The 53,851-nt window shown below is 73.8% G+C and carries 56 protein-coding genes and 1 pseudogene (2 of these 57 cut by a window edge); 33 read left to right on the forward strand and 24 right to left on the reverse strand.

The features are described 5' to 3' along the window. The 4 genes from hutI to hutU all read right to left on the reverse strand — a co-directional run. Positions 1–723: the 5' portion of an imidazolonepropionase gene (gene hutI / locus ACFP3U_RS07460; protein ID WP_380224547.1), read on the reverse strand. Its footprint begins 447 nt before the window's first position; 723 of the gene's 1,170 nt are visible here — the first part of the coding sequence; its start codon is at positions 721–723; the stop codon falls past the left edge of the window. A 124-nt stretch (positions 724–847) separates the two neighbouring features. Beyond that, positions 848–2,194, reverse strand: a complete 1,347-nt coding sequence (locus ACFP3U_RS07465; RefSeq protein WP_380224440.1) for a formimidoylglutamate deiminase — start codon at positions 2,192–2,194, stop codon at positions 848–850. Positions 2,195–2,226: 32 nt separating this feature from the next. Next, a complete protein-coding gene (locus ACFP3U_RS07470) occupies positions 2,227–3,411 on the reverse strand; it encodes an allantoate amidohydrolase (RefSeq protein WP_380224548.1) in 1,185 nt (394 codons plus the stop codon). A gap of 53 nt (positions 3,412–3,464) precedes the next feature. Beyond that, the gene (gene hutU / locus ACFP3U_RS07475; protein WP_380224441.1) at positions 3,465–5,132 is read right to left on the reverse strand and encodes a urocanate hydratase; all 1,668 of its coding nucleotides are present in this window, start codon (positions 5,130–5,132) and stop codon (positions 3,465–3,467) included. A 182-nt stretch (positions 5,133–5,314) separates the two neighbouring features. Here hutU and ACFP3U_RS07480 point away from each other — a divergent pair, with 182 nt between their 5' ends. After that, positions 5,315–5,887 carry a Uma2 family endonuclease gene (locus ACFP3U_RS07480; protein WP_380224442.1) on the forward strand — a complete coding sequence of 191 codons (573 nt, stop codon included), beginning with the start codon at positions 5,315–5,317 and terminating at the stop codon, positions 5,885–5,887. A 7-nt stretch (positions 5,888–5,894) separates the two neighbouring features. On the opposite strand, the gene ACFP3U_RS07485 is transcribed toward ACFP3U_RS07480, so the two are convergent. Together ACFP3U_RS07485 and ACFP3U_RS07490 are read right to left on the reverse strand one after the other, a co-directional pair. Then, positions 5,895–6,242: a hypothetical protein gene (locus tag ACFP3U_RS07485; protein WP_380224443.1), complete on the reverse strand. Its 348-nt coding sequence runs from the start codon at positions 6,240–6,242 to the stop codon at positions 5,895–5,897. A 130-nt stretch (positions 6,243–6,372) separates the two neighbouring features. Next, the gene (locus ACFP3U_RS07490) at positions 6,373–7,242 is read right to left on the reverse strand and encodes a MurR/RpiR family transcriptional regulator (RefSeq protein ID WP_380224444.1); all 870 of its coding nucleotides are present in this window, start codon (positions 7,240–7,242) and stop codon (positions 6,373–6,375) included. Positions 7,243–7,474: 232 nt separating this feature from the next. Here ACFP3U_RS07490 and ACFP3U_RS07495 point away from each other — a divergent pair, with 232 nt between their 5' ends. After that, complete coding sequence (locus ACFP3U_RS07495) at positions 7,475–7,915, forward strand: hypothetical protein (RefSeq protein WP_380224445.1); 441 nt, start codon at positions 7,475–7,477, stop codon at positions 7,913–7,915. A gap of 58 nt (positions 7,916–7,973) precedes the next feature. Here ACFP3U_RS07495 and hutH read toward each other — a convergent pair whose 3' ends face one another. Beyond that, entirely contained in the window at positions 7,974–9,551 is a 1,578-nt protein-coding gene (gene hutH / locus ACFP3U_RS07500) for a histidine ammonia-lyase (protein WP_380224446.1), read from the reverse strand. 199 nt (positions 9,552–9,750) lie between these two features. Here hutH and fdhD point away from each other — a divergent pair, with 199 nt between their 5' ends. Then, positions 9,751–10,575, forward strand: a complete 825-nt coding sequence (gene fdhD / locus ACFP3U_RS07505) for a formate dehydrogenase accessory sulfurtransferase FdhD (protein ID WP_380224447.1) — start codon at positions 9,751–9,753, stop codon at positions 10,573–10,575. 25 nt (positions 10,576–10,600) lie between these two features. Here fdhD and ACFP3U_RS07510 read toward each other — a convergent pair whose 3' ends face one another. Next, positions 10,601–11,824 carry a macrolide family glycosyltransferase gene (locus tag ACFP3U_RS07510; RefSeq protein ID WP_380224448.1) on the reverse strand — a complete coding sequence of 408 codons (1,224 nt, stop codon included), beginning with the start codon at positions 11,822–11,824 and terminating at the stop codon, positions 10,601–10,603. Between the two features lie 167 nt (positions 11,825–11,991). Here ACFP3U_RS07510 and ACFP3U_RS07515 point away from each other — a divergent pair, with 167 nt between their 5' ends. Then, positions 11,992–12,606, forward strand: coding sequence for a TetR/AcrR family transcriptional regulator (locus ACFP3U_RS07515; protein WP_380224449.1), 615 nt, complete (start codon positions 11,992–11,994; stop codon positions 12,604–12,606). A 31-nt stretch (positions 12,607–12,637) separates the two neighbouring features. Here ACFP3U_RS07515 and ACFP3U_RS07520 read toward each other — a convergent pair whose 3' ends face one another. The 4 genes and pseudogenes from ACFP3U_RS07520 to ACFP3U_RS07535 all read right to left on the reverse strand — a co-directional run bounded on the left by ACFP3U_RS07520 (position 12,638) and on the right by ACFP3U_RS07535 (position 17,764). Further along, positions 12,638–13,015, reverse strand: a complete 378-nt coding sequence (locus ACFP3U_RS07520; RefSeq protein WP_380224450.1) for a hypothetical protein — start codon at positions 13,013–13,015, stop codon at positions 12,638–12,640. Between the two features lie 792 nt (positions 13,016–13,807). After that, positions 13,808–14,965 (reverse strand): annotated as a pseudogene (locus ACFP3U_RS07525) (GGDEF domain-containing protein); the annotation flags it as partial. A gap of 493 nt (positions 14,966–15,458) precedes the next feature. After that, a complete protein-coding gene (locus ACFP3U_RS07530; protein WP_380224451.1) occupies positions 15,459–16,610 on the reverse strand; it encodes an adenylate/guanylate cyclase domain-containing protein in 1,152 nt (383 codons plus the stop codon). Positions 16,611–16,864: 254 nt separating this feature from the next. Beyond that, the gene (locus tag ACFP3U_RS07535; protein ID WP_380224452.1) at positions 16,865–17,764 is read right to left on the reverse strand and encodes a biotin--[acetyl-CoA-carboxylase] ligase; all 900 of its coding nucleotides are present in this window, start codon (positions 17,762–17,764) and stop codon (positions 16,865–16,867) included. A 239-nt stretch (positions 17,765–18,003) separates the two neighbouring features. Here ACFP3U_RS07535 and ACFP3U_RS07540 point away from each other — a divergent pair, with 239 nt between their 5' ends. From ACFP3U_RS07540 to ACFP3U_RS07565, 6 genes are all read left to right on the forward strand, one after another. Next, positions 18,004–19,596, forward strand: coding sequence for an acyl-CoA carboxylase subunit beta (locus ACFP3U_RS07540; protein ID WP_380224453.1), 1,593 nt, complete (start codon positions 18,004–18,006; stop codon positions 19,594–19,596). A gap of 35 nt (positions 19,597–19,631) precedes the next feature. Further along, positions 19,632–19,853, forward strand: coding sequence for an acyl-CoA carboxylase subunit epsilon (locus ACFP3U_RS07545; protein ID WP_380224454.1), 222 nt, complete (start codon positions 19,632–19,634; stop codon positions 19,851–19,853). A 296-nt stretch (positions 19,854–20,149) separates the two neighbouring features. Continuing rightward, entirely contained in the window at positions 20,150–20,275 is a 126-nt protein-coding gene (gene mmpB, locus ACFP3U_RS07550; protein WP_380224455.1) for a morphogenic membrane protein MmpB, read from the forward strand. Between the two features lie 46 nt (positions 20,276–20,321). Further along, positions 20,322–20,921 (forward strand): nucleoside triphosphate pyrophosphatase, encoded by a 600-nt coding sequence (locus ACFP3U_RS07555; protein ID WP_380224456.1) that lies wholly within the window; start codon positions 20,322–20,324, stop codon positions 20,919–20,921. 186 nt (positions 20,922–21,107) lie between these two features. Next, the gene (locus ACFP3U_RS07560; RefSeq protein WP_380224457.1) at positions 21,108–21,923 is read left to right on the forward strand and encodes a hypothetical protein; all 816 of its coding nucleotides are present in this window, start codon (positions 21,108–21,110) and stop codon (positions 21,921–21,923) included. A gap of 242 nt (positions 21,924–22,165) precedes the next feature. Further along, positions 22,166–23,938 (forward strand): acetyl/propionyl/methylcrotonyl-CoA carboxylase subunit alpha, encoded by a 1,773-nt coding sequence (locus tag ACFP3U_RS07565; RefSeq protein ID WP_380224458.1) that lies wholly within the window; start codon positions 22,166–22,168, stop codon positions 23,936–23,938. Between the two features lie 150 nt (positions 23,939–24,088). Here the strand turns inward: ACFP3U_RS07565 and ACFP3U_RS07570 are convergent, their stop codons facing one another. Both ACFP3U_RS07570 and ACFP3U_RS07575 read right to left on the reverse strand, forming a co-directional pair. After that, positions 24,089–25,057, reverse strand: coding sequence for a DeoR/GlpR family DNA-binding transcription regulator (locus ACFP3U_RS07570; protein ID WP_380224549.1), 969 nt, complete (start codon positions 25,055–25,057; stop codon positions 24,089–24,091). A gap of 236 nt (positions 25,058–25,293) precedes the next feature. Beyond that, positions 25,294–26,748, reverse strand: coding sequence for an NAD(P)H-quinone dehydrogenase (locus tag ACFP3U_RS07575; protein ID WP_380224459.1), 1,455 nt, complete (start codon positions 26,746–26,748; stop codon positions 25,294–25,296). Positions 26,749–26,826: 78 nt separating this feature from the next. On the opposite strand from ACFP3U_RS07575, the gene ACFP3U_RS07580 reads away from it, so the two are divergent. The 3 genes from ACFP3U_RS07580 to ACFP3U_RS07590 all read left to right on the forward strand — a co-directional run bounded on the left by ACFP3U_RS07580 (position 26,827) and on the right by ACFP3U_RS07590 (position 30,248). Continuing rightward, positions 26,827–27,264, forward strand: coding sequence for a gamma-glutamylcyclotransferase family protein (locus ACFP3U_RS07580; RefSeq protein WP_380224460.1), 438 nt, complete (start codon positions 26,827–26,829; stop codon positions 27,262–27,264). Positions 27,265–27,406: 142 nt separating this feature from the next. Next, positions 27,407–28,228, forward strand: a complete 822-nt coding sequence (locus ACFP3U_RS07585; protein ID WP_380224461.1) for a purine-nucleoside phosphorylase — start codon at positions 27,407–27,409, stop codon at positions 28,226–28,228. A gap of 295 nt (positions 28,229–28,523) precedes the next feature. Next, positions 28,524–30,248, forward strand: a complete 1,725-nt coding sequence (locus tag ACFP3U_RS07590; protein ID WP_380224462.1) for a phospho-sugar mutase — start codon at positions 28,524–28,526, stop codon at positions 30,246–30,248. Positions 30,249–30,363: 115 nt separating this feature from the next. On the opposite strand, the gene ACFP3U_RS07595 is transcribed toward ACFP3U_RS07590, so the two are convergent. Beyond that, positions 30,364–31,047, reverse strand: coding sequence for a PH domain-containing protein (locus tag ACFP3U_RS07595; RefSeq protein ID WP_380224463.1), 684 nt, complete (start codon positions 31,045–31,047; stop codon positions 30,364–30,366). A 140-nt stretch (positions 31,048–31,187) separates the two neighbouring features. On the opposite strand from ACFP3U_RS07595, the gene deoC reads away from it, so the two are divergent. The 5 genes from deoC (at position 31,188) to ACFP3U_RS07620 (ending at position 35,991) form a co-directional block, all read left to right on the forward strand. After that, positions 31,188–32,174, forward strand: a complete 987-nt coding sequence (gene deoC, locus ACFP3U_RS07600) for a deoxyribose-phosphate aldolase (protein WP_030393421.1) — start codon at positions 31,188–31,190, stop codon at positions 32,172–32,174. A 5-nt stretch (positions 32,175–32,179) separates the two neighbouring features. Then, positions 32,180–33,688 (forward strand): aldehyde dehydrogenase family protein, encoded by a 1,509-nt coding sequence (locus tag ACFP3U_RS07605; RefSeq protein ID WP_380224464.1) that lies wholly within the window; start codon positions 32,180–32,182, stop codon positions 33,686–33,688. Continuing rightward, positions 33,681–34,583: an aldehyde dehydrogenase family protein gene (locus ACFP3U_RS07610; protein ID WP_380224465.1), complete on the forward strand. Its 903-nt coding sequence runs from the start codon at positions 33,681–33,683 to the stop codon at positions 34,581–34,583. Before ACFP3U_RS07605 ends, ACFP3U_RS07610 begins: the two co-directional genes overlap by 8 nt. Before the next feature lie 266 nt (positions 34,584–34,849). After that, positions 34,850–35,305 (forward strand): hypothetical protein, encoded by a 456-nt coding sequence (locus ACFP3U_RS07615; protein ID WP_380224466.1) that lies wholly within the window; start codon positions 34,850–34,852, stop codon positions 35,303–35,305. 47 nt (positions 35,306–35,352) lie between these two features. Continuing rightward, positions 35,353–35,991, forward strand: coding sequence for an ATP-binding protein (locus ACFP3U_RS07620; protein WP_380224467.1), 639 nt, complete (start codon positions 35,353–35,355; stop codon positions 35,989–35,991). A gap of 285 nt (positions 35,992–36,276) precedes the next feature. Here ACFP3U_RS07620 and ACFP3U_RS07625 read toward each other — a convergent pair whose 3' ends face one another. After that, entirely contained in the window at positions 36,277–36,969 is a 693-nt protein-coding gene (locus ACFP3U_RS07625; protein ID WP_380224550.1) for a SigE family RNA polymerase sigma factor, read from the reverse strand. A 595-nt stretch (positions 36,970–37,564) separates the two neighbouring features. Here ACFP3U_RS07625 and ACFP3U_RS07630 point away from each other — a divergent pair. The 4 genes from ACFP3U_RS07630 (at position 37,565) to ACFP3U_RS07645 (ending at position 41,066) form a co-directional block, all read left to right on the forward strand. After that, positions 37,565–38,242: a response regulator gene (locus ACFP3U_RS07630; RefSeq protein ID WP_030300621.1), complete on the forward strand. Its 678-nt coding sequence runs from the start codon at positions 37,565–37,567 to the stop codon at positions 38,240–38,242. Between the two features lie 132 nt (positions 38,243–38,374). Further along, the gene (locus tag ACFP3U_RS07635; protein WP_380224468.1) at positions 38,375–39,886 is read left to right on the forward strand and encodes an ATP-binding protein; all 1,512 of its coding nucleotides are present in this window, start codon (positions 38,375–38,377) and stop codon (positions 39,884–39,886) included. Then, positions 39,883–40,275 carry a hypothetical protein gene (locus ACFP3U_RS07640; RefSeq protein WP_380224469.1) on the forward strand — a complete coding sequence of 131 codons (393 nt, stop codon included), beginning with the start codon at positions 39,883–39,885 and terminating at the stop codon, positions 40,273–40,275. Before ACFP3U_RS07635 ends, ACFP3U_RS07640 begins: the two co-directional genes overlap by 4 nt. Positions 40,276–40,439: 164 nt before the next feature. After that, positions 40,440–41,066 carry a VanZ family protein gene (locus tag ACFP3U_RS07645; protein WP_380224470.1) on the forward strand — a complete coding sequence of 209 codons (627 nt, stop codon included), beginning with the start codon at positions 40,440–40,442 and terminating at the stop codon, positions 41,064–41,066. A 6-nt stretch (positions 41,067–41,072) separates the two neighbouring features. Here ACFP3U_RS07645 and ACFP3U_RS07650 read toward each other — a convergent pair whose 3' ends face one another. Continuing rightward, positions 41,073–41,717 (reverse strand): PhzF family phenazine biosynthesis protein, encoded by a 645-nt coding sequence (locus ACFP3U_RS07650; RefSeq protein ID WP_380224471.1) that lies wholly within the window; start codon positions 41,715–41,717, stop codon positions 41,073–41,075. A 104-nt stretch (positions 41,718–41,821) separates the two neighbouring features. Beyond that, positions 41,822–43,495 (reverse strand): hypothetical protein, encoded by a 1,674-nt coding sequence (locus tag ACFP3U_RS07655; RefSeq protein WP_380224472.1) that lies wholly within the window; start codon positions 43,493–43,495, stop codon positions 41,822–41,824. Between the two features lie 325 nt (positions 43,496–43,820). Between ACFP3U_RS07655 and ACFP3U_RS07660 the strand changes: the two genes are divergently transcribed. The 6 genes from ACFP3U_RS07660 to ACFP3U_RS07685 all read left to right on the forward strand — a co-directional run bounded on the left by ACFP3U_RS07660 (position 43,821) and on the right by ACFP3U_RS07685 (position 47,363). Continuing rightward, positions 43,821–44,294, forward strand: coding sequence for a hypothetical protein (locus ACFP3U_RS07660; RefSeq protein ID WP_380224474.1), 474 nt, complete (start codon positions 43,821–43,823; stop codon positions 44,292–44,294). 109 nt (positions 44,295–44,403) lie between these two features. Next, on the forward strand, positions 44,404–44,955 hold the full coding sequence (locus ACFP3U_RS07665) for a cysteine hydrolase family protein (protein WP_380224475.1): 552 nt from the start codon (positions 44,404–44,406) through the stop codon (positions 44,953–44,955). Continuing rightward, positions 44,949–45,839: an FAD-dependent oxidoreductase gene (locus ACFP3U_RS07670; RefSeq protein ID WP_380224477.1), complete on the forward strand. Its 891-nt coding sequence runs from the start codon at positions 44,949–44,951 to the stop codon at positions 45,837–45,839. Before ACFP3U_RS07665 ends, ACFP3U_RS07670 begins: the two co-directional genes overlap by 7 nt. Positions 45,840–45,997: 158 nt before the next feature. Continuing rightward, positions 45,998–46,219 carry a hypothetical protein gene (locus ACFP3U_RS07675; protein WP_380224478.1) on the forward strand — a complete coding sequence of 74 codons (222 nt, stop codon included), beginning with the start codon at positions 45,998–46,000 and terminating at the stop codon, positions 46,217–46,219. After that, positions 46,203–46,718, forward strand: coding sequence for a DUF6879 family protein (locus ACFP3U_RS07680; RefSeq protein ID WP_380224479.1), 516 nt, complete (start codon positions 46,203–46,205; stop codon positions 46,716–46,718). The genes ACFP3U_RS07675 and ACFP3U_RS07680 overlap by 17 nt, the downstream gene beginning before the upstream one ends. Continuing rightward, on the forward strand, positions 46,719–47,363 hold the full coding sequence (locus tag ACFP3U_RS07685) for a Scr1 family TA system antitoxin-like transcriptional regulator (RefSeq protein WP_380224480.1): 645 nt from the start codon (positions 46,719–46,721) through the stop codon (positions 47,361–47,363). A gap of 53 nt (positions 47,364–47,416) precedes the next feature. On the opposite strand, the gene ACFP3U_RS07690 is transcribed toward ACFP3U_RS07685, so the two are convergent. Together ACFP3U_RS07690 and ACFP3U_RS07695 are read right to left on the reverse strand one after the other, a co-directional pair. Further along, positions 47,417–47,617, reverse strand: a complete 201-nt coding sequence (locus ACFP3U_RS07690; RefSeq protein WP_380224481.1) for a DUF397 domain-containing protein — start codon at positions 47,615–47,617, stop codon at positions 47,417–47,419. Positions 47,618–47,627: 10 nt separating this feature from the next. After that, the gene (locus ACFP3U_RS07695) at positions 47,628–48,815 is read right to left on the reverse strand and encodes a helix-turn-helix domain-containing protein (protein ID WP_380224482.1); all 1,188 of its coding nucleotides are present in this window, start codon (positions 48,813–48,815) and stop codon (positions 47,628–47,630) included. Here ACFP3U_RS07695 and ACFP3U_RS07700 point away from each other — a divergent pair. Genes ACFP3U_RS07700 through ACFP3U_RS07710 form a run of 3 tightly spaced genes read left to right on the forward strand, consistent with a single transcriptional unit; the run spans position 48,727 to position 49,450 of the window. Continuing rightward, on the forward strand, positions 48,727–49,092 hold the full coding sequence (locus ACFP3U_RS07700; protein ID WP_380224483.1) for an ATP-binding protein: 366 nt from the start codon (positions 48,727–48,729) through the stop codon (positions 49,090–49,092). The genes ACFP3U_RS07695 and ACFP3U_RS07700 overlap by 89 nt on opposite strands. Beyond that, positions 49,089–49,328, forward strand: a complete 240-nt coding sequence (locus ACFP3U_RS07705) for a hypothetical protein (protein WP_380224484.1) — start codon at positions 49,089–49,091, stop codon at positions 49,326–49,328. The genes ACFP3U_RS07700 and ACFP3U_RS07705 overlap by 4 nt, the downstream gene beginning before the upstream one ends. Beyond that, positions 49,325–49,450, forward strand: coding sequence for a hypothetical protein (locus ACFP3U_RS07710; RefSeq protein WP_380224485.1), 126 nt, complete (start codon positions 49,325–49,327; stop codon positions 49,448–49,450). The genes ACFP3U_RS07705 and ACFP3U_RS07710 overlap by 4 nt, the downstream gene beginning before the upstream one ends. A 41-nt stretch (positions 49,451–49,491) precedes the next feature. On the opposite strand, the gene ACFP3U_RS07715 is transcribed toward ACFP3U_RS07710, so the two are convergent. Beyond that, positions 49,492–49,923 (reverse strand): MarR family winged helix-turn-helix transcriptional regulator, encoded by a 432-nt coding sequence (locus tag ACFP3U_RS07715; RefSeq protein WP_380224486.1) that lies wholly within the window; start codon positions 49,921–49,923, stop codon positions 49,492–49,494. A 91-nt stretch (positions 49,924–50,014) separates the two neighbouring features. On the opposite strand from ACFP3U_RS07715, the gene ACFP3U_RS07720 reads away from it, so the two are divergent. Continuing rightward, complete coding sequence (locus ACFP3U_RS07720; RefSeq protein WP_380224487.1) at positions 50,015–50,938, forward strand: quinone oxidoreductase family protein; 924 nt, start codon at positions 50,015–50,017, stop codon at positions 50,936–50,938. 233 nt (positions 50,939–51,171) lie between these two features. Then, positions 51,172–51,354, forward strand: coding sequence for a PspC domain-containing protein (locus tag ACFP3U_RS07725; protein ID WP_380224488.1), 183 nt, complete (start codon positions 51,172–51,174; stop codon positions 51,352–51,354). Between the two features lie 175 nt (positions 51,355–51,529). Here ACFP3U_RS07725 and ACFP3U_RS07730 read toward each other — a convergent pair whose 3' ends face one another. The 3 genes from ACFP3U_RS07730 to ACFP3U_RS07740 form a co-directional block, all read right to left on the reverse strand. Then, positions 51,530–51,874, reverse strand: a complete 345-nt coding sequence (locus tag ACFP3U_RS07730; protein WP_380224489.1) for an ATP-binding protein — start codon at positions 51,872–51,874, stop codon at positions 51,530–51,532. A 209-nt stretch (positions 51,875–52,083) separates the two neighbouring features. Further along, entirely contained in the window at positions 52,084–53,232 is a 1,149-nt protein-coding gene (locus ACFP3U_RS07735; RefSeq protein WP_380224490.1) for an adenosine deaminase, read from the reverse strand. 163 nt (positions 53,233–53,395) lie between these two features. Further along, a protein-coding gene (locus tag ACFP3U_RS07740; protein ID WP_380224491.1) for a LysR family transcriptional regulator crosses the window boundary here: on the reverse strand, positions 53,396–53,851 show its 3' end. The gene runs 498 nt beyond the window's last position; the window shows 456 of its 954 coding nt (coding positions 499–954); its start codon lies off the right edge, out of view — the gene reads right to left on this strand; the stop codon is at positions 53,396–53,398.

Below are 53,851 nucleotides of genomic sequence, written 5' to 3' on the forward strand. Positions count from 1 at the left end.
GACGGCCAGCTGCACACCGGGGCCGTAGGTCAGCTGGTTGGCGTGCACCCGGGGGGCCAGCCCGCGCTCGATGCCGGCGGTCAGGATCGCCCGGGCCTGGTCGCCGTCGAAGGCGCCCTTCTCACAGAAGACGTCCACCCAGCGGGCGTACGGGGCGCAGGCGTCCAGCATCGGACCGGTCACCAGGTCGACGTAGCCCGCCGGGTCCTCGGCGAACTCGGGAGCCACCACGTGCGCGCCCAGATAGGTGGTCTCCGGCGTGTACGAGGAGGCGATCCGCAGCGCCCGGGACTCGTCCTCGACGGTGAGCCCGTACCCGGACTTGCACTCGATCAGCGTGGTGCCCTGGCGCAGCGCCTCCCGCACCAGCCGGGCGAGGTTGGCGTCGAGCTCGGCGTCGGCGGCGGCCCGGGTGGCGGCCACCGTGGTGCGGATGCCGCCGGCCGTGTAGGAGCGTCCGGACATCCGGGCGTTGAACTCGGCGGTGCGGTCGCCGGCGAAGACCAGGTGGGCGTGCGAGTCGACCCAGCCGGGCAGCAGGGCGCGGCCCGCCGCGTCGAACCGCTCGTCGGCGGCGGGCGCCTCGGCGGCCGGGCCGACCCAGGCGACGGTGTCGCCGTCGATCACCACCGCCGCGTCGGTGAGCAGGCCGAGCGGCCCGGTCCCGTACGCGGGGTCGTTGGTGACGAGGGTGCCGATCCCGGTGATCAGCGTGCTCGGGATGTTCGGGCTGCTGCTCGGGGTGCTCACGTCAGAACCTTTCGGGGGAACGGGCCCGGGGGCGGGCGCACCAGTGACGCCCGCCCCCGGTCACCACGGGACTACGGAAAACTCGACAGCGGGAGGCTCAGCAGCTGAGCGCGGCGATCGACGAGCGCAGCGCCCCCGGGACGTCCGGCACCAGCGTGTGCGCGCCGTCCTTGACCACGTGCCGCCCGCCGACCACCACGTGCCGCACGTCCGCCGCCGAGGCCGCGAACACCGCGATCTCCGCGCCGAGCCGGGGCGCCGGCCCCGCGGTGCGCACCGAGTCCAGGGCGATCACCGTGAAGTCGGCCAGCGCGCCGGCCTCGATCCGCCCGGCCTCGGGCCAGCCGAGCGAGGCGTGCCCGTCCTCCGAGCCCGCCCGGAGCAGCGAGTTCGCCGTCCAGTGGCCGCGGGTGCGGGTGCGCAGCCGCTCGTCCAGCTCCAGCGCCCGGGCCTCCTCGAACGGGTCGACGACGGCGTGGCTGTCGCTGCCGAGAGTGATCGGACACCCGCCGGAGGCCAGCTGCCGGGCCGGTCCGATGCCGTCCGCGAGGTCCCGCTCGGTGGTGGGGCACATGCAGACGGTGGTGGAGGAGCCGGTGAGCAGCTTGACGTCCTCCTCGGTGAGGTGGGTGGCGTGCACGACCGAGGTGCGCGGGCCGAGCGCGCCGTGGTCGGCGAGCAGCCGGGTCGGGGTGACGCCGTGCGCGGTGAGGCAGGCGTCGTTCTCGGCGGTCTGCTCGGACAGGTGGACGTGCAGCGGCGCCTTGCGCATCGCCGCCCAGTGGGCGACGGTGCCGAGCTGCTCGGCGGGCACGGCCCGCACCGAGTGGATCGCGGCGCCGATCCTGGCGTGCTCGCGGGGCCGCAGGGCGTCGGCCCGCTCGGCCCAGGCGTCGGCGTCGCCGTCGCTGAACCTGCGCTGCGGCTTGGTCGGCTCGGCGCCGAAGCCGGAGGAGAGGTAGCAGGTGTCGAGCAGGGTGATCCGGATGCCGGCCCGGGCGGCGGCCTCGATCAGCGCCTCGCCCATCGCGTTGGGATCGTCGTACCGGACGCCGCCGGGCGCGTGGTGCAGGTAGTGGAACTCGCCGACGGCGGTGATCCCGGCGAGCGCCATCTCCGCGTAGGCGGCGGTGGCCAGCGCCAGGTAGCGGTCCGGGTCGAGCGCGCCGGCGAACCGGTACATGGTGTCGCGCCAGGTCCAGAAGGTGCCGGAGCCGACCTGGACGTGGCCGCGCAGCGCCCGGTGGAAGGCGTGCGAGTGGGCGTTCGCCTGCCCGGGCAGCAGCAGGCCGTCGAGCCGGACGGCGTCCGACGGGCAGGGCCCGCTGTCCGGCTGCACCCGGGCGATCTTGCCGCCGGCGCCGGTGTTGATCAGGACGTCCTGCTCGACCACCGGCCCGTTGGCGTGCGGCAGCCAGGCGTACTGCGCCCAGTAAGTCGCCATACGGCCTGTCGTTTGCGCGCCTCCGGCACGGACTACTGACACGCCAGGTCCTCCAGTACGTCGGCGAGGGCGGCGACGCCGGCCAGGCAGTCGGCCGGCTCGGCGTGCTCCGCCGGGGAGTGCGAGACGCCGCTCGGGTTACGTACGAACAGCATGGCGGTCGGGATCGCCGATGCCAGGATTCCGGCGTCGTGTCCCGCGCCGGTGGGCAGCACGGGGGCGCCTCCCAGCCGCGCGGCCAGGCGGTCGCGCAGCGGGCCGTCGAAGTCCACCACCGGGGTGTACGACTCGCGGGTCAGCGCGACCCGGACGCCGTCGCGCTCGCCGCGCTCGGCGGCGGCCCGCTCGATCTCCTCGACCAGCCCGGTGAGGGTGGCCTCGTCGGCCGCCCGGGAGTCCAGCCAGCCGCGGACCAGCGAGGCGATCGCGTTGGTGCCGTTCGGCTCGACCGCGACCTTGCCGAAGGTGGCCAGCGCGCCGGCGAGCCGCGCCTTCTTCCGGGCGGCGAGCACGGTGTTGGCGTAGGTGAGCATCGGGTCGCGGCGGTCGTCGATCCGGGTGGTGCCGGCGTGGTTGGCCTCGCCGTGGAAGTCGAACCGCCAGCGGCCGTGCGGCCAGATCGCGCTCGCCACGCCGACCGGCTGGTCCTCGGTGAGGTAGCGGCCCTGCTCGACGTGCAGTTCGACGAAGGCGCCGATCCGGGCGAGCCGGTCGGAGTCCGCGCCGATCGCGGTCGGGTCGTAGCCGGCCCGCTCCATCGCGTCGGGCAGCCGGACGCCGTCGGCGTCGCGCAGCTCGTACGCCTGCTCCCTCGCGAGCACCCCGGCGGTGAGCCGGGAGCCGATGCAGGCCACGCCGAACCGGGCGCCCTCCTCGTCACCGAAGTTGACGATCGCCAGCGGCCGGGTGAGCCCCGTCCCCCGGGCGCGCAGTTCGTCGAGCGCGGCGAAGGAGGAGACCACGCCGAGCGGGCCGTCGAAGGCGCCGCCGTCCGGGACGGAGTCCAGGTGCGAGCCGGTGACGACCGCGCCCTCGCCGGCCGGGTCGCCGAGCCAGGCCCACTGGTTGCCGTTGCGGTCCAGCTCGTAGTGCAGGCCGCGGTCGCGGGCCTGCTGCTCGAACCAGGCGCGGCACTCGGCGTCGGCGGTGTTCCAGGCGAACCGGCGGTAGCCGCCGGACGCGGCGGAGCGGCCCACGGGGAGCAGCTCCGCCCACATCCGTTCGAAGCTCCCGGCGCCGGTGTCGGCGGTCCGGACGGCGGTCGGGTCGGTCACAGCTCGCCCATCGGGATGCGGACCCCGCGCTCGGCGGCGACCTCGTCGGCCCGGTCGTAGCCGGCGTCCACGTGCCGGATGACGCCCATGCCCGGGTCGTTGGTGAGCACCCGGCGGATCTTCTCGCCGGCCAGCGCGGTGCCGTCGGCGACGGTGACCTGGCCGGCGTGGATCGAGCGGCCGATGCCGACGCCGCCGCCGTGGTGGATGGAGACCCAGGACGCGCCGGAGGCGACGTTGACCATGGCGTTCAGCAGCGGCCAGTCGGCGATCGCGTCGGAGCCGTCCAGCATCGCCTCGGTCTCCCGGTAGGGGGAGGCGACCGAGCCGCAGTCCAGGTGGTCGCGGCCGATCACGATCGGGGCGGACAGCTCACCGGAGGCGACCATGTCGTTGAAGCGCTCGCCGGCCTTGTCGCGCTCGCCGTAGCCGAGCCAGCAGATCCGCGCGGGCAGGCCCTGGAAGTGCACCTTCTCCTGGGCCATCTTGATCCAGCGGTGCAGCGACTCGTTCTCCGGGAAGAGGTCGAGCACGGCCTTGTCGGTCTTGTGGATGTCCTGCGGGTCGCCGGAGAGCGCGGCCCAGCGGAACGGGCCCTTGCCCTCGCAGAACAGCGGGCGGATGTAGGCCGGGACGAAGCCGGGGAAGGCGAAGGCCCGGTCGTAGCCGGCCAGCTGGGCCTCGCCGCGGATCGAGTTGCCGTAGTCGAACACCTCGGCGCCGCGGTCCTGGAAGCCGACCATCGCCTCGACGTGCCTGGCCATCGACTCGCGCGAGCGCTGGGTGAACTCGGCCGGCTTCTCGGCCGCGTAGGTGGCCATGTCGTCGAAGGAGACGCCGACCGGCAGGTAGCTCAGCGGGTCGTGGGCGCTGGTCTGGTCGGTGACGATGTCGATCGGCGCGTCCATCGCCAGCAGCTGCGGGAACAGCTCGGCCGCGTTGCCCAGCAGGCCGATGGAGAGCGGCTGCCGCTTGTCGCGGGCGGCGGTGGCGAGCTCCAGCGCGTGGGAGAGGTTCTTGGCCTCGACGTCCAGGTAGCGGTGCTCGATCCGGCGGGCGATCCGGGACGGGTCGCAGTCGATACAGATCGCCACGCCGCCGTTCATGGTGACGGCCAGCGGCTGGGCGCCGCCCATGCCGCCGAGGCCGGCGGTGAGGGTGATCGTCCCCTCCAGCGTGCCCTCGAACCGCTTGTTGGCGACGGCGGCGAAGGTCTCGTAGGTGCCCTGGAGGATGCCCTGGGTGCCGATGTAGATCCAGGAGCCGGCGGTCATCTGCCCGTACATGGTGAGCCCGAGGCTCTCCAGGCGGCGGAACTCCTCCCAGTTGGCCCAGTCGCCGACCAGGTTGGAGTTGGCGATCAGCACGCGCGGCGCCCACTCGTGGGTCTGCATCACGCCGACCGGGCGGCCGGACTGGACCAGCATGGTCTCGTCCTGCTTCAGGCCCTGGAGCGTCTTCACCATGGCGTCGAAGGAACGCCAGTCGCGCGCCGCCTTGCCGGTGCCGCCGTAGACGACCAGCTTCGACGGGTGCTCGGCCACCTCGGGGTCGAGGTTGTTCATGAGCATGCGCAGGGCGGCCTCCTGCTGCCACCCCTGCGTCGTCAGCCCGGTCCCCCGCGCCGCCCGTACCTCTCGCGGCCCACTCGTCTGCTGCACCATGTCCCGACCTCCTTGCGGATGAGTTCATTCAGGCTCGACTGCGCTGAATATATCCAAACATTCAGCCTTCGACCAGACCTGAGCACATCCGATCAGCGCCGGTACGGCACAGCTCTCCCGCGCTACGCTGAACCCGGCGAACACCAGCCACTCGGCCCAGGCGCCGACGAATGGAGGACGCGATGACGGCCATCACCGTGCGCCCCGGGAGACTCCGGGACGTCGCCGAGGAGATCGAGCGAAGCACCGGCCTCCGAGTACAGATCATCGGAGGAACCCTGATGATGTCTCCCACCCCTCGCGGCAAGCACGCGGGAACCGTGCAGGTCCTTCGGGATCAGCTCATCCCGAAGCTACCCCGGGACCTCCGCGTCTACGAGAACTCGTCGATCTGCATGCCGGACGACGAGGACGACTACGCCACCCCCGACCTGGTCATCCTCCCGAAGAACTGGGGCGACGACGACGAATGGCTGGCCGACCCGGGTGACGTCGTCTTCGCCATGGAGGTGATCTCCACCTCCGAGCGCTTCAGTGGCATCGCTGCCAAGACCGACTGGTACGCCGCCGCCGGCGTGGCCACCCTGCTCACCGCCGACCCCCGTGACGGCACCTGGACGCTCCACACCCGCCCCCGCGGCGGCGCGTACCAAGGCGTGCTGCACGGCAAGTACGGCGAGCCCGTCCCGCTCGCCGCACCGCTGCCCGCCGAGCTGCGCACCGACGAGCTGCCGCTGTACGCGCCGCGGCGCTGATCCGGCGTCAGGCCGCCGCGTCGCCGTCCCAGTCGATGCCGATCTCGGCGAGCCAGCGGCGGTCGGCGTCGTCGGGGACGGCGGCGGCCGGGGTGCTGGGGACGGCGGGGGTACGGGGCGGGCGGGGGATCTCCTGGACGGGGCCGAGGCCGTACTGCTCGGCGGCCGCGGCGGCGCGGGCGTCGGGTTCGATGACGCCGACGTGGACGACGCTCTCGTCGCCCGGGTCGAGGACGGTGAGTTCGGGATCGGGCAGACGGCGCAGGGTGACGCGGCGTCCGCAGGTCGGGCAGGACCACTCGTCGGCTCCGGAGGCGAGCCGGCCGACGAACTTCATCTCGTGGATCACATGCATGGCGGCACCCCCTGACTGGAGTGATGCCCGCCCTGGGCGGATCGCCAACCTGCGGGTACGGCCGCCGGGGCGGCACGCGCGCCACCCTGCAGCGGATCCGGCGGGTCCTCGAAGCCTGACGGCCCGCGGACTACTCCAGGAACAGCCCGCGGGCCGCGGCCGACTGCTCGATGGCCTCCAACCGCGCCTCGGCGCCCGGGAGTTCGTCGCACATGGTCTGCAGCAGCACCCGGCCGAGCACCATCGGCGCGCAGGCGGTGTCGAAGACCAGGCCGGTGCCGACGGCGGCCGGCAGCATCAGGTCGGAGAGCTTGGCGACCGGCGCGAAGACGCTGTCGGCCACGGTGATGACGGTCAGTCCGCACTCCCGGGCCACCGCCAGGGCCTCCATCAGCTCGCGCGGGTAGCGCGGCAGCGCGAAGCAGAGCAGCACGCTCGCGCCCGCTGCGGCGGCCTGTTCGAGGCGGTCGGCGAGCATGCTGCCGCCCTCGTCGAGGAGCCGGATGTCCGGGTGCACCTTGGCGGCGAAGTAGGCGAAGCCGCGCGCCTGCGCGGAGGCGGCCCGCAGGCCGAGCACCGGCAGCGGCCGGGAGGCGGCGAGCAGCCGGGCGGCGCGGGTGATCGGCTCGGGGTCGGCGAGCAGTTCGGCGAGGTGGCGCAGGTGCTCGATCTCGGCGAGCACGGCCTGCTGGTGCTCGTTGCGGACGGCGTCGGCCGGGGTCTCGGGGGCGGCGGCCTCGCCGGAGCCGAGCTCGCGCAGCTGCTTGCGCAGCGCCGGGTAGCCGTCGTAGCCGAGGGCCACCGCGAAGCGGGTCACCGAGGGCTGGCTGACGCCGGCGAGTTCGGCGACCTCGACGCTGGAGAGGAACGGCGCCTCGGTGGCGTGCCGGACCAGCGAGTGGGCGATCCGCCGCTGGGTGGGGGTGAGCCGGTGGCCCTCGAAGAGCTGGAGCAGCCGGGCGGAGGGACCGACCGGGCCGGCGTCGTCGGTGGCGGTCATGGCGGTACCTCCGGATACGAGCTGTTCGGATGACTGTGCAGCAGCGGACTGCCCCTGGCAACGACGTCTCGTACGACGGGACACCCGGGCAGACCCGCGGACCGGGCTCCCCGGGGGCGGGCGGGGAGCCGTGCGGGAGGTCTCGGGGTGACCCTGAGATGTCCCTGAGACCGCCCTGAATCCCCGTCCGATCGATGGACCGCCGGCCGTCCGGGGGAGCAGGCTGGTGCCCATGGACACTCGCCAGGACGACCTGCGGCGCGATCTTGACGCCACGCTGCAGGCCCGCAAGGAGCTCGGCAAGGAGTACGAGTCGGAACTCGTCGACTCCTTCCTCTCCCGGCTCGACGCCCGCCTCGACGCCCGGGTGGAGCGCCGGGTGGCCGACCGGCTCGGTCCGGCCGACGGTTACGGCCCGGCCGACGGGTACGGCGCCCCGCAGGGCCCGCCCGGGTACCGGCCGGGCCGCTTCGGCCGTTCGACCACCCGGCTGCCGATCGTCTCGCTGGTGCTCGGCATCCCGCTGTCCGGCGTCGCCGGCGGCACCGCCGGCTTCTGGGGCCTGCTGGTCTGCTGGGGCGGCATCGTCGGCGTCAACGTCTCCTCCGCGCTCGCCGAGCGCGTCCAGGAGCAGCGCGGCGCGTCGGCCCCGAGGAGCGACTGGGACCGGTGACCGGCGGTGTCCTGAGCCACCGGTCACCGACCCCCGTCCGCTCCGGGTGGTACGACGGTCAGGCCAGCGGGCCGGTGACCTGCTCGACGGCCCGCACCAGCTCGCCCGAGGCGACCAGCGCGGCGGCGGACTCCAGGTCCGGCGAGAGGAAGCGGTCGCGCCCGGCGCCGCCGACCCCGGCGGCGCGGGCGGCGGCCATCGCCGCGGCCGTGGCCGGCGCCGGGGCGACGCCCGCGCCGGACTGCTGACGGATCTCCAGCGCCCGGGAGGCGGCGGTGAGCTCGACGGCGAGGATCCGGCCGAGGTTCTCGACGGCCTGGCGCAGCTTGCGCGCGGCGGACCAGCCCATCGAGACGTGGTCCTCCTGCATCGCCGAGGACGGGATCGAGTCCACCGAGGCCGGCACGGCGAGCCGCTTGTTCTCGCTGACCAGCGCCGCCTGGGTGTACTGGGCGATCATCAGGCCGGAGTCCACGCCCGGGTCGTCGGCCAGGAAGGCCGGCAGGCCGTGCGAGCGGGCCTTGTCCAGCAGCCGGTCGGTGCGGCGCTCGGAGATCGAGCCGAGGTCGGCGGCGGCGATGGCGAGGAAGTCCAGCACGTAGGCGACCGGAGCGCCGTGGAAGTTGCCGTTGGACTCGACCCGGCCGTCCGGCAGCACGACCGGGTTGTCGACCGAGGCGGCCAGCTCGCGGGAGGCGACCAGCTGGGCGTGCGCGAGGGTGTCGCGGCCGGCGCCGGCCACCTGCGGGGCGCAGCGGATCGAGTAGGCGTCCTGGACGCGCGGGGCGTCGTCCTGGTGGTGGCCGGTGAGGCCGGAACCCTGGAGCACGGCCAGCGTGTTGGCGGCGGACAGCGCCTGGCCGGGGTGCGGGCGGATCGGGGCGTGCAGCTCGGGGGCGAGCACCTTCTCGGTGCCGAGCAGCGCCTCCAGCGTCATCGCGGCGGTGATGTCGGCGGTGGTGAACAGGCGCTGCAGGTCGGCGATGGCCATGACCAGCATGCCGAGCATGCCGTCGGTGCCGTTGATGAGGGCGAGGCCCTCCTTCTCCAGCAGCTCGACGGGCTCGATGCCGGCGGCGGCGAGCAGTTCGGCGGCGGGCTTCTCGACGCCGTCGGCGCCGGTGGCCACGCCCTCCCCCATGAGGACGAGCGCGCAGTGCGAGAGCGGGGCGAGGTCACCGGAGCAGCCGAGCGAGCCGAACTCGCGGACCACCGGGGTGATGCCGGCGTTCAGGAGGGCGGCCATGGTCTGGGCGACCAGCGGGCGGACGCCGGTGCGGCCGCTCGCGAGGGTCTTCATGCGCAGGAACATCAGCGCGCGGACGACCTCGCGCTCGACCGCCGGGCCCATCCCGGCGGCGTGCGAGCGCACCAGCGACCGCTGCAGCTGGGCGCGCAGCTCGGGGCTGATGTGCCGGACGGCGAGGGCGCCGAAGCCGGTCGAGACGCCGTAGACGGGACGCGGTTCGGCGGCCAGGGCGTCGATCCGGGCACGCGCGGCCGCCATCTCGGCGAGCGCGTCGGGGCCGATCTCGACCCGGGCGTTCCCCCGGGCGACGGCCAGCACGTCCTCGGCGCTGACGTCGGCCTTGCCGACCTGGACGAGCGGCGCGTGGGGGGCCGCAGCACTGTGCATATCCATATGCATCATCTCAGCAGGTGAATGAAGATATGACAACCACCTCGGCCCTGCGGAAACCCCGGCACCGGACGGCCGGCCACCGGGCCCGCACGACCGGTCACCAGGATTTTCGGATACCCCGCCCGGTGCCGCACGCTGTGGGGAGGCGAACGGCGCAACGCCGGACGCGGCGGACGGAGAGGCGGACGGGACGATGACGCGGGCGACGGCACGGCGGCGGGTGCTCCGGCTGCGCGGGGACGGGCGGAGCGCCCGGCCGGACGCGCTGGCGGCCGAGGAGCCGCTGGAGATCCGGCTCGGCGGCGAACCGCTCACCGTCACCATGCGCACCCCCGGCCAGGACTTCGACCTGGTGGCCGGCTTCCTGGTGGGCGAGGGCCTGGTCCGCGCGGGCGAGGACCTCGCGGCGCTGCGCTACTGCGCCGGCACCGACGAGAACGGCGCCAACACCTACAACGTGGTGGACGCGACGCTGCGCGACACCGGCCGCCCCCGGCCGCTCTCCGCCCACCGCAACCTGCTCACCACCAGCGCCTGCGGGCTGTGCGGCCGGGACACCGTGGAGGCCGTCCGCACCCACGTCCACCACCCAGTCGGCGAGGACCCGCTGGCCGTCCCGCCCGCGCTGCTCTACGCGCTGCCGGACCGGCTGCGCGCCGCCCAGCGCACCTTCGACTCCACCGGCGGCCTGCACGCGGCCGGCCTGTTCGACGGCCGGACCGGCGAACTGCTCTGCGCCCGCGAGGACGTCGGCCGGCACAACGCGGTGGACAAGGTGGTCGGCTGGGCGCTGCGCGAGGGCCGGCTGCCGCTGACCGGCCAGATCCTGCTGGTCAGCGGCCGGGCCTCGTTCGAACTGACCCAGAAGGCGGCGCTGGCCGGCGCGCCGCTGCTGGCCGCCGTCTCGGCGCCGTCCTCGCTCGCCGTGGACCTCGCCGAGGAGTTGGGCCTGACCCTGGTCGGCTTCCTGCGCGGGGAGGGGGCCAACGTCTACACCCGCCCCGACCGGATCGCCTGAACCCGCTTGGCCGGCGCCCCGCGGGTCACCCCAGCGCCGCCTCGATCAGGCCGGCCGCGCGCGCCGTACCGCCCTCGGCCCGGACCGCGGCCCGCTCGGCGGCGAGCCGCTCGGCCACCGCCGGGTCGCCGGTCAGCTCCAGCAGCGCGGCGCGCAGCGCCCCCGCCGTCGCGTCCTCGGTGTCCAGCCGCCGGGCCACGCCGAGCGCCACCAGCGAGTCCGCGTTGGCGAACTGGTCGACGGCCTGCGGCACCGCGATCATCGGCACGCCGTGGAACAGCCCCTCGCTCGCGCCGCCGGTGCCGGCGTGGGTGACGAAGGCGTCGGCCTGCGCCAGTACGTCGAACTGCGGCACCCAGCGGTGCACCTCGACGTTGGCCGGCACCTCGCCCAGCGCGGCCTGGTCGGTGTGCTTGCCGATCTGCAGCACGACGTGCCAGCCGGGCAGGCCCCCGAAGGCCGCCAGGCACTCCCGGTAGAAGGCCGGCCGGTCGGTGAAGGCCGAGCCGAGCGAGACCAGCAGCACCTTGTCCGTCCCGGCGGGCCGCTGCCAGCCGCCCTGGTGCGAGCGGTCGCCGAAGCACTGGCCGACGAAGGTGATCCGGCCGGTGTCGACCCGGTCCACGTGGGGTTGCAGGGCCCGCGGGATCAGCGCGAGCGCCCGGTCCGGGCGGTTCTTGAACCGCTCGACGTCCCGAACGACGTCCCGCTCGACGTCCCGCTCGACGTCCCGGACGACGGCGCCGGTGGCGGCCAGCCAGTCGCCGAACCGCCGGTAGTGCTCGGGGCCGCCGGGGCCGGTGCGGAGCGCCTCGAACACCGGGGCGAGGTCCTCCTCGATCCCCTCCCAGCCGACCATGGTGGGCGACAGCTGGACCACCGGCACGCCGTGGCCCTCGGCCACCGCCCGGGCGGCGAAGGCGCCGATGTCGTGGAGCACCAGCTCGGGCCGGTCCTCGGCGAAGAGCTTCTCCAGCACCGGGGTCATCGCGAGGGCGTCGTCGAGGAAGACGTCCTGGACGGCGACCGGGTCCTCCGGCCACCCCGCGGGGTCGCCGTCGAGCGGCAGCGCCGTCGGGTACGGGACGGGCGTGGCGCCGGTGGAGGCGACGGGCTCGGCGAAGGAGGGGGCGTTGACGTAGCTCACCCGGTGGCCCCGGGCGACGAGCTCGGCGATCACGGCGAGGCTCGGGTTGACGTGGCCGTGGGCCGGAATGGAAGCCATGACGATGTGGGCGGAGCGGGTCATCCCGAAGGTCCTCTCGCGATGCGGTGTCGCCGCGGTGTCACCGCGGTACGGCTCGGTGCGGCTCGGCGGCATGAGACGAGACGGTTCGTCTCGTCGATGCCCTCAAGAATGCCGCCGCCCCGTCCGCCCTGTCAAGACGATACGGACCGTCTCGCCATCTCGATAGAATGGCTCCCGTGACCAGACAGAGCGCCCCCGACCCGAACCGCCGCAACGAACAGAGCCGTGCGGCGATCCTCACCGCCGCCGCCGAGCTCGTCGCCGAACTCGGCTTCGCCAAACTGACCATCGAGAAGATCGCCGCCCGCGCCGGCGTCGGCAAGCAGACCATCTACCGCTGGTGGCCCTCGAAGGGCGCCGTCGTCTTCGACGCCTTCCTCGCCGCCAACGAGAACGCCTCCGGCAGCCTCGCCCTGCCCGACACCGGCGACCTCGGCGAGGACCTGCGGACCCTCCTGCGGCTCACCGCCCTGGAACTCGCCGACCCCGCCTTCGACCGGACCGGACGCGCCCTCACCGCCGAGGTGCTCACCGACCCCGCCCTGCTGGCCGAGTACCGCGAACGCCTCCTCGACCCCCTGCTGGCCGTCACCCGCGACCGCCTGCGGTCCGCCCGCGAGGCCGGACAGCTCCGCGCCGACGCGGACCTCGACCTCGCCGTCGAACTCCTCTACGGCCCGCTCCACTACCGCTGGCTGCACCGCCTCGGCCCGCTCGACGCCGGCTACGCGGACCAGGTGGTGGCGGCCGTCCTCGGCGCGCTCGGCCCCGCCGGCGACTGAGCGCGCCCCGGCCTGCCCGCCCCGGGCCGGCTCAGGAGCGGTTGCGGCGGCGCAGCATCAGCACCACGACGACGATCACCGCGACCACCACCAGCACCACGACGACGCCGATCAGCAGACCGATGAACTTGCCGAGGCCCTTCTTCTTCTTTTTCTTGGACTTGTCCTTGGACGCGGTCTTCGACCTGTCCTTGGAGCCGGCCAGCCGCGTGGTGTCGTGGTGGTCCGCCGTCACCCCGGCCCGGGCGGCGGCCTGACCGTCCGACACCTGCGGGGCCGCGCCGCCGGCCGCGGCCACCGTGGTCACCACCGCCGTCCCCGACCCGACCGGCGCCGCCGAGGCCGCCGGCGCGGCGGCCAGCGCCGTCCCGCCGAACGCGAGCACTCCGGAGAGAAGCAGGCCCGTCAACCGAGCGCGCACGTCCATCAACCCCCGTCATCGATCCGGCAGGGCCCCGACGGCCCGCCGACCGCCGACACCATCCCACGGCCGCCCCGCCGCGCCCACCCCCGCGACCGGACCGCGACCCGCTCGGAACCGACCGGTCACCGAAGCGCCACACTCCACCCGCGCCCGTGACCCGGCCACCGCCGGCCCGGCGGCCCTCCGCCCGATCCGCGCCGGCCCCCGGGGTCAGCTCTCGGGCGGGGAGGCGGGGCCGGCGAGGGCGACCGCGACCAGCGCCCGCAGAGCGGAGGCGACCTGGCCCAGCGGGAGCGTGGCGTCGTCGGCGAAGAGTTCCAGGAGCCAGCCGCCCGCCGCGTTCTGGCCGCCGGCCGCGACCATGCCGCGGTAGCCGGAGACCACCAGCATGGCCTCCTCCGCCGGGTCGTTGCCCGCCGCGCCCGCGCGCAGCGCGAAGGCGCCACCGCGCACGGCGGTCCGGGTCAGCGGGTAGTGGCGCAGGTCGAAGACGGCGTCCGGGGCCTCGATCTGGGCCCGCTGGGTCTCCGCCCGGGTGCTGCTCGGCCCGCTGGTCATCCGGTAGACGGCGTGCCGCGCGGTGCGCATCAGCTGCGAGCCGGGCGGCACGTAGGAGATCCACCAGCCGACCGCGTCCAGCAGCCGGGCCGAGGTCTCGGCGACGATCGCGAGCTTGCCGATGGTGTCGGCCGGGTGGACGCCGCGCACGGTGCCCTGCCGGTCGAGGGCGGCGAGCACCGCCGTGAGCAGCTGACCGGGGTCGGCGCTGTGCGCCGCGCCGCGGAACCGCCGCCGGTCACCCGTCCCGGTCCGGCCGCCGGAGCGGGGGCGGCCGTCGGCGCGGTGGTGCGGGTCAGCGGTGTCCGCGAGCAGCACCGTCGGGTCGGGGGCGAAGCCGGGGCCGTGGCTGCGGCCGGCGACCACCGGGTGCGCGGCACGGGCGGCCTTGGCCCGGTACTGGGCGGCGTCCGCGAGCCGGAAGAGCCGGTCGGGGGTGGTCACCGGGCCGATCGAGTCGCCGGTGGAGGCGACCCCGCAGGCGACGCCCTCGCCCTCGGCCAGGGCCAGCGCCCGCGCGCACAGCTCCTCGGCGACGGCGACCACCTCGTCCGCCTTCTGGCCCTCGACGAGCAGGCAGAACTCGTCGCCGCCGAGCCGGGCCGCGAGACTCCCGGGGAGCTTCGCGGCGGCCAGCGACAGCTGGTGGGCGAACCGCTCCAGCAGCCGGTCGCCCATCTCGTGGCCGAGCTGGTCGTTGACCCGCTTGAGGCCGTTGACGTCGCAGACCACCAGGGACACCACGGTGTTGTCCCGGTTGTGCGCGGCCAGCGCGCTCTCCAGCCGGGCGTCCACCGCGCGGCGGTTGGCGAGGCCGGTGAGCGGGTCGGAGAAGGCGAGCTTGCGCAGGTCGGCGAGGCGCTCGGTCTGGGCGAGGCCCGCCGAGATCTGGGCCGCGAGCAGGGTCGCGTAGTCGGCGTCGGCCTCGGTGAACTCGGACATCCCGGCGGTCCGGGCCAGGTAGAGCTCGCCCCAGGCCTGCCCGTGCAGCACGATCGGCGCGACCACGCAGCAGGCCCGACCCCGCCGGCGCAGCGCCGCGGCGCGTTCCTGGCAGTACGCGCCGGCGGTCGGGTGGGTGTGCCCGGCGTGCGGCTGGCTGTTGTCCGCGGTCTGCACCCAGGCGCGCGGCAGCCGGCCGGTGCTCCAGCGCTCCTCCAGGTACGTGACGATCTCGGGGAAGTCGGCGACCGGGTAGGACTCGTTCTCGGGCAGCTCCTCCTCGCCCGGGGAGAGCGCGCCGTGGTTGACCAGGACCCGCAGCCGGCCGGACTCGCGATCCCAGACCGAGACGGCGGCCATGGTGGCGCCGAGCGCCTCGGTGGCCCGGGCGGCGGCGGCCCGGACGGCCTCCAGCGGGGTGAGCGCCCCGGCCATGTCCTGGGCGAGTTCGACCACGGCCGTCAGCCGCGCGTCGGTGGTCGGACCGCCGACGGGGACGGGCCCGACCCCGTCGGCGGGGGCGGGGGCCGCCGGCTGCCGCGTCCGGTCGCCGGCGCGGTCGCGGTCCGTCATGATCGCCTCGCTGCTCACCGGCTCGCCTCGCTCCCTGTCCTCGGTCCTGCTGGCGGTCCCGGACGCACCGGCACCCGCGTGCGGCGGAGGTGCCCGCGCGGCCACCGACGGTCCCGGAAGTCCCTACCCGTCCGACGACGGTTACCCGCCCGACGGTTCGGCATGCCGACCGGTCGTACCGGAGCGCCCGCACCGGAGCGCCTGCACCAAGACTATGGCGGTTTCGTTCGGTTATGCCCCGTTTTCGGGCCCGGATCCGCAAGACCGTACGATCTTCAACCATTCGGCTTGTCGCAGCGCGGCGCCCTCGTGCGGCCCACGCACGGCCCTCGTGCGGCACTCGCGCGGGCGCGGGCTACTCGCCGCGCATCCGCCGGGAGAGCAGCCACGGCTCGACCAGCCCGAGCCCCCGCACCGGGCGGCGCCACATCGGCTGCAGGTTGAACCGGTGCCCGGCGTCCGTCCCCTGGGCCGACAGGCCGGAGGGCGGCATCCCGGCCGCCACCGACAGGGCGTCCGCCAGCCCGGAGCCGTCCTCGCCGGCCGGCGCGACACTGCCGTTCTGCTCCAGCGCGGCGGCGAACTCGCCGTCGATCAGCACCGCGTCCTTGGGCGCGATCGAGGTGAGCCGGCTGGCCAGGTTCACCGTCGTGCCGAACACGTCGCCCATCCGCGAGGTGACCGTGCCGAAGGCCATGCCGACCCGCAGCGCGGGGATGGTGTCGTCCTCGGCCAGCGCCTCGATCAGGCTGAGCGCGATCCCGGCGGCGGTCACCGGGTCCTCGGAGACGAAGAGGATCTCGTCGCCGAGCGTCTTGATCACCCGGCCGCCCTGGCCGGCGATCAGATCGGAACAGGTGTTCTCGAAGGTCTCGACCAGCTCGCCGAGCTCCTCCTCCTCCAGCCGCCGGGACAGCCGGGTGAAGCCGACCAGGTCGGCGAAGCCCACCGCGAGCCGGCCGCTGGTGATCTCGTTGTCCTCGGCGGCCTGCACCACCCGGCCGGTGACGGCGGCCAGCTGCCGCCGCCACACGTACACCAGGAACTGCTCCAGCTCCGGCAGCAGCAGCTCGACCAGCGGGTACGCGACGTCCGCCCGGGTGAGACCGGGCTCGACGGACTGGGTGAGGTTCTCCAGGAAGGTGTCCATCTGCCAGCCCGCGAGCCGGGCCGTGGTCTGCCCGGTGGAGCGCGCCACCTGGATCGCCATCGACTCGCTCAGCAGGCCCGACTCGACCAGACCGGCGAGCCGGCGCAGCGCGATCACGTCCCCGTCGGTCAGCGCCCGGGACTGGCCGATGTCGGGGAAGCCCATCGCCCGCCAGAAGCGGGTGGCCAGCTCCATCGGGACGTCGGCGGCCCGGGCGGCCTGGTACGGGGTGTAACGGCGTGGCGCGTCCAGGATCAGGCGTTCGAGGTCGAGGGCGACGGTCTGGTCGTCGGAGCCCGCCGGGCCCTCGCTGCCGTCGGCACCGTAGCCGCCGCCGTTGCTGCCGTCCTCTGCCACCGGTCCGTCCCCGTGCGGTCGCCGCACTCGCCTCGTGTCCTGCCTGTCCCGGGCGGGCGCGCCCGCCACCCGGCGGGCAGTGGCGCGCCTCACACTGCTGCCAGGTGGAATGTTCGCACGGAATCGCGCGATCCGGGGCATCAGCCCGGGTCAAGGGGAGGTAAGGGGAGGCATGACGACCCGCCCGGCACACGGCCGGGGACGCGCCCCGCGCACGCACCGCGCGCCCGGCGCGCCTAACCCGCCCAACCCGCCTAACCCGCCTGGCGCGGCTCCGGGCGCACGTGGACGACGTCCCCCGCGCCGACCGCCTGGCGGCCGCCGTCCGGGGTGCGGACCACCAGCCGACCGTCCCCGTCCACGGCCACCGCCTCGCCGCGCAGTTCGCGGTCGCCGGGCAGCAGCACCTTCACCGGCCGCCCCAGCGTGGTGCAGCGCTGCGCGTACGCGCGCAGCAGGCCGCTGCTGTGCGGGTCGCCGGCGGCGGCCGTCCACTCCCCGTACAGCTCGGCGAACTCGCGCAGCAGGGCGCGCAGCAGGGTGGTCCGGTCGGTGACGGCGGCGCCGGCCAGGGCGAGCGAGGCGGCGGTGGGGACGGGCAGCTCGGCGGCGCGCAGCGAGACGTTGAGGCCGAGGCCGGCGACCACCGCGCCGCCGCTCAGCTCGGTCAGGATGCCGCCGATCTTGCGCTCCTCACCGTCGATCTCCACCTGGAGGTCATTGGGCCACTTCAGGCCGACCTCGACCTCGGCGACCCGGCTCAGGGTGCTCGCCGCGGCGACGCCCACCAGGATCGGCAACCAGCCGTACCGCTCGACGGGTACCTCGTCCGGGCGAAGCAGGAGGGAGAGGAAGAGGCCGGAGCGCGCGGGCGCGGTCCACTGCCGTTCGAGCCGGCCGCGGCCGGAGTTCTGCTCCTCGGCGACCAGCACCGCGCCCTGCGGGGCGCCCGCCCCGGCCCGGGCGGCCAGGTCGGTGTTGGTGGAGCCGGTCTCCTCGACGACGTCCAGCGAGGTCCAGAGCCCGCCGGGGCGCACCAGGTCCCGGCGGAGCGTGGCGGCGTCCAGCGGCGGGCGGTCCAGGTCGGTCCACGGCGACGGCCCGCTGTGGCCGAGGCCGCGCAGTCCACTGCGGCGGGGGGTGTCGGAGGTCATGCGGCCCACCCTAGGGTCCCTGGGAGGCCGTAGGCCGCCCCATCGTCCCCCAGAACGCGCGGTGACGACACTGTGGCGCTGACCATAACGGCCGGACATTACGTGGGCCCTCCGTGCTGGCTACGCTACCCAACGGTAGTTCGTTGTGCCGCCCTGCATCCCTCGTCCGCGCCGCCCCCACCCGGCCCGCGCGCCCCCGAAAACAGGTCGCGGCCCATGGATCAGGGAGAGCCACCGGAATGACCGAGGCGCCGTACGACCCGCACACCACCGCCGGCAAGCTCGCCGACCTCCGGCGCAGGATCGACGAGGCGGTGCACTCCGGCTCCGCGAAGGCGGTGGAGAAGCAGCACGCCAAGGGCAAGCTGACGGCCCGCGAGCGGGTCGCGGAGCTGCTGGACGAGGACTCCTTCGTCGAGTTCGACGAGTTCGCCCGGCACCGCTCGACCAACTTCGGCCAGGAGAAGAACCGGCCGTACGGCGACGGCGTGGTCACCGGCTACGGCACCGTCGACGGCCGTCAGGTGGCGGTGTTCGCCCAGGACTTCACGGTCTTCGGCGGCTCGCTCGGCGAGGTCTTCGGCGAGAAGATCGTCAAGGTCATGGACTTCGCGCTGAAGACCGGCTGCCCGGTCATCGGCATCAACGACTCCGGCGGCGCCCGGATCCAGGAGGGCGTGGTCTCGCTCGGCCTGTACGGCGAGATCTTCCGCCGCAACGTGCACGCCTCCGGGGTGATCCCGCAGATCTCGCTGATCATGGGCCCCTGCGCGGGCGGCGCGGTCTACTCCCCCGCGATCACCGACTTCGTGGTGATGGCCGACCAGACCTCGCACATGTTCATCACCGGCCCCGACGTGATCAAGACCGTCACCGGCGAGGACGTCGGCATGGAGGAGCTGGGCGGCGCGCGCACCCACAACACCAAGTCCGGCAACGCGCACTACCTGGCCACGGACGAGAAGGAGGCGGTCGAGTACGTCAAGAGCCTGCTCTCGTACCTGCCCTCCAACAACCTCTCCGACCCGCCGGCCTTCCCGGAGGAGGCGGACCTGTCCGTCACCGACGAGGACCTCGAACTCGACACCCTGGTGCCCGACTCGGCCAACCAGCCGTACGACATGCACAAGGTGATCGAGCACGTCCTCGACGACGGCGAGTTCCTGGAGACCCAGCCGCTGTACGCCGGCAACATCATCACCGGCTTCGGGCGGGTCGAGGGCCACCCGGTCGGCATCGTCGGCAACCAGCCGATGGACCTGGCCGGCTGCCTGGACATCGCCGCCAGCGAGAAGGCCGCGCGGTTCATCCGCACCTGCGACTCGTTCAACATCCCGGTCATCACCTTCGTCGACGTGCCCGGCTTCCTGCCCGGCACCGAGCAGGAGTGGGACGGCATCATCCGCCGCGGCGCCAAGCTGATCTACGCCTACGCCGAGGCGACCGTGCCGCTGATCACCGTCATCACCCGCAAGGCCTTCGGCGGCGCGTACGACGTCATGGGCTCCAAGCACCTGGGCGCCGACCTCAACCTGGCCTGGCCGACCGCGCAGATCGCCGTGATGGGCGCGCAGGGCGCGGCCAACATCGTCTACCGCCGCGAGCTGGCCGAGGCGGCCGCGGCCGGCGAGGACGTCGACGCCCGCCGGGCCGAGCTGGTCGCCGAGTACGAGGACACCCTGCTCAACCCGTACCTGGCCGCCGAGCGCGGCTACGTGGACGCGGTCATCGCCCCGAGCGAGACCCGCCGGCACATCGTGCGCGGTCTGCGCGCGCTGCGCGGCAAGCGCGAGGTGCTGCCGCCGAAGAAGCACGGCAACATCCCGCTGTAGTGGCTCCGAGCAGGAGGATCGCGAGAGGATTGAGCATGGCCCCGATCCACGTGCTGCACGGGCAGCCGACCCCCGAGGAGCTGGCCACCGTCCTGGCGGTGGTCCAGAGCCGGGCCGCCGCCGCGCAGGCCGCCGCCGAGGCGGCCCGTCGCGCGGGCGCCGGCCCGGACTCCGCCTGGAACGACCGCGCGCGCCGGCTGCGCGCGACCCCGCGCCCCGGCGTCAACACCTGGCGCACCTCCGGCTGGGCCGGCTAGGCACCACCGCGGTTCGACGCTCGACGCTCGATGTTCGACCTTCGACGGCCGCTCGGCACTGCGCGCAGTGCCGAGCGGCCGTTTTCGTGCACTTTGCAAAGTCCGTACTTTGCAAAGTGCACGAAGGGCACGGAAGAGCGCATACCAGCAGCCAGCACACCGGTACCCTGCGCCGCACTTTGCAAAGTGTGCACTTTGCAAAGTGCGGCGAGCACCTCGGCGGAAGCCCGGATCGCCCCGGAAGCTGAGTACGGATACTCAGGCGCCCCACCGGCCCGGGAGCGCAGGCTGGAGTGATGCTCTGGTCAGACCCCCGCGACGAGCCCTCCCCGGAAGCCCGGCGTATGCAGCGCCGGCTGCACCGGGCCGGCCATGTGCTCGCCGTACTCGCCCTGGTGATCGCCGTTCTGCTGATGATCTGACGATCACCGGGCAACCGCGCCGGGACGGCCCTCTACCCTGGTGGGCATGACCGACCGTCGCCCCCTCGTTCTCGCCTCCGCCTCCCCCGCCCGGCTCGGGCTGCTGCGCCAGGCGGGGCTCGACCCCCGTGTGGTGGTCAGCGGCGTCGACGAGGACGCCCTCACCGCCGCCACCCCCGCCGAACTCGCGCTCGTACTCGCCGAGGCCAAGGCCAAGGCCGTCGCCGTCACCCTCACCGAGGGCGAGCTGGTCATCGGCTGCGACTCGGTGCTGGAGCTGGACGGCCAGGCGCTCGGCAAGCCCGCCGACGAGGCCGAGGCACTGGCCCGCTGGCAGGCGATGCGCGGCCGGGCCGGCGTGCTGCGCACCGGGCACTGCGTGATCGACACCGTGACCGGCCGGCAGGCCTCCGCCACCGCCTCCACCACCGTCCGCTTCGGCTCCCCGGACGACGCCGAGGTCGCCGCGTACATCGCCACCGGCGAACCGCTGCACGTGGCCGGCGCGTTCACCCTGGACGGCCGCTCGGCCCCCTTCATCGAGGGCATCGACGGCGACCCGGGCAACGTCATCGGACTCTCGCTGCCGCTGCTGCGCGGACTGCTCGCCGAACTGGACGTGCGGATCACCGACCTCTGGGTCTGATGGGTCTGATCGCGGCGGGCGACGCCGGTGCACCTCAGGCCCTCCGGCGCCCCCGAGGCGTCGCCCACGCGCCAAAGACCGGCACAATTGTCGCCATCCGCCCCACCGACAATCCGATGTGATGCACGCTGGAACAGCGCCCGGCGGGCGTCGACGCTCCACAACGACGGGGGAGATGGCGAGCGGATGACCGAGAGTCTGCTCAACGTCCTGCTGGGCCTGGTGGCCAGCGCGATCAGTGCCGTCCTCGGCTGGCTCGGTCAGAGCCTGCGCCGAAGACGGCGGCTGGAACGGACCAGGGCCTTCCTCGGCCTGCCGGCCGGCAGCGAGTGCCTGATCGTGGTGAACCGCAGCATCGGCACCGGCGCGCACGCCCGGACGGTCACCCGGCGCGACGCCTACGCGCTGATGGAACTGGCCGCCCTGGTGAAGGAGTGCGGCGCGCACACCGACCTGGTGGCGCACGACGCCGCGCCGCGCAGCCTCGGCGCCAAGACCGAGCTGTGCTTCGGCGGCCCGGTCTCCAACGAACGGATGGCGGCCCATCTGGCCTGGGGCCTGCCCGGGGTGACGATCTCCAGCGACCGCGCGGCGCCGGACAACACCATCACCGTCGGCGGCCGCTCGTACGCCGCCGAGCTGGACGCCGGGGTGTACGTCCTGCTCGCCCGGCTGGCCACCCCCGAGGGCGGCCGCCCGGTCTTCCTGATCTCCGGCCAGACCGGTGTCGCCAACCACGCCGGCGTCCGCCACCTGGTCGCCCACCACCGCCGGCTGGCCCGCCGGTACGGCACGGACGGCACCTTCGCCCTGCTGCTCAAGGTGGTCAACCCGGCCGCCTACGGCCCGGACGTCGTCGAGCAGCTCGCCGATGTCACCGCCGCGGCCCTGGAGCGCCCGCCCGGCCCGCCCGGCCCGCCGACCCCGCCAGGTGCCCCCGGTGCCGCGCGGACGCCCCTTCAGGCGACCGCTTCGGCCCCCGCGTCCGCCCCCACCTCTTGAACACCGCTCACGCGACGCTTGGGTGCGGCCAAGCCCACCGCGTCGCCACGCCGCCCGGTTACCGAGCGCAATCGCCGCACCACCCGGACCGCACCTCCCACCACCTGCGCAGACTCCCGTCGGGCCGCCCACCGCCCGTCCGGGCGCATCACCCTCCGTGTGGGATAGTTCACAACCTGGGGCTACTCGCCGGTACTGCCCAGGAATCCATAAACTCAACGAGGTTCAAGAAGGGAGCCACAGTGCGCAAGGTGCTCATCGCCAACCGCGGGGAAATCGCCGTCCGCGTCGCCCGGGCCTGCTCGGACGCCGGTATCGCCAGCGTCGCCGTCTACGCCGAGCCGGACCGGGATGCGCTGCACGTCCGCGCGGCCGACGAGGCTTACGCGCTGGGCGGCGACACCCCCGGCACCAGCTACCTGGACATCGCCAAGGTCCTCCAGGCCGCCGCCGACTCGGGTGCGGACGCCGTCCACCCCGGCTACGGATTCCTGTCGGAGAACGCCGACTTCGCCCAGGCCGTGCTCGACGCGGGCCTCACCTGGATCGGCCCGCCCCCGCAGGCCATCCGCGACCTCGGCGACAAGGTGACCGCCCGGCACGTGGCGCAGCGCGCCGGTGCCCCGCTGGTCGCCGGTACGCCGGACCCGGTCTCGGGCGCCGACGAGGTCGTCGCCTTCGCCCAGGAGCACGGCCTGCCGGTCGCCATCAAGGCGGCCTTCGGCGGCGGCGGACGCGGCCTGAAGGTCGCCCGCACGCTGGAGGAGGTCCCGGAGCTGTACGAGTCGGCGGTCCGTGAGGCGGTCGCCGCCTTCGGTCGCGGCGAGTGCTTCGTCGAGCGCTACCTGGACAACCCGCGGCACGTCGAGACCCAGTGCCTGGCCGACCAGCACGGCAACGTGGTGGTCGTCTCCACCCGTGACTGCTCGCTGCAGCGCCGGCACCAGAAGCTGGTCGAGGAGGCGCCCGCGCCGTTCCTGACGCCCGAGCAGAACGCCGAGCTGTACCGGGCGTCGAAGGCCATCCTCAAGGAGGCCGGCTACGTCGGTGCCGGCACCTGCGAGTTCCTGGTGGCGGTGGACGGCACGATCTCCTTCCTGGAGGTCAACACCCGTCTGCAGGTGGAGCACCCGGTCACCGAGGAGGTCACCGGGATCGACCTGGTCCGCGAGATGTTCCGGATCGCCGACGGCGAGGAGCTCGGCTACGGCGACCCGGAGGTGCGGGGTCACTCGTTCGAGTTCCGCATCAACGGCGAGGACCCGGGCCGCAACTTCCTGCCCGCGCCGGGCACGGTGACGCTGTTCGCGCCGCCGTCGGGCCCGGGTGTCCGGCTGGACTCGGGTGTGGAGACCGGCGCGGTCATCGGCCCGGCCTGGGACTCGCTGCTGGCCAAGCTGATCGTCTCCGGCCGTGACCGCAAGCAGGCGCTGGAGCGGGCGAGGCGCGCGCTGGCCGAGTTCAAGGTCGAGGGCATGGCGACCGCCATCCCGTTCCACCAGGCCGTCGTCACCGACCCGGCGTTCGCGCCCGAGGTGCACGGGAGCGAGGGGCCGTTCACGGTCTTCACGCGGTGGATCGAGACCGAGTTCGAGAACACCATCCCCGCGTTCGCCGGTGCGGCCGGCGAGGGCGAGGAGGCGGAGGGCCGGGAGACCGTGGTCGTCGAGGTCGGCGGCAAGCGGATCGAGGTCTCGCTGCCGTCCTCGCTGGGTGTCGCCGCGGCTCCGGCGGCCGGTGCGGGGGCCGCGAAGGCCAAGCGCCGGGTGGGTGCCAAGAAGGCCGGTTCGGCGGTCAGCGGTGACACGCTGGCCTCGCCGATGCAGGGCACCATCGTGAAGGTCGCGGTGGAGGAGGGTCAGGTCGTCGCCGAGGGCGAGCTGATCGTCGTCCTGGAGGCGATGAAGATGGAGCAGCCGCTGAACGCGCACAAGGCGGGCACGGTCGTCGGCCTCAAGGCCGAGGTGGGCGCGAGCGTCTCCAGCGGCGCGGCGCTCTGCGAGATCAAGGACTGAGTCGGGGCCCGACCGGGCACTGACGGGTCCGCCGCCGGTCCGTACACCCTCGGGTGTGCGGACCGGTCACGTTTTCGGCGGTAGTGCGGTGGCGCGGTGGTGCGGCACGCCGCGGTGGCGCGCCGGGGCGGCGGCCCCGCCGCGCGGGTCTCAGCGCCCGCGCGGCAGGCCGAGTTCGGCGAGCCTGACCGGGAGCGGCCCGCCCGGTCCGCCCGCCCCCCCGGGGCCGCCGTGCGCCCCCGGCCGCCGCTGGCCGGGCAGCGCGGCCGCCCCGGGCGGCGGCGCGGCGCGGCGGGCCATCGGGCCGGGCTGGGTCTGGTGGACGGGGCCGCTGCCGGTGCCGTGCACCGGGGTGTCCCCGTGCGGCGGGGCGCCGAGCGGGGCGAGGTCGATCTGCACCCCGCAGTCGGCGAGCGCGTCCAGTTCACGGGCGGTGGCGTCGTCCGCGGTGGCGTGCTCGTCGGTGACCAGCCGGGTGATGGTCTCGGTGGGGACGGTCTGGAACATGGTGTCCGCGCCGAGCTTGGTGTGGTCGGCGAGGATGATCACCTCGGCGGCCGACTGCACCAGCGCCCGGTCCACGCTCGCGGAGAGCATGTTCGTGGTCGAGAGGCCGCGCTCGGCGGTCAGCCCACTGCCCGAGACGAAGGCCTTGGTGACCCGCAGCCCGTGCAGCGACTGCTCGGCGCCGCTGCCGACCAGGGCGTAGTTGGAGCCGCGCAGGGTGCCGCCGGTCATCACCACCTCGACCCGGTTGGCGTGCGCCAACGCCTGGGCGACGAGCAGCGAGTTGGTGACCACCGTCAGCCCGGGCACCCGGGCGAGTCGGCGGGCCAGCTCCTGGGTGGTGGTGCCGGCGCCGACCACCACGGCGTCGCCCTCCTCCACCAGGCCGGCGGCGAGGTCGGCGATCGCGCTCTTCTCGACGGCGGACAGGTGGGTCTTCTGCGGGTAGCCGGGTTCGCGGCTGAAGCCGCCGGGGAGCACCGCGCCGCCGTGCCGGCGGTCGAGGAGCCCTTCTGCCTCCAGGGCCCGTACGTCGCGGCGCACGGTCACTTCGGAGGTCTGGACGACGCGGGCCAACTCCCGGAGCGAGACCGCTCCGTTGGCGCGCACCATTTCGAGGATCAACTGGCGACGTTCTGCTGCAAACACAGAACCGACGGTAACCTGCGTGACCGTCTGCTTTCAGGCGTTTGCTGCTAGTAGCGGGAATTGCTCACGCCCGAGCGGCGCGTGACCGTACAATGCGCGCCGTCGGCACTCCGGGACTGCGCCCGCCGTCCGGGTGACACCCCGGGACGCGCGAAGGGCGGCCGCCGAACGGCGACCGCCCTCAACTGAGCGCCGGATGCTCAGGATTCGCCCTCGTCGCGCTTGCGGATGTGGAGCTGACGGGCGGCCTCGGCGGTGGAGCCGGAGACCGACGGGTAGACGGTGAAGGCGCTGGCCACCTGTTCGACCGTCAGATTGGCGTCCACCGCGAGCGAGATCGGGTGGATCAGTTCGCTGGCGCGCGGGGCGACGACCACGCCGCCGACCACGATGCCGGTGCCCGGGCGGCAGAACAGCTTCACGAAGCCGTCCCGGATGCCCTGCATCTTGGCGCGCGGGTTGCCGCGCAGCGGGAGCTTGACCTCGACAGCGTCCATCTTGCCGCACTTCACGTCGGCGGCGGTGTAGCCGACGGTGGCGATCTCGGGGTCGGTGAAGACGTTGGAGGCCACGGTCTTGAGGTTCAGCGGCTGCACCGCGTCGCCGAGGGCGTGGTACATCGCGATCCGGCCCTGCATGGCGGCGACGGAGGCGAGCATGAAGACGCCGGTGCAGTCGCCGGCCGCGTAGACGCCGGGGGCGGTGGTGCGGGAGACCCGGTCGACGTGGATCTGGCCCCAGTCGTTGAGCTTGACCCCGGCCTCCTCCAGGCCCATCTCGGCGGTGTTCGGGATCGAGCCGACCGCCATCAGGCAGTGGGTGCCCTCGATCACCGTGCCGTCGGAGAGGGTGACCTCGACCTTGTCGCCGACCCGCTTGACCGTTTCGGCACGCGAGCGGCTCATCACGTTCATGCCGCGGCGGCGGAAGACCTCCTCCAGCACCTCGGCGGCGTCCGGGTCCTCGCCGGGGAGCACCCGGTCGCGCGAGGAGACCAGGGTGACCCGGGAGCCCAGCGCCTGGTAGGCGCCGGCGAACTCGGCGCCGGTGACGCCGGAGCCGACGACGATCAGCTCGCGCGGCAGCTCCTCCAGGTCGTACACCTGGGTCCAGGTCAGGATCCGCTCGCCGTCCGGCTGGGCGTCGGGCAGTTCGCGCGGGTGGGCGCCGGTGGCGATCAGCACGGCGTCGGCGCGCAGCGACTGGACGCTGCCGTCGGGCGCGTCGACCAGCACCTCGCGGGAGCCGTCCACGGCCTGTCCGCCGCCGCCGAGCCGGCCACGGCCGCGCAGCACGGTGACGCCGGCCCGGGTGACGGACTGGGTGATGTCGTGGGACTGCGCGATCGCCAGGCGCTTCACCCGGCGGTTGACCTTGCCGAGGTCGACGCCGACGACCCGGGCGGGGGTGTCGATGTGCGGGGTGTCGTCGGCGACGATGATGCCCAGCTCCTCGTACGAGCTGTCGAAGGTCGTCATCACCTCCGCCGTCGCGATCAGCGTCTTCGACGGCACGCAGTCCGTGAGCACCGCCGATCCGCCCAGACCGTCGCGGTCGACGACGGTCACCTCCGCGCCGAGCTGGGCGGCGACGAGCGCCGCCTCGTAGCCGCCTGGTCCGCCACCGATGATCACGATCCGAGTCACGTGACCCATTGTCCCGCACGCCGGTGGCACTGCCACGCCGGGGTCGGGGCTTCTGTCGGATCGGCCGGTGAACGTAGGCTTCCCCCCATGCCCCTTTACGCCGCGTATGCCACCAACCTCGATGCCCGGCAGATGACCCGCCGCGCCCCGCACTCGCCACTGCGCGGCACAGGATGGCTGTCCGGCTGGCGGCTGACCTTCGGCGGTGAGCACCTCGGCTGGGAGGGCTCGCTGGCCACCGTGGTGGAGGACGAGAAGGACCAGGTCTTCGTCTCGCTGTACGACGTGTCGCCGATGGACGAGGAGGGGCTGGACCGCTGGGAGGGCGTCCAGCTCGGCATCTACCGCAAGATCAAGCTGCGGGCGCAGACGCTGGACGGCGACGTGCCGGTCTGGACGTACGTGCTCAACGACTACGAGGGCGGCCTGCCGGCGGCCCGCTACCTGGGCCTGATCGCGGACGCGGCGGAGAGCGCCGGGGCCCCCGACGACTACGTGCTGGACCTGCGCCGCCGGCCCTGCTGACCGGTTCCTTTGGAGGTTGCTCCGGGTCGCGGCACGCCCCCGCCGCCCCGGAGCTGTACGTTCACGCCATCCGGGTAACGATCCGGCACGTCGTACCGAGATTTTCTACGCGCGTAGCCATTTCCCGTCTATCCTCGGTCGTGTGAACGCATCTCCTCAGTCGGTCGTCTCCGCCGACCCCTACGCCGCCGCCCAGGCCGCCGCCGAGCGCCTGCGCGAGCTGACCGGTGCCGAGCGCCACGACGTCGCCCTGGTGATGGGCTCTGGCTGGGTGCCGGCGGCCGACGCCCTCGGTGAGACCGTGGCGGAGTTCCCGGTCACCGACCTCCCGGGCTTCCCCGCCCCCGCCGTGGCCGGCCACGCCGGCACGATCCGCTCGGTGAAGATCGGCGAGAAGCGGGCCCTGATCTTCCTGGGCCGCAACCACTACTACGAGGGCCACGGCGTCGCCACCGTCGTCCACGGCGTGCGCACCGCCGTCGCGGCCGGCTGCGCGACCGTCGTGCTGACCAACGGCTGCGGCGGGCTGCGCCCGACCTGGGTCCCCGGCCAGCCGGTCCTGATCAGCGACCACATCAACCTGACGGCCGACTCGCCGATCGTCGGCGCCAACTTCGTCGACCTCACGGACCTCTACTCGAAGCGGCTGCGCGCCCTCTGCCGCGAGGTGGACCCGACCCTCGACGAGGCCGTCTACGTCCAGTTCCGCGGCCCGCACTACGAGACCCCGGCCGAGGTCAACATGGCCCGGGTGATCGGCGGCGAGCTGGTCGGCATGTCCACCACCCTGGAGGCCATCGCGGCCCGCGAGGCCGGCGCCGAGGTGCTGGGCATCTCCCTGGTCACCAACCTGGCGGCCGGCATGACCGGCGAGCCGCTCAACCACGCCGAGGTGCTGGAGGCCGGCAAGGCCTCCGCCGAGCGCATGGGCGCGCTGCTGGCCAAGGTCCTCGAGCGGATCTGACGCCGAGCCGGTGCGGACGGCATGAGCGACGGGGCCCGAGGACGGCCGTGATCCGGTGATCACATCCGCCCGCGGGCCCCGTCCGCGTTCTCCCGGCCCGACACGGCACCGCCCGGGGCGCCGGACGCCGGGTCCCGCCGCCGGCGCGCCGTACGTTTCGTCCCGTCCCGCGAGCGGCGTCCCCGTCCGAGGACGTCCCGCGGGCCCCTCCGGCCACCGCCGCCCGTCCCGCCGGGCGCGGCCCGGAGCACCCTCCCGGCCGACCACCGACGCACTTCCCGATGGAGCTGCAGCCATGACGCAGGCAACCACCACCGACCTCCTCGCCCGGGCCCGCACCTGGCTCGCCGAGGACCCGGACCCGCAGACCCGCGAGCAGCTCGCCGCGCTGCTCGCCGACGCCGAGGACCCGGACGCCGACGCCACGTCCAAGCTCGCCTGGGCCGAGCTGGCCGACCGCTTCGCCGGCCGCCTCCAGTTCGGCACCGCCGGCCTGCGCGGCGAGCTCGGCGCCGGACCGATGCGGATGAACCGCGCCGTGGTGATCCGGGCCGCCGCCGGCCTGGTCGCCTACGTCAAGCAGCAGGGCCTCGGCGACCTCGTCGTCATCGGTTACGACGCCCGCCACAAGTCCTACGACTTCGCCCGCGACACCGCCGCCGTGGTGGTCGGCGCCGGCCTGCGCGCCGCCCTGTTCCCGCGCCCGCTGCCCACCCCGGTGCTCGCCTTCGCGGTCCGCCACCTCGGTGCCGCCGCCGGCGTGACCGTCACCGCCAGCCACAACCCGCCGCAGGACAACGGCTACAAGGTCTACCTGGGCGACGGCTCGCAGATCGTGCCGCCGGCCGACGCGGGCATCGCCGCCGAGATCGACGCGATCGGCTCGCTCACCGAGGTGCCGCTCGCCGCGAGCGGCTGGGAGACCGTGGACGAGTCCGTCGTCGAGGCCTACCTCGACCGCGCCGCGTCCATCGTCGACCCGCACAGCGCGCGCGAGCTCGACATCGTCTACACCCCGATGCACGGCGTCGGCCGCGACACCTTCGTCGCCGCGCTGGCCCGGGCCGGCTTCCCGGCGCCCACCGTGGTCGCCGAGCAGGCCGAGCCGGACCCGGACTTCCCGACCGTCGCCTTCCCCAACCCGGAGGAGCCGGGGGCGATGGACCTCGCCTTCCGCACCGCGGCCTCGGTCGGCCCGGACATCGTCATCGCCAACGACCCGGACGCCGACCGCTGCGCGGTGGCCGTCCCGGCCAACGGCAACGCCGCCGGGAGCGGCGGCGGCGCCAACGGCTGGCGGATGCTGCGCGGCGACGAGGTCGGCGCGCTGCTGGGCGCCGCGCTGGTCGCCAAGCAGGCCGCCGGCACCTTCGCCACCACCATCGTCTCCTCCACCCTGCTCGGTCGGATCGCCGAGGCCGCCGGGCTCGGCTACGCCGAGACCCTCACCGGCTTCAAGTGGATCTCCCGCGCCGAGGGCCTGCGCTACGGCTACGAGGAGGCGCTCGGCTACTGCGTCGACCCGCAGGGCGTGCGCGACAAGGACGGCATCACCGCCGCCCTGCTGGTCGCCGAACTCGCCGCCACCCTCAAGCGGTCCGGCCGCACCCTGACCGACCTGCTGGACGACCTGGCGCTGGAGCACGGCCTGCACGCCACCGACCAGCTGTCCGTCCGCGTCGAGGACCTCTCGCTGATCGCCGACGCCATGCGCACCCTGCGCGAGCGGCCGCCGACCACGCTGGCCGGCCTCACCGTCACCCGCGCCGACGACCTCACCGCCGGCTCCGCCGACCTGCCCCCGACCGACGGCCTGCGCTACTACCTGGCCGGCGACGCCGTGCGCTCGGCCCGCATCGTGGTCCGCCCCTCGGGCACCGAGCCCAAGCTCAAGTGCTACCTGGAGGTCGTCCTCCCGGTCGCCACGGCCGCCGACCTCACCACCACCCGCACCCGCGCCACCGCGCTCCTCACCACCATCAAGCACGACCTCGCCACCGCCGCCGGCATCACCACCTGACGGCTCCGCGAGGACGACGAAGGGGCCTGCCGGTCGTGCCGGCGGGCCCCTTCGGGCTGTCCAAGGGTTCCGGGCCGCTCGAGAAAGGGGCGGACCCCGGCGGGGGCGGACCCGGTCAGACGGCGATCACGGTGATCAGGGCGATCAGGCCGGCCAGGGTGGGGGCGATGATCCACCAGCACCAGCGGACCACGACCGGGCCGGCCGCGTCGGGGCGGGAGGCGTTGCGTTCGGCCATCTCCTGGAGGACGGCGACCACCTGGTCGGACCAGGCCCGGTTGGGGTCCGTCGAGCCCTGGACGCCGGCGCCGGAGGGGGTACCGCCCGCGCCGAGGACCATGCCCAGCCGGGAGCTGTGCTGCTCCCCGCCGCGCTCGCGGGCCCGGGCGGCGCGCTTGCGCTGGCGCAGCGACACCGGCACCGCCCACACCTGGTACTTCTTGCCCTCGGCGAGGAGTTCGACCGAGTAGCCGGCGCGCAGCGCGTCCACGGCCGCCCAGGGGGCGGTGATGGTGCGCAGCGGGTTGCGGACGACGAGGCGGCGCTCGTCGGCGCGGACGGCGGGGCGCAGGGTGTAGGCGATCACCGGGAAGGCGAACACCGGGATCGCGGCCAGCGACACCCACGGCGTCTTGCCGCTGCCGTTGAGGGCCGCGTCCCCGATCAGCCAGGCCGCGACGGCGAGCAGCAGCACCCCGGAGATCACGCCGGGAACGGAGCGGTACACGCGGTCGGCGTACACGGGCTCCCCATCGGAGCCGGCCGGGCCCGGTCGGGGCCGGCCGTGGGATTCGGTCATGTCGACGATTCTGCCCCATGCCCTGGGCGGTCCACAGGTGTGACGGACGGGGTTCGCGGGGTGCGGAGGTCTCGGTCCGGCATCGATACCGGGCGCCTCTAGCGGTTGACTACGCGCGTAGATATGCTGGTGTGGTGACTATGTCCACTCTTGCAGCCAATGCCCCCGGCGTCGCGGGCAGCGGTCTCGAGGACGTCGCGGCGTCCGAGGCCTCGCTCCGCCGCTTCCTGCACGGCCTGCCCGGCGTCGACCAGGTCGGCCTGGAGGCGCGTGCCGCCACTCTCGGGACCCGCTCGATCAAGACCACGGCCAAGGCGTACGCCATCGACCTGGCCATCTCGATGATCGACCTGACCACGCTGGAGGGCGCGGACACGGTCGGCAAGGTGCGCGCACTGTGCACCAAGGGCAGGACCCCCGATCCCACCGACCCGACCACTCCGCGCGTCGCCGCGATCTGTGTCTACCCGGACATGGTCGCCACCGCGAAGGCGGCACTGCGGGGCACCGACATCCAGGTCGCCTCCGTCGCCACCGCCTTCCCCGCCGGGCGCGCCGCGCTCCCGGTCAAGCTCGCCGACACCGCCGACGCGGTCGCCGCCGGCGCCGACGAGATCGACATGGTGATCGACCGGGGCGCCTTCCTCTCCGGCCGCTACCTGGACGTCTACAACGAGATCGTCGCCGTCAAGGAGGCCTGCCGCCGCCCCGACGGCAGCTACGCCCACCTCAAGGTGATCTTCGAGACCGGCGAGCTGCAGACGTACGACAACGTGCGCCGCGTCTCCTGGCTGGCGATGCTGGCCGGCGCCGACTTCATCAAGACCTCGACCGGGAAGGTCGCCGTCAACGCGACCCCGCCGGTCACCCTGCTGATGCTGGAGGCGGTCCGCGACTTCCGCGCGGCCACCGGCGTCCAGGTCGGCGTGAAGCCCGCCGGCGGGATCAAGACCACCAAGGACGCGATGAAGTACCTGGTGATGGTCAACGAGACCCTCGGCGACGACTGGCTGAGCCCGCACTGGTTCCGCTTCGGCGCCTCCAGCCTGCTCAACGACCTGCTGATGCAGCGTCAGAAGCTGACCACCGGACGGTACTCCGGTCCCGACTACGTGACGGTGGACTGAGAATCATGGCCAAGAACACCAAGAAGACCGACGAGCCCGTGGCCGCGCCGCAGGCCGCGCCGGCCGACAAGCCGGCGGGCGGGCTCTTCGGCTACGCCCCGGCCCCCGAGTCGCCCGCCGCGGCCGGCGACATCGCCAGCTCCTACGGCCACTTCATCGGCGGCGCGTTCGTCGACTCCTCCGGCAGCGAGGCGCTGAAGACGGTCAACCCGGCCACCGAGGAGGTGCTCGCCGAGTTCGCCCAGGGCACCCCCGAGGACGTGGACCGCGCGGTCGCCGCCGCCCGCGCGGCCTTCGCCGACTGGTCGGCGCTGCCCGGCAGCGAGCGCGCCAAGTACCTGTTCCGGATCGCCCGGATCATCCAGGAGCGCAGCCGCGAGCTGGCCGTGCTGGAGTCGATCGACAACGGCAAGCCGATCCGCGAGACCCGCGACGTCGACCTGCCGCTGGTCGCCGCGCACTTCTTCTACTACGCGGGCTGGGCCGACAAGCTGGACTACGCCGGCTTCGGCGCCAACCCGAAGCCGCTGGGCGTGGCCGGCCAGGTCATCCCGTGGAACTTCCCGCTGCTGATGCTGGCGTGGAAGATCGCCCCGGCGCTGGCCACCGGCAACACGGTCGTGCTGAAGCCGGCCGAGACCACCCCGCTGACCGCGCTGCGCTTCGCCGAGATCTGCCGCCAGGCGGGCCTGCCGAAGGGCGTCGTCAACATCGTCACCGGCGACGGCCGCACGGGCGCTGCGCTCACCGCGCACCCGGACGTCAACAAGCTCGCCTTCACCGGCTCCACGCCGGTCGGCCGGGCGATCGCCAAGCAGGTGGCCGGCACCCGCAAGAAGCTCTCGCTGGAGCTCGGCGGCAAGGCGGCCAACATCGTCTTCGACGACGCGCCGATCGACCAGGCGGTCGAGGGCATCGTCAACGGCATCTTCTTCAACCAGGGCCACGTCTGCTGCGCGGGTTCGCGCCTGCTGGTCCAGGAGTCGGTCCAGGACGAGCTGCTGGACGCGCTGAAGCGCCGGATGGCCACCCTGCGGGTCGGCGACCCGCTGGACAAGAACACCGACATCGGCGCGATCAACTCGGCCGAGCAGCTGGCCCGGATCACCGCGCTGACCGAGGCCGGCGAGGCCGAGGGCGCCGAGCGCTGGTCGCCCGCCTGCGAGCTGCCGGGCACCGGCTTCTGGTTCCGGCCGACGCTGTTCACCGGCGTCAGCCAGGCCCACCGGATCGCCCAGGAGGAGATCTTCGGCCCGGTGCTGTCGGTGCTGACCTTCCGCACCCCCGCGGAGGCGCTCGACAAGGCCAACAACACCCCGTACGGCCTCTCCGCCGGCATCTGGACGGAGAAGGGCTCGCGCATCCTCTGGATGGCGAACAGGCTCAAGGCCGGCGTGGTCTGGGCCAACACCTTCAACAAGTTCGACCCGACCTCGCCGTTCGGCGGCTACAAGGAGTCGGGCTACGGCCGCGAGGGTGGCCGGCACGGTCTGGAGGCCTACCTCGATGTCTGATGTCGTGAGCCGTCTTGATGTCCTCAAGACCTACAAGCTGTACGTCGGCGGGAAGTTCCCGCGCTCCGAGAGCGGGCGGGTGTACGAGGTGACGGACGCGAAGGGCGAGTGGCTGGCCAACGCGCCGCTCGGCACCCGCAAGGACGCCCGCGACGCGGTCGTGGCCGCCCGCGCGGCGGTCAAGGGCTGGGCCGGCACCACCGCGTACAACCGCGGCCAGGTGCTGTACCGGGTCGCCGAGATGCTGCAGGGCCGGCGGGAGCAGTTCGCCGCCGAGGTGGCGCTCTCCGAGGGCGTCGGCGCGAAGAAGGCCGCCGCCCTGGTGGACGCGGCGATCGACCGCTGGGTCTGGTACGCGGGCTGGACCGACAAGGTGGCCCAGATCGCGGGCGGCGCCAACCCGGTCGCCGGTCCGTTCTTCAACCTCTCCACCCCGGAGCCGACCGGTGTGGTCGGGATCGTCGCCCCGCAGGCCGGTTACGGGCACTCGCTGCTCGGCCTGGTCTCGGTGATCGCCCCGGCGATCGCCACCGGCAACACCGTGGTGGTGGCGGCCGCGGCCGACGCGCCGCTGCCCGCGCTGTCCCTGGGCGAGGTGCTGGCCACCTCGGACGTCCCGGGCGGCGTGGTCAACATCCTGTCCGGCCGGACCGCCGACATCGCGCCGACCCTGGCCTCGCACCAGGACGTCAACGCGCTGGACCTCACCGGCGCGATCGCCGCCGACGGTCCCGGCGCGGCGGGCGGCCTGGAGGAGCTGGCCGCGGATACCCTGAAGAGGGTGATCCGCCCGGAGCTGGACCCGTTCGCCCAGGACTGGACCAATGCGCCCGGAACGGACCGGCTACTCTCGTTCCTGGAGACCAAGACGGTTTGGCACCCGATGGGTATCTGATGGGTATCTGATGGGTATCTGACCTTCCGGTCCCGATAGCGGCTACACTCCGTGGCCGCGAGTTGTGACAACTCCACAGACTGGCCGTCCCCCGTGCCCTCTCCCCCCCCAGGGCCCGGACGGTCACAGGACGGACCCGCGCCTCTCCCCCCCTGGCGCGGGTCCGTCGACTTTCGTCGCACCGGATCGAGCCGTTCGACGCTGCCGGCGGCCCCGGGCCGGCCCGCAGACTGGGCCGACACCACGCACCGAGGGGGACGATCTTCATGGGCGAGCTGGCCGGCGAGCTGATGGCGCTGTTCGCGGACGGATTCCTGCGCAAGCTGCACGTGGCCCGCGTCCGGCGCCGGCTGGCCGCCGGGCGGCCGGTCCGGATCCCCTGCTCGGCCCGCGCCGACGGCCCCGGCGGGTGGCCCGGCTACGTCAACGGACGGCTGCGGATCACCCCGGGCGCCCCGGCCGCCGCCTTCACCGCGCGCGACCGGGACCGGACCGGGCTGGACCGGATCGGGCCGGACCGGACCGGGCCGGACCGGGTCGAGCTGGCCGCGGGCGGCACCTTCCAGGAGCCCGAGCCGGACGCCTGGCACGACCAGGACTGGGCCGCCACCGCCTACCTGGCGCCCGGCGCCGATCACCCGGTGTACCTCCAGGTCGACAGCCGGTACCTGCCGATGGTGCACGCCGCGCTCACCGATCCGGCGTCGTTGCGAACGGTCTGACCCCGCGGGTTTCGGCTTCCGGCCCGGATGCGTCAGACTGGTGTCCCGTGAGTGACTCCCCGCTGAATCCTGTGCCGATAGCCCGCGCCCGGGTGGTCCTGCTCTCCGGGCCCTCCGGCTCCGGGAAGTCCTCGCTCGCCGAGCGCAGCGGCCTGCCGGTGCTCCAGCTCGACGACTTCTACAAGGACGGCGACGACCCCAGCCTCCCACTGCTGCCCGACGGCTCGGTGGACTGGGACTCCCCGCTGGCCTGGCACCGCGAGCAGGCCGTCGCGGCCATCCGCGCCCTGTGCGACACCGGCCGGGCCGAGGTGCCGGTGTACTCGATCCCGCAGAACGGCCGGGTCTCCACCCAGGTGCTGGAGCTCGACGGGGCCGGCGCGTTCGTCGCCGAGGGCGTCTTCGCCGCCGAGATCACCGCCGACTGCGCCGCCGAGGAGCTGCTCGGGGACGCGCTGTGCCTGCGCAACGGGGCCCTGACGACCGCCTGGAGGCGGCTGCGCCGGGACGTCCGCGAGGGCCGCAAGTCGCTGCCGGTGCTGGTGCGGCGCGGCTGGCGGCTGATGCGGGCCGAGCGGGACATCGTCGGCCGGCAGGTCGCGCTGGGCGCGCGCCCGTGCGGCGGGCCGGAGGCCGAGCGGCGGATCCGCGAGGCCGCCCGGGCCGGGGAGCTCTCCGCGGTCTGAGGTCTGAGGTCTGAGCGGTACCCGGCGCCCCCGCGAGCGGCGGGAAACGGCCGGACAACGCGGAACGGCGGGCCCGGTGCGTCTCCCCCGCACCGGGCCCGCCGTCTTCCCCGGACGGCCGCGGCTCCCCCCTGGTGCCGCCGCTCCCCCGAGCCGGCGCCACCTGTTGCCGCGTCCGTCCTGCTACCCGTCCCCCGACGGGAGTCCTGTCCCCGTCCCGGCCCGCCACCGCGGTCCGGAACGCCCTCGTACGGCCCGGGACGGCGCCCCGGGCCGCCCGTCGCGTTACGCGACCAGCTCGCCGAAGGCCCGGAGCGTGTCGCCCGAGGTGTTCAGCTGCTCGTCGTCGCGCAGCCGGCGCAGCGCGCGCCAGATGCTGCTCTTGACGGTGCCGACGCTGATGCCGAGCACGTCGGCGATCTCCGGGTCGGTCTTGCCCTCGTAGTAGCGGAGCACCAGCATGGTCCGCTGGTTCTCCGGCAGCTTGGCCAGCGCCTGCCAGAGCACGGCGCGCAGCTCGGTGCCGCCCATCGCGTCGGTGTCGCCGACCGTCTCCGGCAGCTCCTCGGTCGGGTACTCGTTGACCTTGCGGCGGCGCCAGGCGGAGATGTGCAGGTTGGTCATGGTGCGGCGGAGGTAGCCCCCCACCGCGGCCTTGTCGGTGATCCGGCCCCAGGCCCGGTAGGTGCTGAAGAGCGCGCTCTGCAGCAGGTCCTCGGCCTCGTGGCGGTCACCGGTCAGGTGGTAGGCGGTGGCGTACAGGGAGGCGCGGCGCTCGCGGACGTACGCGGTGAACTCCGTGATGTGGTCCTCCGCGACGCCCGGACGCTCCCCCTGCGTGCCGGTGAACGCCGCCCCTCCCGTCGCCTGCTCGGTGCCGGGCGCCGCCACCGGGCTGAGCCGCAGCAGCGTCGCACCGGCGGCCTCGCGGCCGGCCGACTCCCCCGAGTCGGCCTTCCGCAGGCCGGTCCCCCCGATGCCCCGGTTCCCCCCCGGGGCGTCCGTGCCCTCGACGCGGACGGGGAGGATCCCCCGCAGCGTCAAGGTGCCGCCGGAGTCGGCCGCGTTCCCCCGTCGGCCGATCCCGTACAGCTCCCCCGTCCTGCCGCCGCCGCTCACCCGGCGTGCGGCAGTGTTTCCACCGGCGCTGTGTGCGCACCCCCGTACGATCACGGCACCGGAGGTCTCCTCGGCCCCGCTCTCGAACCGGCTCCGGTGGGCGGTCGCTGACGAACGCGCGGTGCGGACAGCCGGGTTGGTCCGGGTCTGAAGCGTGGCGTTCATCGTGCGCCCCCTCTGATCGGTTCGAGCGGTTCCGTCGCCGCCGGCCGGCCGATTGGCCCGCTGTCCTGCGGCGACATGGAAAATCCTGCCCGCCGGTTGTGATGGCGCTGTCCGTCGACTGTCACAGGGGTGTCACAGGGCCGGGCCTTTCGTCCCGGACGCCCTCCCGCCGTTGACGGACGCCGGTGGCGGGGGTTCCGGTTCCCGGTCGCGGCGGTGGACGACGGGCGCGGGCACCCGCCGGACGGTGGGGGGTGATTCACCGCTCCGGGTGAGCCAGAATGAGGCCGTGCCTTTCCTCCTTCTGATCGAGGACGACGACGCCATCCGCACCGGCCTCGAACTCGCCCTCACCCGCCAGGGCCACCGCGTGGCCACCGCCGCCTCCGGTGAGGACGGTCTGAGGCTCTTCAAGGAGCAGCGGCCGGACCTCATCGTGCTGGACGTGATGCTGCCCGGAATCGACGGCTTCGAAGTGTGCCGCCGGATCCGCCGCACCGACCAGCTGCCGATCATCCTGCTGACCGCCCGGTCCGACGACATCGACGTGGTGGTCGGCCTGGAGTCGGGCGCGGACGACTACGTCGTCAAGCCGGTGCAGCCGCGCGTCCTGGACGCCCGGATCCGGGCCGTGCTGCGGCGCGGCGAGCGGGAGAACTCGGACTCGTCGGTCTACGGCAGCGTGGTGATCGACCGGGCGGCGATGACGGTCACCAAGGACGGGGCGGACCTCCAGCTCACCCCGACCGAGCTGCGGCTGCTGCTGGAGCTCAGCCGGCGGCCCGGCCAGGCGCTGTCCCGGCAGCAACTGCTGCGGCTGGTCTGGGAGCACGACTACCTGGGCGACTCCCGGCTGGTGGACGCCTGTGTGCAGCGGCTGCGGGCCAAGGTCGAGGACGTGCCCTCGGCCCCGACGCTGATCCGCACGGTGCGCGGGGTCGGCTACCGGCTGGACCCGCCGGCGTGACCGGCGCCGTCGACGTGCCCGCGCCCGCCTGCCCGGCTCGCTTCCGCTCCGCGCCCTCCCGTCCCGTTCCCTTCCGCCCCGCGCCGGCGATATCCCGCCGCGCGCACTGAACTTCCGCGACGACAGGTTCCTGTGACAGACCAACAGACGACGGCCCGGTTCTCCTCCGGCCCGTGGCGCCGGCTGCGCTCGCTGCGCGTGCGGCTGATCGCGGTGTTCGCCGCGGTCGCGCTGCTCACCGCCGTCTCGGCCTCCGGCATCGCGTACTGGCTCAACCGCGACGCGGTGCTGAAGCGGGCCCAGGACACCGCGCTCAACGACTTCCGGGTCTCGCTCAGCCGCAATGTGTCGAACCTGCCGCTGAACGCGACCTGCGAGGACCTGGCCGTGCTGGCGAGCACCGTCGCCAGCTCCGGGCTCAGTTACGACGTGGTGGTGGCGGATCCGGCGCTGCCGGACTGCATCGCCTCCTCCAACCCGGCGCAGTACACGCTCGCGAGTGTGCCGACCCCGCTGCAGACCGCGGTCGGCAAGCCGCGCGAGATCACCGAGTCCAACCCGTACACCTACCACCTGTACTGGCAGCGGCAGAACCTCGACGGCCGGCCGTTCGTCATCGGCGGCACCAAGGTGGTGCCGACCGGCCCGACGGCGTACATGTTCAAGTCGCTGGAGAACGAGCGGGCCGACCTCAACACGCTCGGCTGGTCGCTGGCGATCGCCACCCTGCTGGCGCTGATCGGCTCGGCGCTGCTGGCGCAGGCCGCGTCGGCGACGGTGCTGCGGCCGGTCCGGCGGCTCGGCGACGCGGCCCGGCGGCTCGGCGAGGGCCACCTCGACACCCGGCTGGAGGTCGAGGGCTCGGACGAGCTCGCCGACCTGGCGCGGACCTTCAACCGGACCGCGGAGTCGCTGCACGGGCAGGTCGAGGAGCTGAGCGCGCGCGAGGCGCAGAGCCGGCGGTTCGTCGCCGACATGTCGCACGAGCTGCGCACCCCGCTGACCGCGATGACCGCCGTGACGGACATCCTGGAGGACGAGGCGGAGTCGCTGGACCCGATGATCGCACCGGCCGTGCGGCTGGTGGTCAGTGAGACCCGCCGGCTCTCCGACCTGGTGGAGAACCTCATGGAGGTGACCCGCTTCGACGCCGGCACCGCCAAGCTGGTCGCCGACGAGGTGGACATCGCCGACCTGATCATGTCCTGCATCGACGGCCGGGCCTGGTACGACGCGGTCGAGCTGGACGCCCCGCGCGGGGTCCGGGCGGTGGTCGACCCGCGCCGGCTGGACGTCGTCTTCGCCAACCTGATCGGCAACGCGCTCAAGCACGGCGGCTCGCCGGTGCGGGTGCGGGTGCGCGAGGACGGGGACACCGTGGTCGTCGAGGTCTCGGACAGCGGTCCGGGCATCCCGGAGGACGTGCTGCCGCACGTCTTCGACCGGTTCTACAAGGCCGACAAGGGGCGGGCGCGTTCGGAGGGCAGCGGCCTCGGCCTCTCCATCGCGATGGCGAACGCGCAGATCCACGGGGGGTCCATCACGGCGGCGAACGGCGAGGTGGGGGCGGTGTTCACGCTGACCCTGCCGCTGACGCCGCCCCCGCCGCCGACCGATGCCGCCTCCGAGGAGAGTGCCCAGTGAGACGCCCGTTCGCCGCCGCAGCGCTGCTGGGCCTGGCCGTGCTGGTCACCGGCTGCGGCATCCGTCCGACCGCCGTCCCGGTGGACGCGGGCGCGCCGGCCAGCCGGACCGCCTGCCCGACGGTGGCGCGGATACCCACCGCCCCGAGCACGCCGTCCGCGGCGGCCCCGGCCGGCGGTGCCGGCGGTGTGCCGCCGGCCCCGGCGCACGCCGCCCCGGTGCCCGGCGGCGGGGCCGTCGCGGCGAGGGCCGGCTCGGCGTCGCCGTCGCCCGTGGCGGGGTCGCCCGAGGTGAAGTCGCCCGCCGCGGGGCCGTCGACGGCGCCGGCGGACAACGTGTTCGGCGCGCTGCCCTCGCCGTCCGCCTCGACCACGCCGCCCTGCCGGTAGGACGGTAGGGCGGTCGGGCGGTAGGGGCCGCCGGGGCGGGTCCGGGGGCGCTCGACCGGCGTGCGCGCAAAGTTCACACCGGGCAGGGAACCGGCACGCCGCCGGTGCACGTCCTTCCACCCGTGCAGCGAGATGGCACCAGGACACGCGAGGAGCGTGCCGACGTGCGGACCGAAACCGGACGGGCGACGGCCGTCCAGCGCTACCGGCGTCCACTACGGGCGGTGGGACTGCTCGGCCTCGCCCTCCACCTGCTGCTGGTGGGCTGGCTGGTGCTCAGACCACTGCCGGTGGCCTGGGTCGACGACGCCAACCTGACGCCACTGGCCTCCCTCCGCTCCTCCACCCCGGGCCAGCTGCTCGGCGAACTGCTGATGCTCGCCCCGCTCGGCGTCCTCCTCCCGCTCGCCGGCGGACGCCTCGGATCCCCCTGGTTCGCGTCCTTCCTGCGCACCACCGGCGCCTCGGCCCTGCTGGCCACCGGACTGGAGTTCGTCTCCTCCTGGACGCCCTGGCACGTGCTCAACGTCGACCACATCCTGCTCGGCGTCGTCGGCGTCGCGGTCGTCCACCTCGCCCTGGTTCCCGTCGGGCGCTCCCTGCTGCTGCGCGGCGCCACGGCCCCCCGGGTCCCGAACGCCCCCGCATCCCTCCCGCTTCCGGCACCGGCCCCGGCGGCCCGGCCGGCGGCCACCCCGGCCACCCCGGCCACCCCGGCCAAGGCCGCACCGTCGAAGGCGGTCGAGCCGCTGCTCAGCCTCGGTTCGCCGGGCACCGCGCGGCGGGGCTGACCGCGCTCAGTCCGCGCGGCGGACCCGGCCGCCGACCTCGATCAGTCCGCCGCCGACGACCCCCGTGACGAGCTGCGAACCGCGCCCCTGGGTGATCGTCAGACCGCGGCCCAGTTCGGCCGTCAGCAGCAGCGCCGCCGCGCCGGTGGCCTCGTCCTCGTCGATGCCGTCGCCCCGGCCGGGGAAGGCGCGGGCGCAAACGGTGCCGGCCGCCTCGTCCTGCCAGGCCCAGGCGTAGATCCACTCGCCCGGCGGCGGCACCGCCAGCCCGTCCACCTCGGCCGCCGTCGGATACCGGCGCAGGGTGCGCGGCGGCGCCCAGTCGGCGGGCGCCACGATCCGGGTGAACGGGCCGTCGTGCCGGACGCCGACCACCCCCGCCGCGGTGACCAGCCGGTCCACGCCGAGCAGCCACGCGGTGCCGACGCACGGGTGGCCGGCGAACGGGAGGCGGAGGGTGGGGGTGTAGATGTCGATCACACCGCGCGCCGGGTCGTCGACGAACACCGTCTCGCTGAAGCCGAGCCGCCGGGCGAGCTCCTGCCGGTCGGCGCGGGCGGGGACGGCCGCTCCGTCCCGGACGACGCCCAGCGCGTTGCCGTGCGCGCCGTCCGGGCCGCAGAACACGCGCAGCACCTCGTGGTCGGTCATCCTCGGTCACCCCTGTCCGGTCGGGCCCGCGTCTCGGGCGCGCGGGCCGGTGGTCGTCACGATCCCGCTGCCGCCGGCCAACCCTCCCGGTCGGTGGAACCGGCTCAGCGCACGGCGGGTCCGGCGGGTCGGCCGGTGGTCCCCGCGGCCGGGCCCGGCGCGGGGCGCACGCCCGGAGCCGTGCACGGCCGGACCGCCGGACCGCCCCCGGCCGGGCGCGGAGCCGGTCCCGCCGCCGGACCTCCGGCGGGGTGCGGCGACCGGGCGGCCGGGCGGGCCCGCTGCCGGCGGTGGGCCACGATCAGGGTGCCGATGCCCATCGCGATCGAGGTCGCGCCGGTGACCGCCATCGGCGTGTTGATCGCGGAACCGCCGGTCGAGGCGAGGTCGGTGGACGGCACCGGCGCCGCCGCCACGGTCACGGTGACGGCCGGCACCGGGACGACGGCCGTGCTCGGCGGCGTCTGCGTGGTCGCCGAGGCCGCGACGGGCGCCGGCGGGCCGCTCGGGTCCGCGGCCGGTGTGACCGCCGCCAGCCCGACCGGGGGCGCGATGGTGCCGGGGGCGGCCGGCGCGGCGGCCGGGGGCGCGACCGTGGCCGACGGCTCACCGCCGCCCGCGGCAGGCGGCGTGCTCGGGCCGACGGGCAGCGCGGCCGGCGCGGCGGCCACGGTGACGTCGACCGCCGAGCTGACGGCGGGCACACCGGCGCCGCCCCCGCCCACCGGGAGGCTGCTCCCGGTGAACAGCAGCGACACGACCCCCGCCGGGGCGTCCTGGGCGAACGCCAGCCGCACGTTGAGCGTGCGGGACTCGCCGTCGCGCAGCCGCACGAGGGAGGCGTCCCTGTCCCCCGCGCGCAGCGCGAGCGTCAGCCGCCCGGGCGCGCCCTGGCCGCCGTCGGTGGCGGGCAGCCACTCGCCGTCGGGCGTCTGGAACTCCAGCCTGGTCGCCTCGGCGGTGGGCAGGGCCTTGCCCCGGAAGGTCAGTTCGGGCGCGAAGGCGACGTCCTTGCCGCTGCGGTTGGTGAGCGTCAGCCGGAACGGCTTCGCCTCGCCGCCAGCGGTGAAGGAGCCGGGCACCGCGTCCAGGCCGAGGTACGGCACGCCGGGCGCGGGGGTGGAGGTCGGCGTCCCGGTGGGGCCGGCCGCGACGGTGGTGAACTCCTGCTGCGGGCCCGTCGCGTCGGTGATCCGGCTCTCCGGCGGCAGGGTCGGGTCGGCGACCACCGCGGTGAAGCCGCCGGTGGCCCGGCCGGCGGGCGCGTCGGCGGTGACGGCGAGCCGCAGCCGGTAGGTGGCCGAGCCGCCGGCGGGCAGGCTCAGCCGGGTGGCGAAGGTGTCGAGGTTCCAGGTGGCGCCGACGTGGGCGCCGGGGCTGAGCGCGGCGGGCTTCCACGCGCCGCCGCCCGGCGGCTGGAAGTCGAGCCTGAGCTGGGTCTCGCGGACCCCGGAGTCGACGTTGCCGACGACGAAGCCGGTGGTGACGTCGACCGCGTGGTCGGCGGAGTTGCGGAGCGTGGCGGTGAACTCGCCGGCCGGACCGCCGGCGGTCAGGGTGCCGGGGAAGCCGGCGACGGTGATCGTCACCGGGCTGCGGCGTTCCTGGGTGCCGACCGGCCCCGGGGTGCCGACGCCGCTCATGGAGCTGCGGACCGCACCGGTGGTCCCGCCGGAGCGCGACAGCGCGGCCGCACCGGGGGCGGCGGTCAGGGCCGCGCCGGAGACCAGGGTGGCCGCGGCGGCGAGGGCCAGGGATCTGCGGTGCTGAGTACGCAAGGGGGACCTCAGGGGAGGAAGGCGGGCGAACCCGACGAGCCCGGCAGCAGGCGGTCTCGCCGAGGTGGGAGGCCGCGCCGGGACTCTCACCCGGGTCGCTGTTTCGCCCCCCAACCACCAGCGACGGGCGCATCATATCCGAACGCGCTGACGCTTCCTGAGCGTTTTTCAAGGGGGATCGGCGAGGTTCTCCGGGCGGATTCGGGAATGACACCGTGACGAAATCGTAAGGACGGATGTCGGCCTACTCCAGTACTGTGCGCATTCGTCCCCGGCGGCCGCCCGTTCGCGTCCGCCCACCCCCCAGGAACAACAGGAACACCCCGTGAACCTCGACTTCGACGTCGACCCGCTCTTCTCCTGGTACGTCGTGCTGCTGGCCGTCAGCGGCATCGCCCTGCTGGTCATCGGCGCCGTCAACCTCGGCGGCCTGAAGGTCGGCTGGCGCATCCTCAACGTGCTCGTCGGCATCGGCTTCACCGGCTACGCGTACTACCTGGCGTTCGTCTTCGAGGGCGGCACGTACACGCTGTTCTTCAAGGCGTTCATCCTGCCGGTCCTGCTGATAGTCAACGCGGTGAAGGCCCTGGTCGCCCGCTCCCAGGCCCCGGCCTCGCCGCCGTACGCCCCGCAGGGCGCGCCGTACCCGCAGGGCGGCCAGTACCCGCAGCCGCCGTTCCAGCAGGGCGCTCCGTACCCGCCGGCCGCGCCCCAGCAGCCTGCGCCGTACCCGCCGGCCGCGCCGTACCCGGCCGCGCCCGCCGCCCCGGTCCAGCCCCCGGCCGCGCCGCAGGCCTGACCCTCCCCGCACCGACCGCCTCCGGGTGGCGACCCCCGCCCGTGGGGTCGCCACCCGGACGCGCGTGCGGCTCGACCGGGGCCCCCGCCCGCGCACTACGCTGCCCGGTGTGGGCGGAATCCGGGTGGAGAAGCGGGCGGCGCTGGTCGTCGTCGATCTGCAGAACGGCTTCGTCAACCGGCACTCGCGGCATGTCGTCCCGGCCGTCGAGGCGCTGGTCGACCGGTGGTCGGCGGGCGGGCGGCCGGTGGTGTTCACCCGGTACGTCAACGGGCCGGACAGCCCGTACGAGCGGCTGCTCGGCTGGCGGCGGCTGCGCGAGGCGCCGGAGACCGACCTGGTGGACGCCGTCCGGGGGCACGCCAGGCGGGCGCGGGCGGTGATCGAGAAGCGCACCTACACCTGGTTCACGCCGGAGGCCGAGGAGTTGTCGGCGGCCGAGCGGTGGACGGACCTGGTGTTCTGCGGGGTGGCGACGGACAGCTGCGTGCTCAAGTCGGCGGCGGACGCCTTCGAGCGCGGGTTCACGCCGTGGATCGTCACGGACGCGTGCGCGAGCGAGGCCGGGCCGGACGTCCACGACGCGGGCCTGCGGATCGCGCGGCGCTTCATCGGGGCGCGGCAGTTGGTGACGACGGAGGAGCTGTTCGCACGATGGTGACCGGGAGCCCCGCGGTGCCCTACGACCTGGCGATCGTCGGCGGCGGCCCGGCCGGCTGCGCGGCCGCGGTGATGGCGGCGAGCGTCGGGCTGCGCTCGGTGCTGGTCGAGCGGCGCGCGCTCGGCGCCACCCTGCGGCGCGTCCCGGCGGTGGACAACGTCCTCGGCTTCGCCACCGGCACCTCCTTCGCCGACGCCGTCGCGGCGGACGTCCGGCGGGTCGCCGACTCCTGCGACGTCCTGCTCGGCGCCCCGGCGACCGCCCTGCACGCCGACGACGAGGGCGTCACCGTCCACCTCGCGCCGGGCAGAGCGGTGTGCGCCCGGTACGCGGTCGTCGCCACCGGCGTCCGGGCGGCCCGGCCGGACGAGGCCGCCTGGCTCACCTCCGCCGTGGACGCCCTGCCACCGCTCTGGGAGGCCGACGCCGCCCGCCTGGCCGGCCGCCGCACCCTCGTCCTCGGCGCCGACCGCCCCCTCGGCACCCTGCTGCGCGCCCACCCCGACGCGCCGTTCGACCTCCTCGTCCCACACCCGCCGGCGGACGTCTACAAGGCCGAGGAGGTCCGCGCCGACCCCCGCGTCACCCTCCTGGAAGTCCCCACCCTCGACCTGCGCCCCTCCCCCGAAGGCCGCGTCACGGCGGGCGGGTTGGGCACCTTCACCCCCGACGCCGTCTTCGTGAACCTCGGCGTCCGCCCCGCCGCCCTCCCCGGCACCCTGGTCACCACCGAGGACGGCTACTGCCCCCCGGACCGCCAACACCCCCGCATCCTCACCGCCGGCGACCTCCGCTCCGCGCGCGGCCAACGCATCATGACCGCCACCGGCTCCGGCGCCGACGCTGCACTGAAGGCCTACTACGCCCTGCGCCTGCCCGCCTGACCGTGGAGCAGGAAGTCGACGAGGCCGACTTCCTGCTCCACGCAAGATCTTTAGGCGAGAACGGGAATAGCCCCCTGTTCGGATGGTCACCTCGCGGTCGCGGCGCGTAACGTCGCCCCCGGCATGTTCAACCAGGCACACTCACAAGGGGGTTCACCATGACCGGTAAGCCGGAATTGACCCGCCTCACGCGCGGCGACAGCGGCGAGGGGTCCGGCGAGTGCGGATCGGACGACTGCCCCAACGTCTACGCGACCGGCCACGGCTCGTTCGTGGTCCAGGGCAGCACCTTCACGGGCTTCCGCGCGCCCGAGGGGGAGTCGCTCGTCGAAATCCCCGAGGAGATCCTGCGGGAGGCGTTCCGTGCTCTTGGATGGTGACGCCTGGCGGGCGTACTTCGACGCCATGGAGTACGACGCCTGGCGCCTGGAGACCCTCGCCGTCTACACGATGCCCCAGGAGGAGGAAGGGATCCGTCGCTTCCTGGCCGGTGAGCCACTCACCGCCGCGGCAACCGCAGCCTGGACGGCACGCGTCCGGGGATACCGGGAGACGGGTCGGCGCATCGGCCGGGTCCATGTGCTCACGCGCCCTCTGACGGACTACCTGCGCTATGAGTTCGCGCACTACCACCACAACGTCGAGGCCGGGGAGGACGTCCGGATCCTCGACCTCACCGGCCGCCCGAACCCCGGCCTGCCCGACCAGGACTTCTGGCTCTTCGACGACCGCCGTACGGTGCTGATGGACTACCGCCCGGACGGCACCCAGGCCGGTCGCCGGATCCACGACGGCGACGCCGCCCCCTACTCCGCCTGGAAACGGCTGGCGATCGCCGAGTCCGTTCCCTTCCCGGAGTACGTGAAGGATCATGGGTGAGTGACCTTCGCCCCTGAGCAACTGGACCGGTCGAAGGCCGATCTGGCCCGGTTGCTCCGCGATCTCCGCAAGCGAGCCGGTCTCAGCGGAGACCGGCTCGCTCGGCGTTGCGGCCTGTCCCAGAGCACGATCAGCAAGATCGAGACCGGGCGGAAAATCCCGCGCCTCACCGAGGTGGAAGCCATTCTCCGCGCACTCGGAGTACCACCCGGGCCGGCTGAGGAAATCATGTCCCTCGCCAGCGTCGCGAACACCGAATGGCAGGGCGTCCGCGCGTCCTTGCGTCGCGGACTGGAGAAGCGACAGAACGAACTGGCCGCGCTGGAGACATCGGCGACCGTTTTCCGCTACTTCCTGCCCGCGATGGTCACGGGCCTGCTGGCCACACCCGAGTACGTGCGGGCCGGACTTGCGCATTCCCCCGGGAACACCGCACCGGTCGTCGCACGGAAGCTGGAACGACAGGCGGCGCTGTACGACACTGCCAAGTCGTTCACCTTCCTGCTCACGGAGCAGGCCGTGCGGTGGGCGGTGGTGCCGCCGATGGCGATATCAGTGCGGATCGGGCTCACCGTACGACCGGACGGCCGACAGCACACTTGGCTGGACAGCCCCGCACATCCGGTCGGCGGCATCGCGCGGTGATTTGAGGGGCGGGCGGTCGCGGACGATTGTCCGCGACCGCCCGCTGCATGGTGTCAGGTGAGGTGGTCGAACTCGCCGACCTTGACGGCGAGAAGGAGCGCGCGGAGTGCATCGGCATCGATGGTCAGCACCGTTGCCATCTCGTCCGACTCGCGGAGAAGTCGCCGGTCGGCAGCGTCACGAGCCAGTTCGAGACAGGCGTTCTCGGGTTCAGGTCCACTGAACGACGACTTCTGCCAGATGATCTCGGTCATCGCAGGCCTCTCAGACTTGGAGCATGTAAATCAGGTGACGGAGGACTCCCAATGAATCGCGCGTCGCCGAACTGTGCCGGGGCTCGGCACTGTCGACAGCCAGTAGAGCCGAGTCCGTCAGCTGATCAAACCTCCGGCGGTATGCCGCGATGCTCTCGGGGTCACCATAGTGCCCGGCCCGCGGAGCACCGTCCACGACGATCGTGGAGAGTTCGAGGCACGCCGGTTCGCAGAACAGGAACGAACCGGGGCTCGGCGGCCGCTTCGTCACTGTGAACGGCAACACCTGGATCGTGACGTTCGGGCGCTCGGCCATGTCCAGCAGATGATGCAACTGCTCCCTCATCACAGCATCGCTGGGGAATCGGGTCCGGAGTGCGGCCTCATGGATGACAAAGTGGAAGTCCTTATGGCCCTCCAGGATCCGCCGCCGAGCCAGTCGGAAGCGAACCAGTTCAGCTACATCCCACTCCTGATTCCCGTCGGTCCCGTCATAGATGGCCTCCGCATAGGCGGGAACCTGAAGCACTCCGGGAATGTAGAGCACCTCATAGTTCGCCAGACGGACCGACCGGTCCTCGACCTCCGCCAGATCGAGCGAGAGATCCGGGACCTTGCCCTCGAATTCACTCCACCAGCCCTTGCCCGTGCTTCGACCCATCTCCGCGAGCGTGGCCCGGTAGGCCGCATCGGTGCAGCCGTAGGCATCCAGCCAGATCTCAAGGCGCTCGGCGTTCAACGTGATCCGGCCCGCCTCGGTGTGGCTCACGGCTGGACCCCGCATGCCAACCAGGGCCCCGGCCTCCGGGGCGGACAGGCCCGCTGCCGTCCGCAGGCGTTGCAACTCACTGCCGAATCGGCGTTGCCGAAGGCTGATCGGCCCCTTGTATCCCACTGCTGTCCTTCCTTGCCTGCGCAGTCTCGCGCAGAACTCGTGTGCGGCGCCACCGGCGAGCGACGTCAGTCCAGGGAGACCTCTCGATTGGCTTGCAATGCTGCCAGACATCCCCCTACTCTCAGTGTTGCAGCGATCACATGACGAAGCATCAGCGGACGTTTTCATCCTCTTCGCCGGTGATCCATTCCTCCCCGTCTCCCGGAGGTCCCCCATGTGTGCCTTCAACCCGCCCGACTGGTCCGTCGTCCGGCGTGAGCTGCAAGCCGTTCTCGCCGCCTCGGACTGGCCGCCGGACGCCATCGCCGACGCCGAACTCGCCCTCCACGAGCTGTTCGTGAACGCCTGGAAGCACGCCGGATGCCAGGCCCCGCACGTCATCGTCGCTCTGCGCCCCCACACGCTGCGAGTCTCGGTCTGCGACGACAGTCCCGACCTGCCCGAGCCGCCCGCCTACACCGACCCCTACGCGGTGTCGGGCCGAGGACTTCAACTCGTTCGCGCGCTCACCCACCGCTTCGGTGCGGATCCCCGCAAGGACGGCAAGGTCATCTGGTTCGAGCTGGACGCCGCCGCATGAGCCTCGAACCCCTCACGCCCCACGACAAGATCCTCCGTACCTACACCGAGCCCGAGGTCTCCGCGCTGCTCCGCGAACTCCACGAGCGGGGCAAGCCCTTCGGCATCCAGTGGGGTTCCGCCATGGTCAACGGCGCCACCATCGACGGCCGCCTCCTCATCAACTTCGGCGACACCTCCGTGGCTACCCTCCTCAACCTGCTCGCCCTGCTCCGCGAAACGGGCCGGCCCGCGTGAACTTCCTCATCGGCGCCGCCTTCGCCGTCCTCCTCGTCCTCGCCTTCGCCACCGTCATCACGGGCGTCATCACCGCCCTCAAGGTGCACGGCGAGAACGAGGAGAACCGCCCCGGCCACTGACTCACTCCAACCATTGCATCCTTGCTATTCCTCCGCCGCCGCTACCCCGCCGCGTGCAGGCGCCCCAGCAGCGCCATCAGCTGCCGCTGCTCGTCGGGGGTGAGCGGCGCCAGCAGCTCCGCGTTGGCCGCCTCGGCGAGCTCCGCGCAGCGGGCGAGCGCCGCGGCGCCCTCCGGGGTGACGGTGACGGCGTTCTTCCGCCGGTCGACCGGGTCCGGCGACCGCAGGACGTGGCCGGCCTCCTGGAGGTGGTTGAGCGCGCCGACCATGTCCTTCGGGTCGACGGCCAGCCGTCGACCCAACTCCGCCTGGGCGACCGGGCCGTACTCGGCGACGGCGGCGAGCACGGCGTGCTGCATGAGTTTCAGCCCCTCGGTCGCGACCGCGTCGGCGACCAGGCCCCGCCCGCGCGCCGCGACGCGCCCGACGAGCCAGCTCGGCAGGGACTGGATGTGCTGGAGGGGCGTGGTCATACGGCCAGCCTACTCCGATTCATTGGACACTCCCATGATTCCCCCCTTATCGTTGGGGCATCCAATGAATCCGCCGGATCGGGGAGGTCCTGTGCTGCGCATACGCCATGAGGTCGACGGCGGCCCGGAGGGGCTGGTCGCCGAGGAGGCCGCCGTGCCCGCGCCCCGCGACGGCGAACTGCTGGTCCGGGTGGAGGCGATCGGCGTCACCCTGCCGACCGTCCGCAGGCTGTGGGACAGCCGCGAGCCGGTCACCCTCGGCGGCGAGATCGCCGGGCGGGTCGTCGCCACCGGGCCCGGCGTCACCGAATTCTCGGCCGGCGACCGCGTCACCGGCCTCTGCTTCACCGACGCCTACGCCGAGTTCGCGGTCCTGGACACCGCGATGGCCTCCCGCGTGCCGGACGACGCCACCGCCGTCGACGCCGTCGCGCTGGTCCGCAGCGGCCTCGTGGCGCGCGGCGTCCACGAGGCCGCGCGCGTCGAACCGGGCGAGTCCGTGCTCGTCACCGCGGCGGCGAGCGGGGTCGGCACGCTCGCCCTCCAGTTCGCCCGGGCGGGCGGCGCGGGCCGGGTCGTCGCGGCGGTCGGCAGCGCCGCCAAGGCCGACTTCGTCCGCTCCCTCGGCGCCGACGAGGTGGTGCGCTACCAGGACCTCGACGGGTCCGGCCCGTACGACGCGATCCTCGACGGCGTCGGCGGCGAACTCCTGCCGACCGCCGTCCGCGCCCTCGCGACCGGGGGCCGGCTGGTCGCCTACAGCTCCGGCGGCGGCACCGTCGAGGCGTACGAACTCCTGCTCCGCGGCGCCTCGCTGACCGGTTTCCAGATCCGGGCCGTCGCCACCGGCCGGCCCGCGCTCTACGCCCGCTGGCGCGAGGAGCTCTGGCAGCAGCGCGCCGCGGGCGTCCTGCGCCCCGCCGTGCACGCCGCGATCCCCCTCGCCGAGGCGGCCCGCGCCCACGCCGTCATCACCGGGCGGCGGAACCTGGGCAAGGTGATCCTGGTGCCCTGACCCGAACGCCCCCGCACGGGAAGTCGGACGGGCCGACTTCCCACTCCGCCGCCCGGCCAATCTCCGGGCCGACCCTGAGCGGAACCCCGAGAACGGCTACTGCCCGGCGACGACCCAGGTCAGGGACAGGATCGCCTTGCGGGCGGAGGAATTCGGCGGGCCGACGGCGGACCATGGAAGTACGCCAGCCGGAGGAACCGGTCACCGGCGCCACCACAGCAACGGAGTTCGCCATGAGCCGCCTCGCCCGCCCCCGCCACAACCGCGTCATCGCCGGCGTCTGCGCCGGGATCGCCGAGCGCTTCGGGCTCACCCCGTGGACCGTCCGGATCATCTTCCTGGTCTCGTGCCTGCTGCCCGGCCCGCAGTTCCTGATCTACCTGGCGCTCTGGCTGATCCTCCCGCAGGAGCCGTAACCCCGGCACCGGCGCGCCGCACAGCACCGGGGCGCCGGCACACGCCGAAAAGCACACCGAAAAGCACACCGATAGGCACACCGATAGGCACACCGAAAGGCACGCCGAAAGGGGCCGCCCACTCCCGTCGAGGAGTGGGCGGCCCCCACGGCTGTGCCGAGCCGATGCGCCGGGATCAGCCGCCGATGCCCGGGAGCATGCCGGTCAGCCCGCCGATCGGGGTCTTGTCGAGGCCGGGAACGCTCGGCACGCCGGCCCGGTTGGCGGTGGCCGGCGCGGCGGCCTGGCCCGCGCTGGGGGCGAGGGTGCCGAGCGTGCCGGTGACCTTGTCGGCGACCGGCAGCTTGCTCGCCGCGTCGGTGACGGCGCCGGTGGCCGCCGGGTTGGTCAGCAGACTGGTCGGGAGCCCGAGGCCACCGGTGGCGGCCGCGGGGGCGGCGGACGCGCCACCGGCGCCGACCGCGGCGATGGCGATGCCGAGCGCGGCGGTGCCGGCGGCCTTGAGAGTGGCCTGCTTCATGTGGTTAGTCCCCTTGGGTCCTCGTCGGTGGCCGACACGCACGGCTGGCGCGACTGGTCAGTCCGCCACGGCCTGTCAGCAATGACTGGCACACCGTAGTGATTGGATCGCGCGAGGATCAAAGGCTGTTCACCCATCCGAGGGAGTAGTCGGATGAACGCCAACTTCCTTGACAGAAAACGGCGTTCTTCCGACCACCGAGGAGCGGTTCAGCTGCCGGCGCTGAACAGCCACTCCGCCTTGAGCTCGGCGTAGCCCGGCTTGATCACGTCGTTGATCATCGCGAGCCGCTCGTCGAACGGCAGGAACGCCGACTTCATCGCGTTCACCGTGAACCACTCCAGGTCCCCCAGCGTGTAGCCGAAGGCCTCCACCAGGTGCCCGAACTCGCGGCTCATGCTGGTGCCGCTCATCAGCCGGTTGTCGGTGTTCACGGTGACCCGGAACTTCAGCCGGCTGAGCAGCCCGATCGGGTGCTCGGCGTACGAGGTGGCGGCGGCCGTCTGCAGGTTGGAGGTGGGGCACATCTCCAGCGGGATGCGCTTGTCGCGCACGTAGGCGGCGAGCCGGCCCAGCGTGACGGTGCCGTCCTCCGCCACCGTGATGTCGTCGACGATCCGCACGCCGTGGCCGAGGCGGTCGGCGCCGCAGCACTGCAGGGCCTCCCAGATCGACGGCAGGCCGAAGGCCTCGCCCGCGTGGATGGTGAAGTGGTTGTTCTCGCCCTTGAGGTAGTCGAAGGCGGCCTGGTGGCGGGTGGGGGGGTAGCCCGCCTCGGCACCGGCGATGTCGAAGCCGACGACGCCCCCGTCGCGGTGGCGGTTGGCCAGCTCGGCGATCTCCTGCGAGCGCGCGGCGTGCCGCATCGCGGTGATCAGGGTGCCGATCCGGATCCGGTGGCCGGCGGCGCGGGCGTTGGCCTCGCCGAGGCGGAAGCCCTCCTGGACGGCCTCGACGACCTCGTCGAGGGTCAGGCCGCGCTCCAGGTGCTGCTCGGGGGCGTAGCGGACCTCGGCGTAGACGACGCCGTCGGCGGCGAGGTCCTCGGCGCAGTCGGCGGCGACCTTGATGAGCGCCTCACGGGTCTGCATGACGGCGCAGGTGTGGGCGAAGGTCTCCAGGTAGCGGACCAGCGAGCCGGAGTCGGCGGCCTCGCGGAACCACTCGCCGAGCTCCTTGGCGTCGGTGGTGGGGAGTCCCTCGTAGCCGACGGCGGCGGCCAGCTCGACCACGGTCTCGGGGCGCAGCCCGCCGTCGAGGTGGTCGTGCAGCAGCACCTTCGGGGCGCGGGCGATCTGCTCGGGGGTGGGGATCCGGGGGGCGGCGCCCGCGGTGGTGACGGGGATCTGCTTCTCCATTGCGGGAGTGTAGCTCCTACGCGCGTAGACAGGCCACCGCTCGCTGGGCCGACTCATCCAATGTCCACCGGGAATTCCACCGAACGGACGATCCGGGCCACCTGCGCGCAGGTCGTCCGCCCGGGTGCTCCGGCACACCCAGTGCCCCAACAGCCGCCCGCCCTCAGTCGTGCGCCAGCAGCCGCCCGCGCCGCGACAGCACGAAGTCCCGGAACGCCGCCACCGGCGGGGTCATCGGCCGCCCCGCCACCCAGGCCAGCCCGATCGCCCGCCGGGTACGCGGCGCCGTCACCTCCAGCTCCACCACCCCCGGCCGCGGCACCAGCGCCGGCGGCAGCAGCGCCACCCCGAGCCCGGCCGCCACCAGCCCGCGCAGCGTCTCCGTCTCCTCGCCCTCGAAGGCGAGCCGGGGCACGAACCCGGCCTCCGCGCAGAAGCCGTCCGTGATCGCCCGCATCCCGTACCCGTGCTCCAGCCCGACGAACGGCTCCTCGGCCACCTCCGCGAGCCGGATCCGGCGCCGCCCGGCCAGCCGGTGGTCCGCCGGGACGACCAGGTGCAGCCGCTGCTCGTCCAGCCGGCGGGCGGCCAGCGCCGGGTCGTCGTCCGGCAGCGGCGC

This window comes from Kitasatospora misakiensis, assembly GCF_042656005.1.
In the GTDB taxonomy this organism is placed as follows: Bacteria; Actinomycetota; Actinomycetes; order Streptomycetales; family Streptomycetaceae; genus Kitasatospora; species Kitasatospora misakiensis.

What these genes read in the sequence shown, in the direction of transcription:
- ACFP3U_RS07535 (WP_380224452.1), bottom strand. Translation starts at nt 17,764, where the DNA reads ATGACCTCCGACACCCCCCGCCGCAGTGGACTGCGCGGCCTCGGCCAC.
- ACFP3U_RS07580 (WP_380224460.1), top strand. Translation starts at nt 26,827, where the DNA reads ATGCCCCTTTACGCCGCGTATGCCACCAACCTCGATGCCCGGCAGATG.
- ACFP3U_RS07470 (WP_380224548.1), bottom strand. Translation starts at nt 3,411, where the DNA reads ATGTGGGCGGAGCTGCTCCCCGTGGGCCGCTCCGCCGCGTCCGGCGGC.
- ACFP3U_RS07590 (WP_380224462.1), top strand. Translation starts at nt 28,524, where the DNA reads ATGACGCAGGCAACCACCACCGACCTCCTCGCCCGGGCCCGCACCTGG.
- ACFP3U_RS07715 (WP_380224486.1), bottom strand. Translation starts at nt 49,923, where the DNA reads ATGACCACGCCCCTCCAGCACATCCAGTCCCTGCCGAGCTGGCTCGTC.
- ACFP3U_RS07650 (WP_380224471.1), bottom strand. Translation starts at nt 41,717, where the DNA reads ATGACCGACCACGAGGTGCTGCGCGTGTTCTGCGGCCCGGACGGCGCG.
- ACFP3U_RS07675 (WP_380224478.1), top strand. Translation starts at nt 45,998, where the DNA reads ATGACCGGTAAGCCGGAATTGACCCGCCTCACGCGCGGCGACAGCGGC.
- ACFP3U_RS07695 (WP_380224482.1), bottom strand. Translation starts at nt 48,815, where the DNA reads ATGGCGTCCGGCGGCCAGTCCGAGGCGGCGAGAACGGCTTGCAGCTCA.
- ACFP3U_RS07700 (WP_380224483.1), top strand. Translation starts at nt 48,727, where the DNA reads ATGTGTGCCTTCAACCCGCCCGACTGGTCCGTCGTCCGGCGTGAGCTG.
- ACFP3U_RS07705 (WP_380224484.1), top strand. Translation starts at nt 49,089, where the DNA reads ATGAGCCTCGAACCCCTCACGCCCCACGACAAGATCCTCCGTACCTAC.
- ACFP3U_RS07570 (WP_380224549.1), bottom strand. Translation starts at nt 25,057, where the DNA reads ATGGTGCGCGCCAACGGAGCGGTCTCGCTCCGGGAGTTGGCCCGCGTC.
- ACFP3U_RS07615 (WP_380224466.1), top strand. Translation starts at nt 34,850, where the DNA reads ATGGGCGAGCTGGCCGGCGAGCTGATGGCGCTGTTCGCGGACGGATTC.
- ACFP3U_RS07555 (WP_380224456.1), top strand. Translation starts at nt 20,322, where the DNA reads ATGACCGACCGTCGCCCCCTCGTTCTCGCCTCCGCCTCCCCCGCCCGG.
- ACFP3U_RS07465 (WP_380224440.1), bottom strand. Translation starts at nt 2,194, where the DNA reads ATGGCGACTTACTGGGCGCAGTACGCCTGGCTGCCGCACGCCAACGGG.
- ACFP3U_RS07725 (WP_380224488.1), top strand. Translation starts at nt 51,172, where the DNA reads ATGAGCCGCCTCGCCCGCCCCCGCCACAACCGCGTCATCGCCGGCGTC.
- ACFP3U_RS07540 (WP_380224453.1), top strand. Translation starts at nt 18,004, where the DNA reads ATGACCGAGGCGCCGTACGACCCGCACACCACCGCCGGCAAGCTCGCC.
- ACFP3U_RS07480 (WP_380224442.1), top strand. Translation starts at nt 5,315, where the DNA reads ATGACGGCCATCACCGTGCGCCCCGGGAGACTCCGGGACGTCGCCGAG.
- ACFP3U_RS07490 (WP_380224444.1), bottom strand. Translation starts at nt 7,242, where the DNA reads ATGACCGCCACCGACGACGCCGGCCCGGTCGGTCCCTCCGCCCGGCTG.
- ACFP3U_RS07730 (WP_380224489.1), bottom strand. Translation starts at nt 51,874, where the DNA reads ATGAAGCAGGCCACTCTCAAGGCCGCCGGCACCGCCGCGCTCGGCATC.
- ACFP3U_RS07690 (WP_380224481.1), bottom strand. Translation starts at nt 47,617, where the DNA reads ATGACCGAGATCATCTGGCAGAAGTCGTCGTTCAGTGGACCTGAACCC.
- ACFP3U_RS07485 (WP_380224443.1), bottom strand. Translation starts at nt 6,242, where the DNA reads ATGCATGTGATCCACGAGATGAAGTTCGTCGGCCGGCTCGCCTCCGGA.
- ACFP3U_RS07515 (WP_380224449.1), top strand. Translation starts at nt 11,992, where the DNA reads ATGGCTCCCGTGACCAGACAGAGCGCCCCCGACCCGAACCGCCGCAAC.
- ACFP3U_RS07595 (WP_380224463.1), bottom strand. Translation starts at nt 31,047, where the DNA reads ATGACCGAATCCCACGGCCGGCCCCGACCGGGCCCGGCCGGCTCCGAT.
- hutU (WP_380224441.1), bottom strand. Translation starts at nt 5,132, where the DNA reads ATGGTGCAGCAGACGAGTGGGCCGCGAGAGGTACGGGCGGCGCGGGGG.
- mmpB (WP_380224455.1), top strand. Translation starts at nt 20,150, where the DNA reads ATGCTCTGGTCAGACCCCCGCGACGAGCCCTCCCCGGAAGCCCGGCGT.
- ACFP3U_RS07560 (WP_380224457.1), top strand. Translation starts at nt 21,108, where the DNA reads ATGACCGAGAGTCTGCTCAACGTCCTGCTGGGCCTGGTGGCCAGCGCG.
- ACFP3U_RS07605 (WP_380224464.1), top strand. Translation starts at nt 32,180, where the DNA reads ATGGCCAAGAACACCAAGAAGACCGACGAGCCCGTGGCCGCGCCGCAG.
- ACFP3U_RS07495 (WP_380224445.1), top strand. Translation starts at nt 7,475, where the DNA reads ATGGACACTCGCCAGGACGACCTGCGGCGCGATCTTGACGCCACGCTG.
- fdhD (WP_380224447.1), top strand. Translation starts at nt 9,751, where the DNA reads ATGACGCGGGCGACGGCACGGCGGCGGGTGCTCCGGCTGCGCGGGGAC.
- ACFP3U_RS07610 (WP_380224465.1), top strand. Translation starts at nt 33,681, where the DNA reads ATGTCTGATGTCGTGAGCCGTCTTGATGTCCTCAAGACCTACAAGCTG.
- ACFP3U_RS07575 (WP_380224459.1), bottom strand. Translation starts at nt 26,748, where the DNA reads ATGGGTCACGTGACTCGGATCGTGATCATCGGTGGCGGACCAGGCGGC.
- hutH (WP_380224446.1), bottom strand. Translation starts at nt 9,551, where the DNA reads ATGCACAGTGCTGCGGCCCCCCACGCGCCGCTCGTCCAGGTCGGCAAG.
- ACFP3U_RS07670 (WP_380224477.1), top strand. Translation starts at nt 44,949, where the DNA reads ATGGTGACCGGGAGCCCCGCGGTGCCCTACGACCTGGCGATCGTCGGC.
- ACFP3U_RS07545 (WP_380224454.1), top strand. Translation starts at nt 19,632, where the DNA reads ATGGCCCCGATCCACGTGCTGCACGGGCAGCCGACCCCCGAGGAGCTG.
- ACFP3U_RS07735 (WP_380224490.1), bottom strand. Translation starts at nt 53,232, where the DNA reads ATGGAGAAGCAGATCCCCGTCACCACCGCGGGCGCCGCCCCCCGGATC.
- ACFP3U_RS07510 (WP_380224448.1), bottom strand. Translation starts at nt 11,824, where the DNA reads ATGACCCGCTCCGCCCACATCGTCATGGCTTCCATTCCGGCCCACGGC.
- deoC (WP_030393421.1), top strand. Translation starts at nt 31,188, where the DNA reads ATGTCCACTCTTGCAGCCAATGCCCCCGGCGTCGCGGGCAGCGGTCTC.